The following is a 57,671-nucleotide window of genomic DNA, read 5'->3' on the forward strand; positions in this document are numbered from 1 at the left end:
GTCGCGGGTCGAATTCGCTTCGATTCCGTTGAGGCGAATTCGCTGGAAGCAGAAGGAAGAACAGTCATATCGGTCAGGCCCCCTGTGAGGCGGCGGTGCTGCGCAGTCGCGGATCGAGCCAGATTTGCAGAAGATCGACGATCAGGTTTGCGCAGGCGAATACGGTCCCGATCACCAGCACGCAGCCCAGTACGGCAAAGATGTCCTGGTTGACGGCCGCAGCGGCAAGATAGGCTCCGATGCCGGGGATGCCGAAAGTGGTCTCGATCAGCAGCGAAGCGCTGGTCATCCAGCCGCACTGCATGCCCAGGATGGTGAGCGTGGGCGCTATCGTCGCCCTGAGCGCGTGAAAGGCGACCCGCACCGGCCCGGCACCGCAGGCGATGGAAAAGAGCACGTAATCCGAAGAGAGCGCGCCGATCATCGAGGAGCGGACGTTGCGGCCCACGACGGCGATGAAGGGAAGGCTCAGGCAGATGGCAGGCAGCAGCAGGTGGATGAAGGCATCCCACACGGCCTCGCCGTTGCCCGCCAGCGCCGCGTCAATGACAGTCGCGCCTGTTCTTGCCGGCATGGCGAGCGCATAGCTGGTCGCTCCGGAAATCGGGAAAAGCTGCAGCCGGTGACCCAGCCACCATTGCAGGATAATTGCCGCCCAGAAGATCGGAATGCCCCCAGCCAGAGCCAGCAGGATCCTGACAGTCAGATCGCCCTTCTTCTGACGCGCCGATGCGGCAATCGTACCCAGGCCAATGCCAACGAGCGCGGTCATCGCCATGCCGATCGCCACGACTTGCAGTGTCATCGGCAGCCGCGTCGCCAGATCGCTCAGGATCGGCTGATGCGTGGTGGTCGAGCGGCCCAAGTCGCCCCTGACCATCTGCCCGAGGAAACCGGCATATTGCATCACGACGGGCTGGTCGAGGTGGAGCACTGTGCGCATGTGCTCCACCTGGTCGGGCGTGGCGAACCGGCCCGCGGCAACTCTGGCCGGATCGCCCGGGATCAGCTTGGTGAGAAAGAATACCAGGGTCACGACCCAGAACACGGTCTGGAGCAGGAACCACAAGTGCCGGACGGCAAAGCGGCCAGCCATGACAAGGGGCGTTTGACTTATCATTTGCGGGCAACCTGTGTGCGAGTGTTGGCGGTGATCGTCAGCGTCGTCGGATCGATGAGCTGGAAGGTCGGGCGAAATTCGGGGCCACCCACCTGGGCACCCGTCACCACTGCGATCTGTGAGTCGGCGATGTTGATCAAAGGCTGGTCCTTTGCGATCAACGCCTGGGCCGACTTGAAATCGCTGCACGCCTTGTGCGCATCCGATGCGTTGAGGCCGGCACGCAGCAGGCTGTCGACCTTGGGATTGGAATAGATCGAGTAGTTCGTCATGCCGATGTGTGCGCTGTCGAAAATCCGCGACAACATCGGCCCGATCTCGGGATAATTGGGAAAGTCCCAGAGGATGCTGATCTCGGGCAGACTGTCCGGATTGCCCAGCATCGCCATGTACTGCGGGAAAGTGACGGGTTGCAGGCTGAGCTTCAGTCCGATCTGTTGCAGTCCCGACTGAAGTGCCAGGGCTGCTCGACGATGCTCTGCGAATGCCGGATTGTACGCCATCGACAGAGCCTTGCCTTGCGCGCCTGCGGCCTTGACGAGCCTGCGCGCCGCAGCGAGATCCCTGCCGGGCGATGGCAGTTCGATCCTGCATTTCACCGAAGGTGCGGCAATGCCGGATGCGACGCTGCCGTAGCCGTCGAGGATCGTCTCGACGTGGCCTTCGTAGTCATACGCCAGCGCAATGGCCCGGCGAATACGTCGATCGCTCGTCAGCCCGTTGCGCATGTTGAGGAAGGCGTATGTCTGCAACGGCGTGGGAAGCCGCGCGACCCTGAAGTCAGGTATTTGTTCAAGCTGCAGGACATCGGGAATGGCGAGGGTGATTCCGACGTCGACAGTGCCGGCCTGAAGCTCCTGGGAGATCGTGCTTGAATTGGGCAAGTACAGAAACGAGAGCTTGTCGGGTCTGGCGGGATCGTTGCGCCAGGATTTGTCGTACCGGGTAAAGGTCGAGCGCTGACCGGGAATGTACATGGACAACCGATAAACGCCCGAACCGGCCTCGTGCGATGCGAGCCACGACTGGCCGTGATCGGAGCCGGCATGTTGTTGCACGAGCGCGGAATCGAGAATGTAGATCTTGCTCAGGGCGGAAATGAAGGTGACGTTGGGCCGGGCCAGTTGGATCGTTACGTCCAGCGGGCTGGACGACGTCGCTTGCATATATTCGGAAACGAACGCCGCCGTGCCCATGCCCAAGGTCTTTATTCGATCAAGCGTGTAGATGACGTCCTTTGCCGTAAACGCATTGCCGCTGTGGAACGTCACGTTCCGGCGCAAGGTCAGCGTCACGGAGCGACCGTCCTCACCGATGCGCCAGGCGGTTGCCAGCGCAGGCCGCAGGTTCCCCTTTTCGTCGAAATCGACCAGTTTGTCATAGGCCGAGGCGACCGTCAGTTCGTTCTGGACGTCCGAGGTCATGATGGGGTCGAGGCTCTGCGGCGCGGTATTCGAGCCGACGACAATCTTATTCATTCGCTGGGAATGGCGAGTCTGGGCAGGGCTGCACGACTGCAGGGCAATCGAAAAGCCCAACAGTATCAGGGCCGACTTGTATCGCATGCGATCACCGCGTCCGCGTTGTGGAGATTATCAGGTCATGCTCGGGGCGTGCCCCGAGCTGCTCACTTAGCTCTTGCATGGTCGATTCACTCCCCTGCTGCTGTGTGAGCTACGGTTCTCAACTTGGATCGCTTCTGTCAAGTGGATCCAGAATTAAAAAGTGATATCTATTCGACAATTGTCGTTTTTTGGCGTATCGCATTCATCCAGGCGGTTGGTGTTAAGCCGGATAACTGGAAACCGGCCGTCGATTATCGTGAGACGCAGGAAACGTCCGAATTACGCGAGGATGGAACATTGGTTCAAAGACAGATAAAAACGGCGGAAAAGGCCGACATGGGGAGCGGGCAGAAATCCCTCGCTCTGGAGCCTGGGCCGCGCGAGGCAGGCGATGCTCATCGGTGGCTGAGGGATGCGATCATCAGCGGCGAGCTCGCTGCCGGAGAAATCGTCACTCAGGAGGAGCTGACACAGCGCATAGGTGCGAGCCGGACGCCAATTCGCGAGGCGGTACGCCGCCTGCAGCAGGAAGGACTGGTGGTTTCGCAGGCAAACAAGCGTGTGCAGATCGCCGATTTCTCGATCGCCGATCTTGAAGATCTCTACATCTTGCGCATCTCGGTTGATGCGATTGCGGTGCGGCTGACCGTGCAATCGCTTGCTCCGGAAATGCTTGCCGAGTTGTGGGGCCTGATCGCGCAAATGGATCATTTCGCGCTTTCGGAGGATTACGACCGGTCGGAAATCCCGCATCGGAAGTTCCACCAGCTTCTCTCCTCCAGCGTTGGCGAACGCATGTCCCGGCTGCATTCGGAGCTGTTCGATCATTCCGACCGGTATCGCCGTGCATTCTCGGGAAGCATTCCGGGGGGATACTGGCCGCGGCGTCATATCGAGCATCGTCATATTCTCGAGGCTGCCGAGAAGCGGGATTGTGATCGGGCAGTTCTTCTGACCGCCGAGCATTACGGCCGTTCGGTACTGGAGGAAATGCGGGTCATCGATCCGGACTACGTGCCGGAACGGCTCTACACCGCTCTGCGCGCTGCAGGTGGAGTTCCAGATCCGGAAAAGCTGGTCGCGCACAATGCTGTTCCCAGGAAGAAGGCCGGATAGAACGCAACACGGTCTTCCAAGATTGAAGAAGGGCGCCGACCAGCCGGCGCCCTTTTTTTGTGCGATGCGCGCACGTGGGCGTTTGCGGCTTCACAGATGGCCCCGGGTGCGCGCTGTTACGCGGGCCCTGCTTCGGCTTGCGCCGATGAACAGTTCGGAGGGGCGAGCCATCCTTCGGAGGAGAGCCCCAAGTCTTGCGCACCATTGCAAATAATAAATATCAAAAATGAAAGTGGATCCATCTGTTGACATGGGTTCGATTCGTGTGGTTAGATCGAGTCATCAGGGAGCAAGAAGTCAAAACCGCTCCGAAACAGCAATCGATGAAATGCAGGGACTGAGGATGCCGCACGCGTACGCGGGGCGCGATTGTCTTTGCCGGCTAGGCTGGCGGTATCGGGGGATTCCATGAGCAGATTCGCAGAAGAATTGATTTTTGTCGGCTTGGCTGGGCAGCGCTCCGCAGGCAGTGTGTTCCGCTCGAAAAAAGCGAGCGTGCTGGCCGCGGTCGGACTGGTTGCCATGGCCTGTCCGGCGCATGCGCAAAATGTGGCTCCGGAGGCGGAGAAAGCCACTCAGGGCCTGGATATCATCGTCACCGCGACACGGCGCGAAGCGCGTGCGCAGGATATTCCGATCGCTGTCAGTGCCTATTCGGCGCAGGACATCGCCAAGGCAAACTATCGCAATCCCGGGGATTTGCAGTACGTTTCGCCGAGCGTTCAGGTCAGTACAAGCGGAGGCAGCGGCTTCACCGTCCGCGGGGTTGGCACCAACAGCTTCAACGCCGCGTCAGAGCAGACTGTCGGCATGGTCATCGACGGCATCGTCTACGGCTTCGTTGACGATATCGGCGCGGATTTCAGCGACATTGCGCGGGTCGAAGTCCTGCGAGGACCTCAGGGCACCCAGTTCGGGAAGAACGCATCGGCGGGTGTCGTCAATATAATGACCGAACGACCGACAACTGATCGGATCTATGGCGTTGGTCATTTCTCGTACGGCAGCTTTAACGATACCAATGCAAGTGCCAGGCTGAACCTCCCCTTGTCGGACGACCTGGCGATGATGGTCGTGGGATCTTACCAGAATCGGGATGGCTGGGTCTACAATCCGGTCAAGGACAAGGATGAGGGCGACACGCATCAGTACGGCGTCAAGGCGAAGTTCCAATGGACGCCTTCACCCGATTTCGATGCCTTCGTGAGCATCGATTACAGGAATAATTACACTTCTCCGAATTTCCTCTCCACCTATCGGTCGCTCGGCATCGGGAACGGCGCCATTCCGCCCGGTTTCGGCATTCTGGACTATGGGATCGTTCCCGGTCCTGAAAATACCCAGGCCGGCATTTCCAGCGATGCTTTCAGGCGGACGAAAACAGGTGGCGTGTCACTTGAAGCGAATCTTCACCTCGGCGATTACACGTTGACCTCGCTGACGGCCTATCGCGAACTCAATCGAAACATTTACCGAACCCTCGGTGGAACGCCGATCGTGTTCGCGGAAGGCCCCTTGAAGGACGAGAACAACCAGGTTTCTCAGGAACTCAGGCTCGTATCGCCAACCGGTGGTCCAGTCGAATTCGTCGGCGGTTTGTACTACTACCGCAGGCACGGCAAGAGCGCCGGATTGCTGGCAGGCGATTTCGGCGGCCTTGCTAGCCTCTTCTATGGAGAGGGCGCCCGCATCGCCGATTCCGGCGGCGAGGACCATACGCGCAACACCGTGACAAGTTTCGCGAGCTACGTGGACGGGCGCGTGAGCCTGACCGACAAGCTGAAACTGATTGGCGGTGCGCGCCTTACTTACGACAAGTCGAGCGCACACCTCTCCACTGTCGCGGTTCCCGATGTGTACGGACCCTTTGGACCGGTCCTGAATCCGGCGGGTTCGGCAAAGACGGACAATACCGATTTCTCCTGGCGTATTGGTGCGCAATACGAATTTTCGCCCGAAGTCATGGTCTATGCGACGGCGACGCGCGGCTACAAGGGGCCTCTGGCCTTGCCGGTGGCGGGGTCGACGCCGCGCATTGTCGCGCCGGAGACCGTCCGGGCCTATGAAGCCGGCATCAAGTCGACACTTCTCGACCAGCGCCTGCTGTTCAACCTCACGCTGTTCACCCAGAAGTTCCGGAATTTCCAGACAAGTGTACTCGACACCTCGCTGGTTCCTCCGCAGTTCGTCATCAGCAATGCGGGCGGCATGCGCTCGAGAGGTGTCGAACTGAGTGTTTCGGCGCGCCCGGTCCCGGCTCTTACCTTCACCGCTGACGGCACCTTCCAGGATGCGAAGTTCACGGACTTCCGCGCGAGCTGTTATTCGGAATACGAACCTATCGGACTGCCGGTCACTACTGATCCCGATGCGCGTGGTGCCTGCTACACGGTCCCCGGTACCTCGGACAGCTACATACAGGCAGCCGGTGATCCACTGCCCAACGCCAGCCGCTGGAATGTCTCGCTTTCGGCCGCCTACGACCAGGATCTGGGCGACGAGCTGAAATTCGATGCCGTTGCACGCTATGTCTACCGCTCCGCTTTCTACACGAACGGCGTAGATCCCAATACGCGTATCGGCGGATATGGCATCGTCAACGCGAATATTGGCCTGGGTGCGCAGGATGACTCATGGCGCGTCGGCGTCTTTGCCCGAAACCTGTTCAATACATATTACGTGGCGGCCATCGAGACCGGGATCTTCGATACCGGCGGCTTGACCAATGTCATCAGTCCTGAGGCGCGGCGCACCCTTGGCGTCGTCCTGGATGGCCGCTTCTGAGGCGCGCATCCAGTGCCGCGCTTCGCTCAACATCGAACAATGCAACAAACGGGATGCAACAGATGAGTCTTTCCGATCTCGAAGCCAAGATCGCGCACGATCTTGAGACCCTCAACTATGGACGACCCAACATCGTGCGTCCGCGTACGCATCCCGATGGTCACGTTTATGACGTGCTCATCGTGGGGGGCGGGCAGAGCGGACTGGGGGCTGCATTCGCTCTTCTGAGCGAGCGCATGACCAACATCCTGGTGATCGACGCCAATCCCGAGGGCTTCGAAGGTCCTTGGGAAACCTATGCCCGCATGCGCACGCTGCGCACGCCGAAGCAGCTTACCGGCCTCGATCTGGGCATCCCCAGCCTCACGTTCCGGGCGTGGTACGAGGCCCAGTACGGGCTGGAAGCGTGGGAGGAACTGGACAAGATCTCCCGCTCGGAGTGGATGCGCTACTTGCGCTGGTATCGCCAGGTCCTGGAATTGCCGGTTCGCAACGACACGCGCACCACGCAGATCGAACCTTTGCCGGGCGGCATCTATCGTGTGCATCTCGAGAAGGGGGCGCCTCTGCTGGCGCGTAAGGTCGTTCTTGCCACCGGCATCCAGGGCGGCGGGGAGTGGCATATTCCCGAGATGATGAAGGCGCTGCCTCGCCATCTCTACGCCCACACTTCGGAGATGATCGATTTCGGCGCTTGGCGGGGCAAGAGAATCGCCATCCTGGGCGGTGGCGCCTCGGCGTTCGACAATGCCGCGACTGCGCTTGATGCAGGGGCAGATGAAGTCCAGGTCTTCATGCGCCGCCGCGAGATTCCGCAGGTCAGTCCCATTCCGTTTCTCGATCAGAATGGTCTGCTCGCCCGGTTCGGTTCGCTGGATGACCGGATGCGCTACATCATGACGGAGCAATTCCTCCGCCTCGGCCAGCCGCCCACGAACGACATGTTCGACCGAGCGGCGGCCCATCCCGGGTTCGGGCTCAGGCTCGGATGTCCGTGGAACGGCGTGCGTGAAATCGACGGCAAGGTTGAGATCTCGACGCCCGAGGGCCTCGAATACTTCGATTTCGCAGTGCTTTCCACCGGTCTTGTGACCGATCCCCGGCTTCGCCCGGAATTGAGCCTTGTTTCCGACAAGATCCGTCTGTGGGGTGATCTGGACCTCGATGTCGGCGAGTACAAGAGCGCCCTTGTCGACAGTCATCCCTACCTCAGCCCGGCGTTCAGCTACACGGCCAAGGATCCGAATGATTCTGCGATGGCCGCTGCGGTCGGCGGCATCTTCCCGTTCAATTTTTCGGCGCTGGTAAATTTCAGCCTGGTTGCATCCGGACTGGCCGCGCTCTCGTACGGACTGAAGAGGCTCGTTGCGGGGCTTTCGGACCAGTTCCTGCGTGAAGACGTGAACGAGCTGTTCGCCGACTATCTGGCTTACGATGAAAAGACCTGCGAGTTTGACGTGAGCCGGTTCGTGCGCAGCCCGCAAGCTGTCGATGGTTAGGGGCGCTGGATGATAGCGCTGCTACGGAGGACTGCATAGCCGCGCGTTTCGGCAATGAACCTTCGGGTCGCTAATATATCGAATGAAGGGGGGCAGTTTGCTGGCCGCGCCGGCGGTGATGCAAAATGCCCCCCAAGTCCTGCTTGCGCGCGGCCTTGCCGGCTTCATGGGACATATCGGTCGGGCCACTTGGGCCGGGACACTTCGGTGCCTCACCTCGGGGTGCCGCTATCTGGTCACTGATGCCTTGATCGGTCCTGGCCGCGTTTTGCCGGGGCCGCTTGCGGTCAGATGAAGATATTCAGGCGCCGGATCGAAGCGAAATCCTATTGAAGTCGGCACGCAGCTGGCGGATAATGCTGCGGTGCAAAAGTATCTCAAGACAGCGTTCTGGACGGCGATGGCCTTCGCCTTCGTCATGGCGATCGTTCCCGGTTCCAACGATCTGCCCGGCATCGTGCCGGATAAAGTCCAACATATGGCGGCATTTGCGAGCTTGGCGATACTGGGTACGCTGGCTTATCCGCGCATTCCCCGGCTGCTGCTGGCTCTGGGGCTTGTCGTCGTGGGCGGACTGATAGAGGTGGTGCAGATGATACCTGCGCTGCATCGCGATGCGGAATGGGGGGACCTGTTCGCCGATACCTTCGCAGTGGCGCTCATCCTGGTCTGCATGCAGTTCGTGCTCAAGGCGTTGCCCAGCCGCTGAGCCAAGGCAACGGGTGTACGGGGGACAATGTTGCCTGCCGCCACGCGTTCGGGGCTTTTCAGCTATGCCTGTCTCGCCGGCGGAGTGACAATAACCCTCCGGTGCCTTAGCGTCCCTCGGGTGAAGCGGGCGTTGCGATGTTAAATCTGCTTAATCGTTGGTGCATTGCGGCGGATTCGCCTCGCCGGGGCATATACCTTATGATAGTTTCCATTGTTAGTGGAAGGGTGAGGGGCAGCTTGATGAGACGTGCTTCCCAATTCGTCTTGAATTTGACTGCCGCGAAGACCCCATTCGCAGATGGAAAGGACTGTCCGGAGCTCTGCCACCTGGGGAATCGTCAGGTCAGAATTAGCGCATGACCCGCTGATGATTCATCCGTTAACGCCGGCCGGTACAAGCCCCCCTGCTATTGCGTAGCCGGCACGGCAATGGTCCCGGCGCCGGTTTCAGGACGGCTGCAAAGCCTCCCGTTTCCGACGTCGGGACTTCATCCATGACCGGTCAGGTCTGCTTGCTTGAAGGAAGTGCGCGCCTCAACAGGCATCGACCGTGTGCTTGTGGCCGCTTCGGAGGCATCCAAAATTGTACAATTGCGACAAGATTGGGGGTTCTCTCCCGTTGCAATTACTTGCCAAGTAAATGTTGCTATCAAAGCGCGAATTTTCCGTAATTCGTAAGTGCCGAATTTTCCTTATTTGTTTTGTATTGAACTGGATCATCGTACGCATTAACCTGATCTTGCTCTGAACTCTTTGCGGTCCTTTTTTGCAAGATGGAGGGAGAGGCAGTGGTTTTGCAGGCCGGTCCTGTTCTTGCGAAGAGCCAAGCTCGAAGCGTGCAGTTGTTTCTTGCTTTGCGTTCGGGGAACGCCTTTTTCTCAGACTTTTACGTGACCAAGCCCGACTTACAGGGCCTGATGGACGTCGTTCCACGTGGACGGCATCCCTCTCGTGACTTTCCGCCTCCTGCTCGCACAACCACCGAGAGTTGCAGGAGGCGGAAAATTGTCTGCACGCGAAGCGAGCGATGATGGACTGCGCTTCCTGTCGTTGCCTGGCGGTATCGGGACTTGTCGGCTTGTCGCTTGCGGCAAGCGCCTGCGGGGCAGGGGGCGATGAACGCCCACTCGTGCCGCCAAGCGAGGACGCCTCTGCCGATGCTTCCGTCGATACCGCGTCGATGGCGATTGCCAGCGAAGCTGCAACGCAGCCGTTCGAGGCGTCTTCGCCGCCTCCGGTTGTCATGGCTGAGGCGCGCATTCCGGCCGCGCCCCCTGTCAGGCAACTCGTTCGCGGCATGGAAGATCTGGAAGGAAAATGCCTTGCCAGGGTGGGGGCACTAACCAGCGCTACTGTTCTCGGCACCAGGCGTATCGACGAGGCGGCCGATGCGATCGAGATCTACGTGAACGTCGAGGGCGCTCAGGCCCCCTGGCTATGCCGCGGCAATCGTGACGGAAGCATCGTCCGCGTCATGAACACGGACGGCGAGGGCTAGCCTTGCAGCGCTGGATGCGCCCAGGGTCGTTCCTTTCAGTTCGCCTGAAAAGCGCCGGAGACCTGCAGGGATGAGATGGCTCTTTGGAATATTCCTTGCGCTTTACATCCTTGCGCTTCTCGCCCTGACTGCCGGCACCTTGGGCTGGTTGGAGCAGGACAAGAACGCGCTATCAGGCCTGTTCCTCACGGTTCTGGGCATGCCTTGGAACGCGCTCGCCGATCAATTCGGTCCGCGATCGGTGGCGACGACAGTGCTGGCACCCGGCGTGAACCTCGCCATTTTCGGCCTGCTTGCGCAGTTATTCCCTTCCGATGCGCAGAAGGGCGACGAGCGGCCGTAAGGCGGACAGTCTTGATCGAGGGGCTGTGAGGCGCTCTTATTTTTCCCGAATGCCAAGCATCCCTGCCTGCTGGCGCAGGTAATCGGCCTTGCCCGGATTGGCGGCGATGGCATCGGTGAGGGCCTTTTGCGCCTTCTCCGGCTGGTCGAGCGTGCGGCGGCTGCGCATGAGCATGATCCATCCGTCGATATTGGACGGATCGCTTTCCAGCCGCTGTTCAAGGCGTGACACCATGCCCTCGGCCATGTTGCGCTGCTCGCCGGGTGCGATGCGCGAGGCATTGGCGAGGTCCTGTGCGCTGGGGCCGGGAATGCCGCGGGCCGCAGCCGGAAGTGAAGCGCCGGCCGGAGCGCTGGAGGCGGCCTTGCTGTTCGCGGCGGCGAGCTTGTCGGCAACGTCGATCTGGTGGATCTTCCCCACCTGTTCGATGGTGCGCACAAGGTCGGCACGCCAGGGCGCATCGGCCGGACTGTCCTTCAGCAATGCGAGCCAGTCGTCCACGGCGCCCTGGTGATCGCCGGACAAGTCGCGCTTCACTGCCATGAAATAGCGCGAGCGCGGGTCCTTGGGGTCGATGGCGATGGCCTTTTCGAAGGCGCTGACGGCTTGCGGCGGCATCGGATCGCGATCGCTGGCCATGACCCGCGCCTCGCCAAGCGCGGACCAGAGGACGGCGGTGCCGGGCGCCAGCTCGGTTGCCTTGCCATAGGCGTTTGCCGCTTCGGCGAATCGCGCCGCCTCGAAATAGGCGAGCCCAAGGCGTTGCCAGGCTGCAGAATCCTTGGGCGTGTCCTTGGCCGCTTTCTCGAGATCGTCGATCGAGGCACTGGCCGGCAAAGAAGTTGATGCGGCCATGGCAGCATTGCCTGATGCAGTGTTAACCTCGTCACCGCGCAGTATCGCAGCCCCCACGGCCCCGGCGGCGACAAGTCCTGCAAGTACCAAAGCGATTCTTTGCGGACGAAATATTGTCGTCGTCGGTTGTGTCATCGCTAATTCCCATTCATTACAGTACCGTCGGCTGAGGGGACAGGCCACGGATCAGCTTTGCGCAAATGCGGTTTTTCGCGTGGCTTTGCAATGTTCGGTCGGCACGACGAGGGGGAAGTTGTGAAAGATCGCGTCCGTATCGCAATTATCGGCTCCGGCCCCGCAGGCATGAGCGCGGCGGGCAGGGCGGCCAGGCTGGGCATGTCGCACGTCCTGCTGGAAAAGACCGATCACCTGTCCGACACCATCTTCAAGTACCAGAAGGGCAAGCACGTCATGGCGACGCCTTCCTCGCTGGTGCTGCGATCCGATTTCGAGTTCGATGCGGGCAAGCGTGAACAGATCCTCGGGATCTGGGACGAGCAGGCCGCAAGCAATGCGATAACCGTGCGTTACAAGTCGGAAGTCACCAAGATCGAGGGCGAAAAGGGCGCGTTCGTCCTGACGCTCAAGGGCGGGGACACGATCGAGGCCGAAGCGGTGATTCTGGCCATCGGCACCCAGGGCAACCCCAATCGCCTGCGCTGCGAAGGCGCAGACATGCCGCATATCCAGTACCAGCTGGACGATCCCACCGAATATGTGGACGAGCACATTACGGTCGTGGGTACCGGCGATGCCGGGATCGAGAACGCGCTGGGCCTTGCCGCCGATCCGGCGCAGGGCAATGTCGTCACGATCCTTAACCGCGGTACCGAATTCGCGCGAGCCAAAGAGGCTAACGTCAAGCTGCTCATGGAGGCCGAAGCCGCCGGACGTATCATCATCCGCAATGAGACGACCCCGGCGCAAGTGCGGCCCGGCGAACTTCTGCTCGATACCCGCGACGGGCAGGAAACCATCCGCTGCGACCGCATCATCGCGCGCACCGGCTCGGCCCCGCCGCGCAAGTTCGTCGAGGATTGCGGCATCGAATTCACCAGTCCCGAGCGCGAGGCCTTCCCGGTGCTGTCGCCGGTATTTGAGACGACGCGCCCGGGCATTCACGTCATCGGCGCGCTGGCGGGCTATCCGCTGATCAAGCACTGCATGAACCAGGGCTACGATGTCGTCGAATTCCTGAACGGCAATACCGGTCTCAAGCCTGCCGACGAACCGATCCTGGCGGAGAAGTTCGCGGCTCTGCCAGGCCAGCGCAGCGTCGATGAATGGCTGGAACTGTTCGGCGGCCGGATCGAGATCTTCCGCGACATTTCGGCGCTGCAACTGCGCGAACTGATGCTCGATTCCGACGTCAGTGCCTTTCGCAAGGGCGAGGTGGTATTCCAGCGCAATGAGCCGGGCTCCTCGCTCTTCGCCATCGCCGAAGGTTCGGTGGCGGTGGAGGTCAACAAGGACGATCCCTCGATCACCGTGCCGATCGGGCAGGGCTCCATCTTCGGCGAGGTCGGCCTCATTTCCGGCCGCCGCCGCGGCTCCACCGTGCGCGCGGCGCAGGACCTGATCGTCGTTGAACTTTCGCGTTCCGCCGCGCTGAAGATGATGGCCACGGCCCCGGCCGCGGCCAAGGTCGTCAACCGCATCGCGATCGAGCGCCAGCTCCTCCAGATATTCGGCTCGGGCCTCACCCCGGACGACATCGCCGAGCTGGTCGATGGGGCGGAAGTCAAGGAACTGCGCGCCAACGAAGTGCTGATGAAGGAGGGCGAGGAAGGCACCGACATCTTCATCATCCGCCGCGGTTCGATGATCGTCGAGCGCCAGATCGGCGGCAAGCCGGTGTTCCTCAGCTACCTTCCGGCCGGCGCCTATGTCGGCGAGATGGCCGTGATCGATGGCTCGCGCCGGTCCGCGACGGTGCGAGCGGCGATCAAGTCCGAAGTCATCCGCTTGCCGGGTGAGGCTTTCGTGCGTCTGCTGGCGCGCAAGCCCCAGCTCAAGCAGAAGGCCTTCGCCGAGATGGAGCGACGGCGCGAAATCAATACTTTCGTCGAAGGACGCAAGGAGAACTTCTCGAGCGTCGTCGACATGTATTCCCAGACCGCGCAGTTCCTGGTCGACAACGGCATCGGCGAGGCGACCGACGTGCTGTTGATCGACGAGACGCTCTGCGTGGGATGCGACAATTGCGAGAAGGCCTGCGCCGACAGCCATGACGGCCTCTCGCGGCTCGACCGCGAGGCGGGAACGACTTACGCGCATCTTCATGTGCCGACCTCGTGCCGCCACTGCGAACATCCGCACTGCATGGCGGATTGCCCCCCCAACGCGATCCAGCGCGGCCCGGACGGGGAAGTCTTCATCTACGAGACCTGCATCGGCTGCGGCAACTGCCAGCGCAATTGCCCTTATGGCGTGATCCGCATGGATTCGGTGCCGCCGAAGAAGCCCTCGATCCTCTCGTGGCTGTTCCTCGGCAAGGGGCCTGGGCCGGGTGAGCCGAGCAAGGCCTGGCGCAAGGCGCATGCCGACGGCGTCGAGCGGCCCAAGCAGGCGATCAAGTGCGACATGTGCGCCGGGATCGACGGCGGGCCCTCCTGCGTGCGCGCCTGCCCTACCGGGGCGGCGATCCGCGTTTCGCCGGAAGCCTTCCTCTCGGTCGCCAAGCTGGCGGAGGGCGAATAATGGTCAGTGCGTCCGAAACCGGCCACGTTGCCAACCGCGAATATCGCAGCGATCACGAGGGTTTCCTGCGTCATCGCGGCTTCCGCTGGATGAAGATCGCGACTGCGCTGTGCGTGGTGTGCATTGCGGCCTATTTCCTCACCGATCCCAAGCCGCGGCCCGGCGGCGGTACCTGGATCGGCTATACCCTGGGCACCATCGGCGCCCTTTTGATCGTCTGGCTCTCGCTGCTGGGCATCCGCAAGCGCGCGATCACCGAGGGGCGCTGGTCCCTCAAGGCCTGGACTTCGGCGCACGTGTACCTTGGCCTTTCGCTGATCGTCGTGGCGACGCTGCACACCGGCTTCCAGCTTGGCTGGAACGTCCACACCCTGGCCTATGCGCTGATGATGCTGGTGATCGTCTCGGGCATGTTCGGCATCTGGGCCTATGCTTCGCTGCCCACCGCGCTCAGTTCCAATCGTGAGCAGATGACGCAGGGGCAGATGGTCGACGCCATTCGCGCGCTCGACCGTCAGCTTAACGAAGCCGCGCAGCCGCTTGCGCGCGGGCCGTCCGATCTGGTGCTGGCAGCACTGGAGGAAGACCCGTTCTCGCCGGGCCTGCTGCGCCGCCTTTCGGGCCATTACCCGGGCTGCACGACGCAGAAGGCGCTGGAAGGGCTGGCACTTTCCGGCTCTGCCGATCCGGCGATCGAACGGGTGGAAAAGCTGCTGGTCCGGCGCAAGGCCCAGCTCGAGAGGATGCGCCGGCACATGCGCCTCAAGGCCATGCTGGAGGTGTGGCTCTACGTCCATGTCCCCGCCACGATGGCTCTGCTCGCGGCGCTGACCGCCCACATCGTTTCCGTGTTTTATTACTGGTGAGGGCGGCATGACTTTCAGGATCCGCCAGATCGAGCAGACCGCGACCGGACGCGAAATCGTCCGCGACCGGGACATTGCCGGCGAAACCCTCAGCATCGGGCGTTCGGCCGAGTGCGACATTCACTTGCCCGACCTCGCGGTGGAGCCGCGTCACGCCGAAGTCTCGGCCGTTTCGGGCGCACGGCTGCGCGTCGAGGCGGTGGGCACGCTCGGCTTCGTCGTCGATGGTGCGGAAACCCGCTCCGCTTCCATCGACAGCCTCGGCGGCGCCGAGCTGGGCTTCGGCACTTACCGCATCACCGTCTCGCAGGATGAGGACGGCGCGGTATTGCTAACCGTCCGCAAGGCGGAAACCGCCGCGACCCGTTCGGGGAACCTCGAGGAGAAGCGCGGCTTTTCGCTGGGCGGGGTTCTGCCGGGCAAGCGGCGGATGTCATGGGCGCTGGCGATCGTCATTGTCCTGGCGTTCCTGGCGCTGCCGATCGTGACCAACATCATGAGCGTGAAGGGGCCGCGGGCCGCGGACAAGAGCAGCGTCATCAACGACGGCAGCTGGAACCCGGGCGAACTGAGCCTCGCGCACCACTCGCTGACCGACAAGTGCGTGGCCTGCCACGTCAAACCATTCGAATCCGTACGGGACGAGACTTGCCGCAGCTGCCACAAGGACGTTCACGATCACGCACCGGAGGCGCGTCTCGCAGCGGCGCGCGGCAACCTGCCGCTGGGGCAGGCGGCCTTGTGGAAGGTGGCCCATGCTTTCGGCAAGGAAGGTCCCGGCGCCTGCCAGGATTGTCACTCGGAACATAAGGGGCCGACCCGTCTGACCGCGCCCAGCCAGCAGTTCTGCGCCGATTGCCACGGCCAGCTCAAGAGCAACCTGCCTGACACGCGGCTTGGCGATGCCGGCGATTTCGGCAAGCTGCACCCGCAGTTCACCGCGCGGGTGATCACCGATCCGGTGACGAGGCATCCGTCCTTCGTCTCGCTCGACAGCAAGCTGCGCGAGGACAACGGCCTGACTTTCCCGCACAAGCTGCACCTCGATCCGATGGGCGGCGCGGCGCGCATGGCCAGGAACATCGGGGCAGAGCGCGGCTATGGTTCCAACGGGCTGGAGTGCAAGGACTGCCACCGCAAGACCGAAGAGGGCGTACGCTTCAAGCCGATCGACATGGAGCGTGACTGCGAGGGTTGCCACAGCCTTGCCTACGAGCGCGTCGGCGGCATCGTGCGCCGCCTGCGCCACGGCGACGTCGAGCAACTGACCGCAGACCTGCTGGCGGCCAAGTGGGATCACAGCAAGCCGCTCGTCTCCAACCGCAAGCGCCCGGGCGAATATGCCGAGGGCGGGCTCTACCAGTTCCGTTATTCGGGCGGCGCCTGGCCGGGGCTGCAGCTTGACGTGGCGCTGTCGAAGGACGGCATCTGCGGCGAGTGTCACCGCCCGACGCGGATCAACGGCCGGCCCGGCGTCGTGCCGGTATCGCAGCCGATGCGCTATTTCGATCACGGCTGGTTCGACCATGCCGCGCACAAGCAGGAGAAGTGCACCACCTGCCACGCCGCAGAGACCTCGACCAGCGCCAGCGACGTGTTGCTGCCGGGGATCAAGACCTGCCGCACGTGCCATCTAGGTGAGGACGCACCCAAATCGAAGGTGCCATCGAGCTGCGCGATGTGTCATGGTTATCACATCACCGAGACGGGTTCGGCGGACCGGAAACCGGACGTCAACCTGTCATCTCCTAAGAAGGTCGCACTTCGGAGGGAGTAAGGCCCATGAATGGCATCAACGCAGGCTTCGCAAGGAAGCCCCAGTGCTGATCGCGCAAATAACGGACCTGCACATCGGTTTCAGCGGAAGCGAAACGGGGGGCTACAACACGCATCGCCTGAAGGCGGTGCTGGAACGCCTGGTGGATGGGCCGAACCGGCCCGATCTCTTGCTCATGTCCGGCGACATGACCGAGTTCGGCGACTTGCAAAGCTACGTGCGACTGGCCGAGCTGGTGCGCGACTGCCCGTTCCCGGTAGCGCCTATGGTCGGCAATCACGACACGCGCGCAGCGATGTTCGAGGCCTTCCCCGATTGTCCGGCCAGTGGCGGCTTCGTGCAGTACGCGATCGACCTCGGCCCGCTGCGGGTACTGGTTCTCGATACGCTGGAGGAAGGGCGCCACGGCGGTGCCTTCTGCGCGGCGCGAGCGGCATGGCTGTCCGCGGAACTGGCAGCGCACCCCGACCGGCCCACCGTCATTGCCATGCATCACCCGCCTTTCGAAAGCGGGATCGACTGGCTCGACAGCGATGAGCACGAGCCGTGGATCGGCCGCCTGATGGCGGCGGTCTCGGGCCACGCCCAGATCAGGGGCATCGTCGCCGGGCACCTGCACCGCCCGATCCACACCTTGTGGGAAGGCATCCCGGTCACCGTCGTCGGGTCCACCGCGGCGACGGTTGCGCTCGATCTGAACCCGGTTGACCCGGACAGGCCGGACGGTCGCACGATGATCTCAACCGAGCTGCCGGTCTATGCCCTGCATCGCTGGGACGGCCGCCGTCTCGTTTCCCATACCGAGGCCGTCGGTGCGCTCGACGCTCTGGCGCGCTATGACGAGGCGTTTCAGGAAGTGGTGCGCGTGATCGTGAGCGAACGGCCCGACTGACGCTGGCGATAGTTCCGAAGCCGTTTCGGGACCTGGTCTCTTTACTGGCTGCGCTGCGCCATTCACCCTGAGCCGGTCGAAGGGCGAGAGACGCCCAGCGCCCCCGCAGTCCCTCTGTCAGATCAGCGCTTGGGCACCCAGACGCTCATGTCGACTTCGTCGGTTACCTTGAAGGGCACGCCGCGGCGGTTGATGAACAGGCGCTCCATTTCCTCGCGGGTGAAGGGGCGTGAGCCGAGGCGACCGAAGACGGCCATCTGGCCACCGGTCTCGTCGACGCCGCGGTCGCGGTCGAGGCCCTTGGAGAGGGCGCGGGCCGGGCTTGGCGTCCTGGCCCATGCGATCAGCTCGGGCTTGGGCGCGGGCGAGAAGCCGTAGAAGTTAGGCTGGCTCGAAGGCGAGGTGAGCTGCAGCACTTTGAGACCGTTGCGACCGTCAGCGACATAGGCGAACAGCGAGGCATTGGTCGAACCGACGATGACGTCCTCGGCATCGTTGAGCTGCCCGTCGAAGGTCACCTTCTGGTAGATGCGCGGGTTGGGCGGGCTGCGCACATCGACGATGACCAGTCCGTCCTGCTTGGCCGCGACATAGGCGTAAGTGCGAGCGACGTAGATCCGGCGGGCATCGGCCAGCGGCACGGTCGCCTGCGGCACGGCGATGGGATTGCGCAGGTTGGTGACGTCGAAGAGCTTGAGGCCCTCCTTGTCGGTCACCCACAGGTAACGGAACTGGACTGCGCTGGCGCGGGCGTCTTCAAGCGGGCGTACGGCCGAGAGCTGCGGGTGCAGCGGGTCGTGCAGGTCGACGACGACGAGTCCGGCCTTGGCGGTGATGTAGGCCACTTCGCCCGCCAGGATGATGTGCCGCGCACCGTCGAGAACGTGATCCGGGTTCCAGGTCACCGCGCGCTTGAGCTTGTTGTTGCGGAATTCGCCATCGGCCATCGTGTCGATGTTGACTAGGATCAGGCCCTCTTCGCTGTCGGTGATGGCTGCATAGCTGTAGATCGGTTCGAAAGCCTGTTCCTGGTTGGCGTCGCGCAGCGTGAACGGTGTGCCATCGGCCTTGTAGAGCGTCTGGCCCTTGTCGTCCTTCAGGATCGTCGCTTCCATCGTCCGGTTGCGTGTGGGGGCAACCGGCTGGTTGGTCGCCAGCGCCATGCAGGTCGCGTTCTTGGTCTTCACGTGGGTGTTGTGGCCCAGCGGTGAGAAGGGCGCCGAGACGACCGCGTCGGAGAAGCCCTTATTGGCCACCGAGGCGACGTCATAGACCTCGAAGCCGCCCTTGCCCTCGGCCACGAACATGTACTCGCCGCGAAGCTGGAGGCAGCCGACCTCGCCGCTGGTGCCCTGCGTCACATTGCGGAACTGCTCGAAGGGATGGGTTTCGCCCGACAGGTTCTTGTCAAAGGCCTTGCCGCGCGTCCAGTTCTTCAGCTCGCGCCCGTTCCGCTCGACGTGGAGCTTGTAGTAGTCGGGGTAGGCATATTTCTGGAGGTACGATCCGATCACGGCCTGCGGTTCGTCCCATTCGGTGACGCGCACGGCCTCGAAGCCGCCGTCCAGGCCGACCCATGAATTGAGGCCGACGAAGTTCACGAAATTGGTCCCGAGCAGCAGGGTCTGGGCCATGATCGCGTTGTTGTCGTCCTTTTCGGACAGGTGGCAGTCGCTGCAGGTCTTGGTCTCGGTCAGGCGCACGGTGTGCGGGAAGTGCGGCGCGAAGGCCTGGCTGGAGAAGCCCGCCGCGCTGATCGGCGGCTGCTGGATGTAGATGCGTTCGCGATTGACGTTGGTCGAGGACAGGACCAGCGCCGAAGTCGACCGGATCGGGGCGACTTCCGCGCCCTTGGTCGTCATGTGCTTGCCGAGCTGGAACATCTCGTCGCGCGCGACCTGCGGGTTGTAGGTCGCGAAGTTGCGCGTTTCCTCACCCTCGTAGTGGTGCAGCGTGGTCTTCCAGTTCGCCTCGATCGGCAGGTGGCAGCCGCCGCAGCTCGTGGTCCACGAGAGGTGGCAGGTGAAGCACGCCATCTCGCCGTCCTTGTGGGCGCGGTCGCTCATCGGCACGCCGGGGCCGAAGCCGAAGGTGCCGTCGTCCGCGCCGGACTTGCTCATCAGTTTGGCGCGCGCCGACTTGGCGTTGAAGGTGGGAGAGGCGGGATCGACCGCATCCTTGACCAGCGAGACTTCCCACGAAAGGCCCGGATCGACGATGGAGCGCTGGATCAGGTGCTTTCGGCCCGAGACATCGGTGTTCCACTCGAAGCGGCGCTTGCCGTCGGGATTGCGCAGGAGGGCCAGGTCGGTGCCCTTGGGCGGCGCGGCCGGGCCGCTGGTCAGCAACGTCGGATAAGCGTCGGCGGTGCCATGGCAGTCCTTGCAGCCGATCTCGACCGCGTTGGCGACTTCGCCATAGATCAGCCCGTTGCCGTGGCTGTCCTGCGAATAGTGGCAGTCGGCGCACTGCATGCCCTTTTCGGCATGGATGTCCATCATGTGGACGGTCTTGCCCGGGTTGGTGCCGACGGGGACGAACTTGCCTTCGCCCTTCTTGCGCCACTTCTCCGGATCGTCGGGCGAGACGATGTGCTCCTTGTCGGTGCCCCAGGTCGCCTGGTTGCCGCCGGCATCGAGCAGGTTGCCTTCGCGGTCGCGCTTGAAGATCGCGCGGAAGTTCCAGCCATGGCCGTGGTAGTCGGCGAACTGGGTATCCTTCAGTTCCGGATTGAGGTCGTAGACGTTGCGCAGGAAATCGAGGTCGGCCCACTTGCCCTTGGGTGATGCGCCCTCGGGGTTGCGTTCCAGCACCTTGTGGACTTCCTCGGCGGTCGGGTACTTCTGCTGCTTGGGCCACATCTTGGGCGCATCGGCCTCATAGTCCCACATGGTGTAGCCGAGGTAGCTGTTCAGGAAGATGTTGGGCTGGTGCATGTGGCAGTTCATGCACTGCGCAGTCGGGATCGCCCGGGTGAACACATGCTGGAGCGGGTGGCCTTTCTCCCGATCGTCGGCGGGCTTGGCGATGCCGTGATCGTCGGCCTCGTGCCCGGTCTTGAGCGAGCCGTGCCCGTTCTCGCCGTAGCCTTCGCCATGGCTCTTGAGCGCGGCGATGGTCGGGTCCCTGGTGACCGTCTGCCCGTCGCGGCCGAGCTTGGCGTAGATCAGCGAGTGGCGCGGTTCGCGGTCGTTCGCATAGATCACGTGGCACGCGGTGCAGCCGGATGAGCGGTAGTCGCCGGGCTGATCGTTGGTGCCCATGAACCAGGTATAGGGATCGTTGAGGCGCGTCTTGTGCAGGTTGAGCACGGGGATCGCCACGCGCAGGCCAGTGCCGGGGCCGCGGTTCGACTGCTTGATGTCCGGGCGGCCCGGTTCCTCGAGCCGCTGGATCGAGCCGGTCGGGTTGGGCAGGCCGACTTCGGCGAATGTCGAGTTGATGACGCGCCCGCCGCGTTCGAACACGCGGAACACGTCGCCCGGCGGCGTGACGTTCCAGCGCGGCAGCGGATAGAGTGCGGCTAGCGCGCCGCGCGCCTTCTGCTCAGCGGTGACGGTGCCCGGCGGGTTGCCGGCCGAGACGATCTTCGCCGGCTCGCCGTCACGGGTATAGGCTTCGCCGAAGATGTAGTTCTTGTAGGGGACGATGCCGTTGTTATAGGCCGCGCCGCCGAACAGCATCGCGCCCGAGGCCATCAGCGAGCGTTCCGCCGCCTCGATGGCGGGCAGGTGGCAGGCGCCGCAGCTTTCGCGCGCGACGCGGTAGTCGCCCGGATTGACGAAACGGATATATTCCGGCGCTTCCTTGTTGAGCAGGGTATAGCTGCGCTGCGGGTTGGCGGCGCTCGGCCAGTGCCAGCTTTCCGGGAACTGGGGCAGGACGTGCGCCTTGTCGCGCGCGGCGATGTAGTCGGGATGGTCGAAGCCCAGTTCGGGGCGTCCGGTGATCCGCGCATTTCCGCCGTGGCAATCGGTGCAGCCCAGCTTGACCGCGGGCGTCGCATGCATCGTGGGCGCATCGCTGGCGGTGTGGCAGGTGAGGCAACCCGCCGACTTGGCATCCATGTCGGCGGCCGTCTGACCTGCGGGCGCAGCGGGCGCGCGGACCAGCGAATAGTCGCGCTCTACCGGCTTTTCCTCCTCGCTGGCGAGCAGGCGTCCGGTGGGGATGGCCAGCGCCAGCAGGAGCGCGAAAGCGAGGAAGATCCGGCTGAGGCGCTGCATCAGTAACTCACGATGATGTTGGCGAGGACGGAGTAGTAGTTCCGGTGGCCCTCGGAATTGTCGAAGAGGTCGCGAAAGCCCTTGCCCGGAACGAGCGCGGCGGCGCTGAGGCGCGCGACGATGTTCTGCGTTGCCTTGGGGCGCCAGATCGCGGCGGCGGAGAGGTCCCAGCCGATGTCCTTGGGGATCGAGCCTTCATTGCGCAGGGTCTGCAGCGTGGCGGTGTTCTCGAACCACAGGTGATTGGCGTTGGTGGACAGGCGCACTTCGGGGCTGAGGTCGAAATCCGCGCCGGCGCCGACCAGCACGGTCCCCGGGTTGTTGAAGTTCGACTGGCCCTGCTCCTTGGAGGAGCGCAGCGAATTCAGGATGCCGTTGCGCCCGTTGACGCTGACCACGCGGCCGCCGCCGGCGAAGGGGATCGTCTGGCGAATCCAGTAGCTGGTGTCGGCGCCCGCGAAGATCGGGTTTTCGAACACCGCGTCGAAGCCGGTTTCCTTGTTGTCGTAGGGATCGCCGTCGCCGGTGGCGTAGAGGCCGGACAGGCGAAAGCGCATCCAGTCCTTGTCGTAGCTCAGCTCGGCAGCGCCGAAAAAGGCGCGGATATCGGCCTTGCGGTCGGTGAAGAAGCTGTTGCGGTCCTGTCCGAGCGCACCGTAGGCCGATGCCGTCAGGTTGATCCGGCCGACGCGGCCATCGGCGTTGTAGCCAAGGTAGACGACGTCGTAGTCCCGGCCCTTGAGAGTGCCGAGCAGGGCCGGGCGCACCGGGAAGCCGTTATCGTCGACCTCGACCCGGTCGGCCTCGCGGTTGCGGTTGTAGGCAACGGTGAACTGGCTGGTCAGCGCCGGGATCAGGAAGTCCTGCCGGTAGATGTTGGCGACGAACAGGAAATCGTCGCGCGGGCGCTGGACGACCGAGTTGAGGCCCGAATTGGTGTCCTTTTCCAGCCGCCAGAATGCGGCCAGGTTGTACTGCACGCGGTTGTTGTCGCGGTTGCCGAAGAAACGGATGCCAAGCTGGTTGTCGTTGAACAGGAAGCCCCGGAAATCCGCCTGAAAAGGCTGGATGCCCACGCGCACGGAATCGAAGTCGTAGCGGTCCGAAGTGTTGCGCAGGTGGTAGTCGATGAAGGCTTCCTGCACGCCGACGAAATGGTCTGAGCGGTGCGAGGGCTTGCTGGGCTCGACGAAGAGCACGCGCTTTTCGGGCACGTTGACGTAGTTGTAGTTGAACGCCAGCGCGACGCGGTATTCCACCGCTGGCGGCTTGAAGGCGGTGTTGCCCTTGGTCAGGCCGAGCCCGACGATGAACGTCTGCGAGAAGACGAGGCTGGCGTCCTTGCCGAAGACGTTGATCGAACCGGGCCGCTCGGTCGTCTGCACGCCCACCGGGATCGGGAAGGTGCGCGGTTCCAGAACGGTGTCGGAGATCAGGTTGAGGCCGAAGAACCAGTCGTCGCCCGTGATCGGCAGCCACTTGACCTTCTTGGGGTTGAGCGGACGGTCACCCTTCAGCGTGTTCTGGTGATAGGGGTCGAACCAGCGTTCCTTGACCACGCCGAGCGTCTCGATCAGGCGCCAGCGGTCGGGGATGGGGACCTGGTCGGTCGGGAAAGCCTCGGGCGGAGGCGCGCGCACCGCGCCTTCGTTGTTCTGCGTCACCCGCTCGGGCAGGGGCGGGTTGTAGCCGGGGCGGCGTCGCCCGTCGATCACGCCGGGATCGACGTCTTCGGGAGCGGTCTCGGTGCCCGGCGGTTCGAGGATCGGCCGATCGGGCTGCGTATCTTCCTGCCCGAATTCGGGCTTCGGAAGCTCCTGCGACGCGGCCTGCGCCGCAACCAGGGGGACCAGAAGAACCGGCACAGGCATCGTTACAGGCCCTCGCAGACGTTCTGGTCGCTGGTGTCGAGGAACGGCGCGAAGGGACAGTTGACGAAACGCAGGCGCACCATCGCGCCGTTGACGTTGACGACGATCCGGTCGGCGCGGATCGCTGCCGGGGCATTGCCGGTGGTGCCGAGGCGCACGCCGGCATTGTGGTTGCCCAGGAAGCTGATCATGTCGTCCTGGTCGATGCCGTCACCCGATACGCCGATGCCGCCGACCAGCACATTGCCGCGATAGACCGGGACCGAACCGGGGAAGATCTGGATGCCGTTCTGCAGCCGGTTCTGGTTCGTGGCGACATCGGGCAGGAAAGTGCAGCGCTGCTGCGTATCGGTGGCGCTTGCCCCGGTGACGTACTGCAGGTGCTGGGCGAGGTTGGTCAGCACCAGCGCCGATTGCAGGCCGGTGGAGAACGGGCTCCACTGCGCGATCGGGCGCGAGAGCGGACCATTGGGACTGCCGACTTCGCCGTCGGGGAAATAGGGGCGCGACAGGTTGCCGCCCGAGCGGTCCGCAAAGGCGAAAGTGCCGGTCAATGCGCTCTGGTCATCGAGGAAGGTGCGCACCTTGCCGACGAAGGCCTGCACATCGCTGCTGGGATCGGCCAGAAGCTGGGCGCCGGCCTGCGCGCCGGAAAAGAAGGTGGCCGTGCGCGCCTTCTGCAGCGAGACGTCGGTGCCGAAGATCGGCGCATCGGGTGAGCGCACGATGCCCAACACCTGTCCGCGCGTATCGACCAGCGAGATCGAGACTTGCGCGCGGCTGTCGAGCGGCTGGCGGATCTGCGCCCGGGCGCGGGTCATGACCTTGAAGGCTTCCTCGAGGATCGCCGTCGCCTCGTCCGCCGTGATCGGCTGGGCGATGTCGGCGCCGTCGGTTCCCGCGCGGATCGGGTAGCGGTTCGTGCCGCTGCCGTCGGTCAGGACGTAGGCGTCGCGGTCCGAGAATTCGGCGGTGGTCGAGGCGCGGATGCCCGAGGTTTCCGAGCCGTAGGCGGTACCGGCGCGCAGAGCTGCGGTTTCGAAGTAGCCCTTGACCGCCACCAGGCTGCCGAGTGCCGGGGCGGTCTGCGCATAAGTCGCTCCGGCCACGTCGAACAGGCCGGAATAGGTCGCGTCCGAGTAGCGCAGCTGGGTACCATCCACGTAGATGCGGTTGGCGCGGATCGCCTCCGGGGCCTCGAAGCCCACGGTGCCGGCCAGCGCGATCTGTTCCTCGAAGTCGGTGTCGGTGTCGAGCACGTTGTCGTCGAGGCCGTAGACCCCGTCGCCGCTCACGCCGATGCCGCCAACCAGCACGCCGTTGATGTAGAGCGGAAAGCCGCCGGGGTCCGCCGAGAGGCCGAGCGGCGACCGCTTGGGCCCGATCAGCGCGTCGGTGCCGGAAGCCTTGAAGCGTGATGCGAAGTCCGAACAGGGAAGCTGGCTGAACTGCACGCCGAACAGCGGCCCGCTTTCCAGGCCCACGGTGCTCGGTGCGGGCGGGAAGTGCTCCTGCACGATCATGCTGGCAGTGCGACTGGTGAAGGCGTTGCCCGCGCTCGACAGGTAGGCGCCGGTGACTGCCTTGGCGATGGCCGCGGCTTCGGCCGGGACGGACAGGCCCTGGATGTCGATGTTGTCGCCATTGGGCGCATCGGGGATCCTGGCGTTGGCGGGCGCGCCATTCATGCGGAACACGGCAAGGACGTTGCCGACGCGGTCGACCACGGCGATGACCGAGGGATGGCCGGACTGGTTGGCCTGCGCCGCCGCCTGCGCCACGATCTTGCCGACATTCGCGCTGCTCAGCGACAGTTGCGCCGGGGCCTCGTAATCCTCCAGCGTCGTGCCGCCGCCCGAGGAGCCGCCGCCGGAGCTGCCGCCTCCCGAAGAACTGCCGCCGCCGCCTGAGCCGCCGGATGTACTGCCGTCTCCCCCGCCGCAGGCGGCGAGCATCAGGGTCGCCGCGAGCGCTGCAATGGTGCTCCCCCGCCAGCGCATCAGCGCAGGGCCTCGATCGAGCGGGCAGCGCTTCCCAGTGCCGCGCGGAAGGAGCCGGGATCGAACTTCTCAGGCGCGGATACGGCGACGTAGGCGCGGTTGATCTGCGCGCGGATTCCGGCCGCAGCACCGACCGTGACGCGGCCTTCGCGGACCAGCGCATTGAGCAGGGTATCGACGGCCATGACCGCCTGGGCCGAGCCGGTGTAGTCGGTCAGGCGCGGGGTGATCGCCTTGCCGGCGATCGCCGCGATCACCTGGAAGGCGGTATCGTTCGAATAGTGGCGCGCGGCCAGCGCGTCCGAAAGCGTGCCCGCGGCGAAGGACAGTGCCCTCGCGGCTTCGGCGGCCTGCGGGCGGCCCTGCGCCATGGCGGCGTGGAAGGCCTTTGCGGCGGCGTCGTAGCGGGCGGCCTGACCGGGCGCGAGCGTCGAAGCGACGGCGGAGAGCATGATCATGTTCTCGTCGTTGTAGGGCGGATTGCCGAAGGGGATCGGGCGCCCGGGATTGGTCTCGAACGTGCGCTTCGCGGCCGGATTGTCGGTGATCTGGCGGTGGCAGGAGTGGCAGTCGTAGAAATAGAACTGCGGGAACATGCCCTCGGTGGCGAGCGAGGCATTGGTGAACAGGCGCGTCGAGCGTTTGACCGCTTCGGCCTGGCCCACGGCCCAGAGCTGCAGGCTGTCCAGCCTTCCCTTGCGCTTCACGTAGTCGGCGTCGAGGTTGTAGTGGGCCTGCAGTGAGGAAAAGAGGTCGAGCTCGAAAGACACGCGCGGGTGGCCCGCCGCCATCATCGAATGCGTGACGAACTGGCCGGGCTTGTCGCTGCCGAAGTGGCAGTCGAGGCAGACCGAGGCGCGCACTTGCGGTTTTTCGAGCGGGATCATGCCCGCCGCGACGTTCGAGGCATGGGTAGCCGGCATTGCGTAGTGGCTGGAGAGCCAGCCCGAAGCCGGGCCATGGCAGGATTCGCAGCCCACCCCGTCGGAGGCGAGGAAGCGTCCCCCGCGCGCGGCATTGGGCGCATTCGTGGCATGGCAGCCGAGGCAGGCAGAGGCCGAAGCGGCATTGCCCAGCCCCAGAGCCGAGGCGATGCGCTGGCCGCGCGGGGTGGAAAGGACTGCAGTGGCACGGCTGTGCGCGCCGGTCTCGCTCGACGGTTCCTGCCAGATGCGCAGTTCGTCCTGGCGCACGACCTTGCCGTCGCCTTCGCTGCGGCCGTGGCAGGTGGACCCGGCGCAACTGGCGACGCCCTCGTAGCTGTCGGCCGTGGCGGCGTTGGACCAGACCATGACCAGAGCGGCTAAGATCGCCGCGATGGTCAGGTACAGGCGCGTCCTTGCGCGAAGTCCGGTTCCGATTCCCCCCGAATGGGTCACTTGGATTGCCCCCCTACGCAGCCCTCCGTGTCCGGAGAACAGCTATCGCCCCATAGATCCTCGTTGCCAACCCCTGTAACCGGCTCGTCGACCAAGGGCAACGTAAGGTTACGTACAAGTTCCGGCAAATCCACGTTAATTTGGATTGGCGGCGGTGAAAGTAGTGCGCCGACATTATTTTCGGGCGTTACCGGATGTTCGATATCCGTCTTGGTGCGGATGATTGATTCGAGCCCATTGTCTGTTTGCAGCAAAGTACAGGGCAGCCCGATCACGCACCCGTTAACCGTCGAGAGCGGGTTGAACGGTCCGCCCGCAGCCGCCGCATTGCCGTTGACGGTAACCAGGGTCACGGTGTCGAGGCCGGTCAGTGCGTTTCCGGCCGAATCGATGAGCACCCCGTTCACCACGATCCTTGTGCCCGTCCCTGCGGTGGTGATCGAAAGGGCATTGGCAGTGAAGCCGCGCCGGTCGGCGAAGGCGGTGGTTGTACCCAGGTTCTGGATGAAGATGCCATCGGTGACGCTGGCCTCGATCGCGCCTGCCAGCAGACCGCCTCCCGAACCCGCCGCCGGTTGGCCCATCAACCCATCGATCGCGGTGATGTCCGGCGCTGTGTCGATCTGCCCGATGGCGCCCGAGGTGGCGGCGGTGAAGCGGTCGGCCGTGACCCGCAGGAGGCCAAGCGCGCCGCCATTCGCGTTGGCCATGGCGATTGCGCCCAGGTCCGTGGCGACTTCGACTCTCGGCGCGGCAAGGGCCAGTGTGTCGAGCGCGCCGGAAGTGGTGAGCGCGACGTTCCCGATGACAGAGATGCGCCCGTTCGATGTCAGCGAAAGCGTCCCGCCGGTGCCGAGCGCAAGGCCGGGGCCAAAGCCCAGCGCGAGGTCGCCGACCCGGACTTCGCCGGTTCCGGTCTGGACCGAAAAGGAGATCGCACTATCGGCGAAGACCTGTTGCAGTTCTCCATTATCGAGACTGTAGCCGCTCCCCGCTGCAGCACCGCCGATGCTGCTGAGGTTGGCGCCGTTGCTGTTCGTGAACGTCACGCTGGTCGTCCGTCCGCGCTGGCCGACCTGTGCGTCCAGCCCGATGACGATATCCTGCGAAGTGGCGGTCATCGTGCCGCCGACGGCGAACCCGTCGATGGTCAGGGTCTGTCCCGCGCTCATCGCAAGGAGGCCGGTTGCCGTCGCATTGCCGGCGATGGCGGCATTGGCACTCGCATCGACCGCCAGATCGGCGCTGGAGTTGAGCGCGCCGGTTGCCGAGACGTCCTGCCCGGCGGCGATCGCGATGCCGGCGCCCGATACGTTCCCGGTGTTCGAGAACGAGCCGGCCGTGCTTGCGAGGTCGACGCTGCCGGTGGCGCTTGCATTGACGATGTCGAGGTTGCCTTGCGTGCGAAGCGCGAGGTTTCCGCCTGTTGCAGTGGCATCGGCGAAGGCAAGACTGCCGCTCGAGGCGATGTCGAGCGAGGTGCCGCTTGCCGTGACCGGACCGGTCGAGAGCAGGTCGGCTACCGCCAGGGTACCGTTCGCCTGCAGCAGGGTGCTCGCGCCCGACGAAAGGCCCTGCAGGCTCAGCGCGGTGCCGGACGTGATCGAGGCCTGGCCGCCGCTGACGATGGCGCCGCTTGCCGTGACCGCATTGCCGGCTGCAGCCGCGAACGCGCCAGTGAGGTTGACGCTGGCAAGGCCAATGTTCTGGGCGGCGCCGATGGTGGCGTCGGTTCCGGTCAGTGGCCCCGCGAGGGTCACTGACCCGCCTGAACTGGTCAGCTGCGCGCCGCCGCCGGTCGCGAGGCCCTGGAGGGCGATGTTCCCGGTTGACGATAGGACTGTCTGCCCGCCGGTGACGATATCGCCTGTTGCGGTAATGGCGTTGCCCGCCGCGCCCGTGAGCGCGCCGGTGAGGTTGACGCTGCCGAGGCCGACGTTCTGCGAAGCGTCGATGGTGACATCCGGACCGGTCAATTGCCCGCCGATGCTTACCGATCCGGCCGTGCTGGTCAGCTGGGCAAGGCCGCCCGAGGTCAGGTCCTGCAGCGCGACATCGCCGGGGGCGGATATCGTGGTCTGGCCCAGGGTGTTGATGGCGCCGGTGCCTGTCACCGTGTTGCCAGCCGTAATTGCCAGCGCATCGGCAGAGGTCAGGCTGGCGAAGGTCACGTCCTGCGCGCCGTTCAGTGTAACGCCGGTCCCGCTCAGCAGGCCGGTGATCGCGATGGAGCCGCCAGTGCTCGTAAGCTGGGCGGTCCCCGTTGCGCTGCCGTTGCCCAGGGTAAGGTCGCCTGCAGTCTGAATCGACAGGTTGCCTGCCGTGGCGTCGGCGGAAGCGAAGGTAAGCGCGCCGGTCGAGGCAATGTCGATCGACTGGCCTAGCGCCGTGACAAGACCCGTCGAGGTGAGCTGGGTCACCCCAACCGGACCGGCGCTCGACTGCAGCACGGTGGTGCCGCCCGAAACGAGGCTTGGCAGCGAAATTCCTGCGTCGGCCACGATCGCGGTATTGCCCGTCGCAGTGACGAGTGCGGTCGACGAGAATGTCCCGCCCGCGGCAACGTCAAGGGTTCCGCCAGAGGTGAGATTGGCGTTGGCGGTGACGTCCGTGCCCGCACCAAGTGCGATGCCGGCGCCATTGACCGCGCCGTTGATGGTGACCGCGCCATTGCTGCTGGTGAGCGTCACCGCGCCGGTGGCATCGACTGTCGCGACGACGAGGTCGTCGGTGACGGCCAGGGCCAGATCGCCGCCGGTCGCATCGGCATCGGCGAATGTCAGGCCGCCGCTGGACCCGATCGAGACCGACAGGCCGGAGACAGTCACCGGACCGGTCGAGAGCAGGTCGGCAATGTTTACCGGGCCCAGCGCGGAGAACAGGCCGGTTGTCCCGCCCGAACTTAGGCTCCCGAGATCGATGCCGGTCGCGCCGTCGATCAGCATGTTGCCGGCGCTGGTGATCAGGCCGGTGCCGGTGATCTGGCCTTGCGTCGAGGTGATCGTCAGCGCGCCGCCGGCATCGAGGCTGCCGCTGCCGAGAATATCGAAGACGGCATCGCCGGTGGTGGTGAAGGTCGTATCGCCCACGACCGATATCGCCGCGTCGGCGGTGCGCAGATAGAGGCCCTGGCCATCGGCCCGGGCGGTATCGCCGGTCGCGGTTGCATCGAACGTACCGAAGACGGTCAGCGCCCCGCTGGGGGTGGCCGCAGAGCTGCCGATCTTCAGGAATCCTGCGACGGTCGGCGGAGCGGTGCCGCCCGGATTTGTCCCGCCCGTGGCATCTGCAGTGAGGACTGCATTGCCCACCACGTCGAAAGTGCCCCCTTCCGAGGCGAGGCCGGCACTGCCGCCGCTCGCGAGGCCCTGCGTCAGCGAATCCACGCTGTTGGCGCCGCCTGTCGCGGAGCCGTCGACGCGCAGGTCGGTGCCCACGGTCATCGAGCCGGTGCCCTGCTGTCCGGCACTGGCGCTGCCGCCGAAGGCATTGCCGCCCAGCGCGCCCGCTGCCGAACCGTCGCCGCCGATGGCGTCGGCAAGGACGGAGACGAGGCCGTTGAGCGTAACAATGCCGCCGCCGCTGCCGGACAGCACGGCGAGGCCGCCGGTGCTGTTGCCGCCGATGCCGCCCAGACCGGCTGCGCCGGCAAGGCCCCGTGCAGTGACCTGGGTGATCCCGGCGACTGTGATGGTGCCGCCAGACCCTGCCAGCCGCGCCTGTCCGCCAGTACCGTCGCCGCTGCTGCCGTTGGCCGCAGGATCGACGTCGAGGCTCGAACCGCTGGCGTCCACCGAGATCCCGGTGCCGTTGACGATCAGGGCGCCTCCCGTGACGTCGACGCCCGCAAGGCCGCCAGTGCCATTGCCGCCCTTCGCGCCGCCGGTGACGGAGCCGCCGATGCCCTCGGCCGAAACGTCGAGCGTGGACGCCAGCGTCATGGTGCCGCCGCCGATCGCAACCTGTGCAGTGCCGCCGGTCCCGCTACCCAGCGAATCCGCGCCGCCGACCGAGGTGAAGATCCCGCCGATGGCCCCGGCGTAGACGAGAGCCGGGTCCGCCACGTCGATCGTGCCGCCATTGAGGATGAGGCTGGCCGTCCCGCCCTGCGCAGCCGCACCATATTGGTCGGCGCCCGGCGAGGCGAAGAAATCGACGTAATCGCCGTAGGCCCCGGCCAGAATGTTGAGGCCGGGCAGCGAAGGCGAGAACACGCCAAGTGCGCTGTCGACTACTAGGCTGCCGTTGTTGGCAACCGAAACGGTCGCGGTTCCGCCCGTCGCGGTCCCCGCGCCCGATTGGCCGCCCGTGGTCTGGGCCTGCGCTTCGACCAGCAGGCTGGGCAGGGTGACTGCGGCGTTGTCGATTGTGAGCCCGGCCGTGCCTGCGGTCATGTCCGGTGAAAAAATGGATGGACCTGCCGAACTTTCCACCTGGAAGCCGGCGTTGGCGGTGATGGAGGTGTCGGAGCCGACCGTGAGCGATCCGCCCGATCCCACGCTGACCAGCGCGTTGCCGCCGTCGGCGAAGCCGCCGGAGACGGTGTTTGCGGCGGTGTAGGAATCGGCATGGACGTCAAGACTGAATCCGAGGTTCAGCGCCACGCCCTGGACGTTCACGTGCGCGCCGTTCACAAGGTCCGCAGTGGCATTGCCCGAGAAGCCGCCGCCATAGCTCTCGCCGCCATAGGCGCTGGCCTCGATGTACAGGCTGCCCCAGCTCTGGCCATTGCCGCTCAGCGAAACGAGGCCGGTGCCGCCGAAGCCGTCGCCGCCATTGCCGCTCCCGCCCGATCCATAGCCGCTGGCGTAGAGCCCCACGTTATCGAAGTCGAGCAGGCCGCCGTTGTCGGTAATCGTGATGGCCCCGCCGGTGCCGTCGCCGCCCTGAACGTCGGAATATCCGCCGTAGGAGGTTGCGTAAGTATAGAAGCTGGCGGCCGATCCCAGCGACCCGCCGGTATCGACCAGCACGTCGATCTGGCCGGCGGTGCCGTTGCCGCCGACATTGACGCCGTCACCGCCGTCGCCAGAAGCGTCCAGGCTGAAGTTCGTGGCGGGCACCGTTCCGCCGCCGGTGGCGGTAAGCTGGATCGTGCCGCCGAACCCGTTGCCGCCGGTATCGCCGCTGCCGCCGCGCCCGTAGGCGCTGACGTTCAGATCGTCCGCAGCCAGAGTACCGGCGCTGACGATGGTGACGCTGCCGCCGTTCCCATTACCGCCGATGCCGGCCGCAATGTCCTGTCCATAGCCGCTGACGTCGATCTCGAGATTGGGCGCGGTGATCGATCCGGCGCCCAGGTCGATGGCAACGCTGCCGCCCTGACCGTTGGCCGTGAGCGCGGCCGTGCTTGTGGCATCGCCGATTGCGCGCAGGCGAATGCGGCCTGCCGCAGTCAGTGCGCCGCCGCCGTCGACATTGATGGCCACCGCGCCGCCCTGGTCGGCGTAGCCTGCGTTGACGTCGAGCGCATAGGCAATGCCGAAGGGCGGAAAAAGCAGGTCCGAAGGCAGGCCGGTCGTGTCGTTGGCAACGATCTGCGCACCGCCCAGTGCGTCGAGCTGGACCAGGTTGATGGCACTCAGCGTCGTGAAGCGATCGAACTGCGTCAGGGTCGTCGGCGCGACGGTGATCGTGTCGGTCGCCGATGCGGTCGTCACCGAAGTGAACTGCGCATCGCCGATGGCGATATTGCCGGTTGCGACAAGCGGATTCCCGGCATCGAAACCGATGCCATGTCCGGCCGAGAGGACGACCGAGCTGCCGTCGTCCGTAGCGACTGCGGCGGCGTCGTAGCCGATGCCGCCGTTCAGCAGCATCGTCAGGCCGTCGTTCTTGCCCACCGCCACCATGTAGGCGGTCTTGACGTCGGCCGCGCCGGTCGAGGCCGAGCCGCCGGTCGTGCCGGTATGAACCACGCCGTTGGCATCGGTGGTGCCGGTGGTGACGTTGATGTCGAACAGGCCGGCGTTGATCGTGATGTCCGCCACTTCCGCCGCGACATAGGCGATCGATCCGTCCGATCGCACGGTGCCGCCTTGCTCGATGCGCGGCGCGACGAGTGCGACGTAGGCCGCGTTCGTGGGCACTTGCGGGTTGAGCAGCGCATTGATCTGCGCCCCGCTCTGGATCGTTACCGGGGCCAGCGATCCAGCCGCGCCGGCGAACCGGATCTGGCCGGTAGGACCGTATAGCCCGCCGGTCGTGTCGATCGGATTGGTGGTGAGCACCAGCCCGCCGACGTTGAAGGTGGCGGTTGCGCCGACGATCACGCCATTGGGCGAATAGAACCAGACATTGCCGCCGGTCCCGCCGGCCAGGGTGCTGTTCACGGTGCCGTCGAACTGGATCGTCGAACTCGTGGGATTGCCCGTGCCATCGACGGGCACGATCCGGTTGAGCACCGTGTAGTCGGTGCCGTTGATTCCCGAATCGGTGAAGTTGGCGGTGGTCCCGCCTGTCTGGAAGATGACGTTGCCGGTGCCGCCCGGATCGTTCGTCGTCCAGTCGATCACGACTTCGGTGGAGCCGATGAAGACATCGGTCGTCCCGGCGCCGTCGACGATGGAGGCGATACCCGAGTTGACCGTCCCGGTGCCCTGGAAGGACTGCGCCGCCGCCGGATTGGAGCCAGCGATGGCCAGGACCAGCACGGAGAGGCTCGCTCCGCAAAGCGAGGCGCGGTGCCGGCGGACGATGGCGGTATGGGGCTTCATGGTCATGACGGATCCTGCGGCCAGAGCCGTGCCCTTATTGTGAAAAGAACGCGTATATCGCCGCGTTCCTGCTGGAACCCGGCGCGTCGCAGCGGAACTGCGAAAGAGAGGTTGGCGTCGATCTTGCCGCCCCAGCGCGCCCTCAGGCCGCCACCGGCGGAGTAGGCGCTCTGCCCGTCGCTGCCGTGGCGCCAGGCGCGCGCGGCATCGAGGAAGGCATAGGGCTGCACTGCAAGGGCCTTGTCAACGGCCCGGGCGATGCTGCCGTAGCGCAGCTCGAACGAGGAACCGATGCCGCTGTCGCCCAGCACCGTGCCGGGATCGAAGCCGCGCCCCACGGTGTAGTTGCCGATGCTGAACTGCTCGTAGGACAGCATGCGATCGGGCGAATACTGTGCGCGGGGTGAAACCGCGAGGGCCAGCCTGGGCACGGGGCGGAATTCGGCCGTGGCCTCGGCCCGCAGCACGAAGGCACTGGGATCGGCGAGCAGGTTGCTGATCGGAACGTGCGGGGTCAGGCAGTTGGAGAGGGGCGAACAGTCCCGGCTGGCGCCCAGCGCATCGAGCCCGTGCCGGGCCTCGACCTGAACCCCCAGGCGCCAGCGCGGTTCGGCCGCAGTATAACCGCCGTGGCCGACGAGGCTTGCACCGTCGGCGGTATCGGCCGCGAGGCGCGCGTAGAGCACGCGCAGGTGATCGCGGGTGAGCGGCGTGGTTGCGAAATCGATGTCCTGGTTGACGATTTCCAGGCCGCCCGCCGCCTTCACCGAGACGGCGCGCTTGCGGATCAGCGGATAGCTTACCCCGATGTCGGCGGCGACGGTGTCGCTTTCGAAGGGCAGGGCGCCCGACGGCTCGCTGCGGCCCCACAGCAGGCTGCCGCCCACGCGCAGCCCGCTGGTGCCCAGCGCGAAGTCGTGGGTCGCCTGCAGGACCGTCTGTTCCTTGAAGTCGAAAGTGTTGAACAGGCTTACGGTGGTGCGGTCGGCGAGGCCGGTGACACCGTTGAAGGTCGCCTGGATGAAGCCGCCTTCGCGTCCGTTCGCCTTCGAGCCGAGATTCTGGACACCGCCGACAAGCTCGAAGGGCTCGCGGCGGACGAGAACGTCGCCGATCACCTCGCCGGGCGCGCCCCGCGCGGGCTTGAGCGTCAGTCGGACCTGGTAGCCGGGCATGTCGCCCAGCAGCAGGAGCTGGCGTTCGGCGACATGGGTGTTGAACCAGGGCTGCTCGGTCAGCTGGGCCAGATGCGCCGCGATCGCCTTGTCGTTGGCGCCGACGTCGCCGCGCACCTGCACTTCGACCAGTCGCGCGACAAGCACGTCCATCTGCACCTGTCCGCCCTTTTCGATCCGCTGCGGCGGGATCTGGACGGCGGCCAGGTAGCCCATCTCGCGCAGGGCCGTGGCGGCGCGGTCGCGTACTTCGCACAGGGCGGCAACGGGCAGGTCCTGCCCGGCCATGTCGCTCCAGGTGTCGTCCAGTACGCTGGGGTCGACGGCTTCGAGATGCGCGAAATTCACGCGCGCGAAAGTGACGCGGGTCTGGGCGAAAGCCGGGTCGGCCAGCGGGCAGGGGCCGCGCTCGATCTGGCTTTCGACTTCAAGGCGCGGACGCGGTGCGGGCAGCCTGTCGAGGACGCGGCCGGGATCGAGGGATTCGCGCGTCTGCGGCTGGGGGGTCGGCGCGGCCGTCTGCGCCCGTGCCGCCAGCGGGAATGCGGCTGCTGCAATCGCCGGGCCGAGCATCATGCTCTGCCGCAACGGACCGCTCCGCGCGCCGCATTTCCGTTTCAGATTTGCGATCGCAATCGCCCTCATTCTCATTCCCCCAGCCGGACCTGTCTGTCCGGCAAATCCTTCGTGTCTGGGCCCCGGCCGGGACCCCCTTACCCCTGTGTGCCGCGTGCTCAGTCGGTCGGCAGGACCAGCGAGCTTGCCAGCAGTGAAACCTGACTGTCGCAGCCCTTGGCCAGAAGTGCCTCGGCAAGGTCCTCGGGTGCGTAGTCCAGCTGTGGCAGCAGTTCGAAGGTCACTTCCACATCCGACTGGCCTCTGCGCGAAATGACGTAGGATGCCCCGTCGGTCACTGGCATCGCGACTTCCCAGGGCGCGACCATCGAGCCGGTCTGGAAGGCAAGCGTCGTGGCGCTGCCGCCGCCGGCCGGCTTGACGCTGTAGCTTTCGTCGCCCTCGTTTCTGGGCCGCCAGGCGCGCACTTCGGCCGGATCGACCACGCAGACCGGGCCGGGGCTGGTGACATCGACGTACCACAGGTTGGGGCGCAGGGGCTTGCCGTCCGGACCGCTGCCGCGAACGGCCCCGGTACGCACCCGGCTGGCGCTGCGCTGGGTGGTCAGCGCGACAAAAGTCGTCGTGCGGCTGGGGCCGGCGGTGGAGCCGACCGGGAAGGTGCCGGCCCCGCGCAGGACGCGGGTGCCGCGCTTGTCGAGGATGGTTACGCTGTCCGATGCCTTGAGCGTGATTTCACTGTCGTCGGGCAGCTTGGTGCCCGGCGGGTAGGACTTTGCCGAGGGGCCGCTGGAGGCGACGACGATGCCGGCCATCGCGGTGGCCGGAAGGGCCATCAGGGCGATGGCGGTCATGCCGCGCAGTGCGGCGCGAGCGGCGTAGTGGCGCTTATCCGAGGACATAGGCCTTGTTCCCTTCAAGTTTGCGGGTTCGTTCCGAGAGATTGCGCAAGGCCGGATCGTCCGGGTGGGCACTGGCAAGCGCGTCGATGCGGTCCGCGGCGGCGGCCGGGTCGCTGTCGATCAGGGCGACGGCATCGGCCAGCGCTTCGCGATCGGCGGCAGGAAAATCGGGGGCAGGCTCGAAGATGTCGACCGGCTTGGCCCGGCCGCGCAGGACGACGCGGCCCAGCGGGCGCCACCAGTCGAGGCCCGAACGCTCCGCGAATTCGCCGCTGGCGACGACCGAGGTCCCCAAACTCTTGTTTGCGGATTCGAGGCGGGCGGCCGTGTTCATTGCATCGCCAAGCGCGGTGTACTGGATGCGCCGCTCGCCGCCGAAGTTGCCGACCACCGCCTCGCCGAAATGCTGGCCGACGCGGGTGCGGCCGATCGGCGGCAGCGATGGATCGACTGACTTGCGGAATTCCTCGCCCGCCTGCCACATGGCATAGGCGCATTTCGCGGCCTTCTGGGCATCGTCCGGCCTGGCGATGGGCGCGCCCCAGAAGGCGACCACGGCATCGCCCACGTATTTGTCGACGATCCCGCCATGCTCGAGGACGACCGTGGTCAGCTTGTCGAGATATTCGTTGAGCAGCTTGGCGACGACTTCCGGTTCGAGCTGGTGGGACAGCTTGGTGAAGCCCTCGAGATCGCTGAACAGGATGTAGAGTTCGCGCTTGCTGCCCGAGAGGGTCAGCCGTTCCGGGTTGTCGATGATTTCCTGCGCAATGTCGGCCGGCAGGTACTTGCCCAGCGCGCCCTGTGCGAAGCGCCGCTCGACCGCGCCCGACGCGCGCACCGCGCTGGATACGCCGATGAAGGCAAGTATCCAGCCGGCGATCCAGCCGAAGGCGGGGGTGCCGTAAGTCTCTACTCCTGAGGCTTCCAGGTAGAAGGGCAGGCCGATCATCATCGCCAACTGGAGGATGAAGAGCGGAACGATCTTCCAGGTCCGTCCGTCCAGCAGGGCGGTCAGCGACGCAGCAAAGACGAAGATGAGCCCGACCGCCCAGCGTTCCCACCCGGTGACGGGGGTGCGGTGCGCGCCGTCGAGCATCTGCGCGATCATTGCCGCATGGACCTCGATCCCGGGTACGGTGGTGCCGGTATAGCTGGTGAGGGTGGTGGTGACCTGGTCGGTATCGATGATCTGGCCGCCGATCAGCACGTAGCGCCCTTCGACTTGCGCGGCGAAGGCGGCGGCCATTTCGGGATCGTCGAGCGAGGCGAACAGGTCGATGGGGATGGACGAGAATACCGGCGCATCGCTGTTCGCGCGGCGATAGCGGATCGATCCGGTATATCCGGCGAAGGCCTTTTCCAGCCCGGTGCCGCCCGCGGCGACCATGGCGCGTCCGAGAAGCTGCGGCAGGCCCGGTTCGAGCGAAGGCCAGACGCGCGTCGCGCCCTGGTAGTTGGTCAGGCGGATGCTGGCCGGATGCGCATTGCTGCCCTTGAGCTGGCCGAGCAGGCTCTTCAGGTACTGTTGCTGCTCGTAATTGATGTCGTCCTTGTTCGTTGCCTGATCGGCATAGGCGACGAACGTGGGCGTACGCATCGCCCGCAGGGTCTGGACGAGCTGCGCGTCCTCGTCCTGCGGCTGGTCGAAGAGGATGTCGATGCCGATGGCCTTGGCGCCCATCGCGTCGAGCGTGCGCAGCGCCGCGGCAAGCATGCCGCGATCGAGCGGCGAGCGCTTCCTGGCGTTGATCAGGGTCTGGTCGGTATAGGCGACGATCTGGATGCGCTGGTCCTGGTCGACCTGCGGGGCCATGACGAAACTGCGCAAGTCGTAAAGAGAATCCTCGGCATCGCCGACGACCGGAATGTTCCAGCTGAAGCGGGCCAGGATCACCCCGACCAATACCAGCATCACGGTCGCGGCCATCTGCCGCTTGCTGGCTGCGCGCACCTTGCGCCAGCCCTTGCGCAGCAGGGTGGCGGTGGGGGGCTGGGCCGTTGTGTCGGGAGTGCTTGCCATGGCCGTGCCGCGCTCAGTGCGCCGGGACCGGCCGCGCCGCGTCGCCGACGATGGCGAAACCTGCCCAGTAGTAGGGATGCGAGGTCAGCGGATCGTCCATCAGGCTTGTCTGCGAGGTACGCAGGGCATTGCCGATCGAGGCGTTCTTGGCCTTGTAGAAGCCGTTGAACAGCCGCTCGGTCGCGTCGAAATCGTCGGGTGCGGGCCAGTGGCTGGCGATCACCTGCCGTCCGCCCGCCGCGATGAAGGCGCGCACGAGGCCGTCGAGCGCCTCGCCCCCGCCAGTGGCAAGGCCGGCTTCGCGCGTCGCCTCCAGACCCGCGCCCGCTGCCGTGTCGCAGGCCGAGAGGATCACGAGGTCGGCGTCGAGATGCAGGTCGAAGATTTCGCGGAAGGAGAGCAGTCCGTCCGACCGGGAATCGCCGAAGGAAGTGAGCAGGGCCGGGCGTACCGGGCAACCGACGCGCGGGGCTGTGACAAGGCCGTGGGTGGCGAAATGGACGATGCGGAAGGCGCCGAGGTCCGGCCGGGCCATGATCGCTTCGTCGGTGAAATTCGCGCCGGTCATCAGGTCGGTACTGCCCGAAAGCAGGCTCGCTGCCTCGTTCAGTTCGCGCGGGGAAATCGGCTGGTTCCAGGTCGAGAGCGGCCAGGTGCAGTCGGCATCGATGGCCACCCCTTCGCCCGAGCGGATGCCGGGGCGCACGCTGACCGGGCCGAGCGGGACATTGTTGCCCAGGCCCAGGTATTCCTTCTTGGCCGCCGATCGCGGTGCGGCGCGGGCATCGCGGAAGCTGGCGGCGGACAGCGCGGTCGACACCTCGCGATCGCGGCCAAGCCAGTCGATCCCGGTGAAGTCGTACTCGTCGCCCCCGGCCTTGACCCTGGCATGGTAGGCGGCAACGCCCCCGGCATCGTCGGTCAGCAGGTTGATCGGCAGCTTGAGCATCGCGCCTGCCGGTTCGAAGATCAGGTGCGAAAGCGAGGCGATCTCGACGCGCGCGGGGCCGAGCAGAGCCGTGTCGAGGCTGACCGCGGTGTCGATGTCGAAGGGGTAGGTGGACTGTACCCCGTTGATCGTGAGCGAGATGGAATCGCGCAAGGTGTCGACCGCGTCCTCGGCCTCCTGCGCGCTCATCGCGACTTTCCAGCCGCGCGCCTGCGTTGGCGTGATGAGAACGCCGTAAAGCGAACCGGCCAGCTGGGCCAGCTTGAAGTAGCCTTCACCCGGCCTGAGCGAGGCGCGCAACTGCTCCACCGTTGCCGTGCGCTGCGCGACGGCGCGATAGCGCGGGAACTTGGCGAGCGCGTCCATCGCTTCGAGCTGCGCGCCGGCAAGCTGGTCGCGCCGGGCCCGCAGGGCGTCGATCCGCGCATCGGTCTCGCCCGGCTGCTGCGCGGCGGTGAGACGCGCGATCTCGACGCGGGTGCGCTCCAGTTCGCGCGAAATGCCGAGCGAGCGGCGATAGAGGCCGGCGGCATCGTCCGAGCCGCCTTCCAGCTGGCGGGAAAGCTGCGTCAGCGTTTCCGCCGCGCCGGGCTGCTGCAGCAACTGGCTGGCCGTGAACAGTTCCTCGACCCTTGCCGGATCCTGCGTGGCCTCGCCGGCCAGCAGGTCGAAGTAGGGCCGCATGAGGTGTTCCATGCCGACCAGCACGCCCTGGTCGCGCTGGACGTCGGCGATGACGCCGCGATAGATCGCCAGCGCTTCGTCGGCCTTGCCGCGCCGGGCAAGGAAGCCCGCGAGGCGGGCGCTCACGACATGGACCGAGGCGCTGTCCGGATAGGTCGTCTCGACAAGCTCGAGTGCGCCGCGAAGGTTGCTCTCGGCCTCGCCAAAGCGCCCCTGCGCCTCGTAGCCGAGTGCGAGTTCGGACATGATCTGCGCGCGCAGGCGGGTGATCGAGATGATGCGGCCGTCCTGCACTTTCATCGCATCGGCGTAAGCCCGGGCGAGCGCCTCGCGCGCTTCGTCGGGCTTGCCGTCGAGGCGCAGCGCCGTGCCGCGAAGTTGCAGGGCCTGCGCATCGATCACGGCGGCGCGGTCCTGCGGCGAAAGGCGGGTCGGCTGGCCGAGCAGTGCGGTCAGGCTGGCGCCTGCTGCCCCGTTGAGGCTTGCCGCCGTCTGCCGGTCGATGCTCAGGGCGCCATCAGCCGTGACGGTCGGCGTGAAGGGCGGGACTTCGCGCGACAGGATCTCCAGCGCTTCCTGCGGGGCGCCGCGGTTGAGCGCATCGATGGCGGCGTAGTTGCGGGCGAGGCGCGTCTGGACCGGATCGCGCAGGTCCATGCCCTGTGCCTCGGCGAAATTGCGCCGGGCCTGGCCGAAAGCGCCGAGGTTGGACAGCTGCAGAGCCCGGTTGACCAGCGCTTCGTGGATCTGTGCCTCGTGCGATACGGCGCCGTCCTGCGTGGTATCGGCCAGGATCGCCGGGGCTGCGGCGAAGAATTCGGCCGCTTCGGCATAGGAGCCGGCGCTGTTGCCGCGATACCCCTGGCCGAGAAGCAGGCCGGGATCGCTGTTCTCGGCGCGGGCGCGGGCAAGGCTCAGGCCGTCGCTGGCCGCAAGGTTGGCAATCGAGATCGGTCCTTCGACGACGCGGTCCGCAACAAGGGAGCGCAGCGTCAGACGCAGCGCGTCATCGTATGCGGCCAGCCCTTCGACCGCGACGGTGCCGCGCTCGGTCTCCTGCATGTAGATACGCCATTCAAGGCCGGACTGGCTGTCCATGCAGGTAAGGCCCTGCGCGCCCGGCGCATCGCTGCCCGCGGGGCAAACCAGCTTGTCCGTGCGTCCGGCAGCCACGCGCCGCAGGGCATCGGCCTTGTCGCGGAAGGTATAGGCGGTGCCCACGGCGCGGGACACGTCTGCGCACAGGATCATCCACTTGCGGTCGAACACGGAGTGGCGCTGGTCGCCCATCGCCGTGCCCTGGACTTCGCAGGCCGGTCCGGCATTGCCGATCGGGAAGCTTTCCTCCGCGGAAGGGCGAAGCGGGGCTGGCGAAGCCGCGGAGGCGCCTGCCGGGATGGCGAGTGCAGCGACAGCCAAGATCGACCGAAACGTGCGCACCTCAATTCCCCCCAATTATCCGTCATGTATTTCCGCACCGAAGACTTGATGCGGAACTTGACCAGGCGCGGCGTAACCCCTTGCGCCGAACGTCATGGCCAATAAGTAGCGCGCATTGTAGACCGCAACATGCCATTTGTTAAAGCCCGGTAATAAGTGATTTTTATCACCTATTGCGTGCTTGCACCGCTTTTGTTGTGCGGCAAAAAGCGCGCAGGTGCGCGCAATCGACAAGTTATCCGCGTGTTAAGGATCATTTTCTGGAATCGTTGCACGTATTCCGGCCATGGCCTGAAACTGCGTCAAGCCGGCGAATCGTCGGTATTTCGCATCCAGTCGGCCAGCTTGGCCATCGCTTCGTAGATCGCGGTGCGCTCGGCCTCGCCCGATACGGTTTCGTCGAGCGCCCCGCGCATGCACAGCAGCCAAGCATCGCGCGCGGCGCTGTCGATCGGGACATGCATGTGCCGCATGCGCATGCGCGGATGGCCGCGCTCGCTCGAGTAGGCAGGCAGTCCGCCAAGCCACTCGGTCAGGTAGCGCTTGAGGATCGACCGGCTCGGTTCAAGATCCTCGCGGTGCATGGCGCGGATTGTGCGCGCCTCTTCGAGCCGTTCCATGCGGTCATAGAAACTGTCGACGAGGCGGTCGATGGTGTCGCCGCCGCCGATGCGCTGGAAGAGGGGGGCCTCGCTCAGCTGATCACTCCGTCGGCATCGACGGTCTGGATCGCCTCGAATCCCTCGAAACGCGGTGGGCCCAGGTAGCGCGGCTTGGCGGAACCCGCCCCGGCATGCGCCTTGCGGAATGCCTCCGAACGGGTCCAGCCTTCGAAGTCCGCCTTCGATTGCCAGACGGTATGCGTGGCATAGAGGGTGTGGTCTTCGGCCTGGGGGCCGCGAAGCAGATGGAAGGCGACGAAGCCGGGTACTTCGTGAAGGAAGCTCTCGCGGATCTTCCACATGGTCTCGAAGCCTTCTTCCTCGCCCCGGATGACCTGGAAGCGGTTCATCGCGATGAACATGTCTGTATCCTCCTGCAAGTTCGTGGCGCGCCGATAAGGCAGCGGCACCGAAAAGGCGAGCATGCAGTCTGTGCGGGGGGCTGAAATCGTGCAAGACCCGGCTTCGAGGTCCGAGCGACGGCGCGGCAATTGGACCATCGCTTTGCGAAAATATTGGATGTTTCACGTTCCAGCATAAGAAGTAGCCATTGCGGTATGCTTGAGACTTCATTCCTCGAAAGACGTGCCTGCTGGACAGGCGCTGCAGCGTTCGCCGCCTTGTTTGCCGTGCCTGAAAAGACCGGGGCGCAGGAAATGGACCTGGGCCATCCGGTGCAGACCACCTCGGAGCGGCGGCAAGGCGAAGCCGAACGGATGAAGCGCACCGAGGCGGTGCTGGACATCGCCGCGGCCTATACCGCGGATGTCTGGCACAATTCGGGCGGGATCGGCAGTGGTTGGCGTTATCTCGACAATCTGGACGTCACGGCCGAGCTCGATCTCGACGCCGCCGTGGGCTGGAGAGGCGCCCGGGTCTTCGGATACGTTCTGTATAACAACGGGCGCTCGCTCAGCGAACTGACCGGCGATGCCCAGGTTGTCAGCAATATCGAGACCGGCGTGCGGGCCCTGCGCCTCTACGAGGCATGGGTCGAGCAGGACATTGCGCCGGGCGCTTCGGTGAAGGTCGGGCTCTACGATCTCAATTCGGAATTCGACGCGCTCGACACCGGGGCCCTGTTCATCGGCAGCGCCCATGGGATCGGCACGGACATCAGCCAGTCGGGCGAAAGCGGCCCATCGATTTTCCCGGTGACGAGCCTGGCGCTGCGGGTTCAGGCCGATGTGGGCGAGGGGCTGACGGTGCGCTTTGCCGCGCTCGACGGCGTGCCGGGCGATCCCGATCATCCCAAGCGCACCGCGATCGAGCTGGGTCATGGCGACGGCGCGCTGCTGATCGGCGAGGCGGACTGGTCGAAGGGGCCTGTGCGCATTCTGGCAGGTGCCTGGGGCTACACTGCCAGCTTCGACACGCACGACGGATCGGGCACGGCGAAAAGCCGTGGCGCCTATCTGCGCGGCGAAATGGTCCTGTCCGAGAATGCCGATCACAAGCTCAGCGCTTTCGCGCGCGGCGGGGTGGCGAGCGGCGCGGTCAATCCCTTCGGTACGTTCCTTTCAGGCGGGTTCACGCTGGACCTGCCCGGCGACTGGCAACTCGGCGCGGCCATTGCCCATGCGCGTACTTCCGCCGATTACCGCAAGGCAGTGGCTTCGAGGCGCGCCGAGACGGCGCTGGAACTCACCGTCGCTAAGGCGCTAACGCCATGGCTCAGCATTCAGCCAGACCTGCAATACGTCATCGATCCCGGCGCCGCGCCCGGGGTGGAAGACGCACTGGCCGCGGGTCTGCGGGTGACATTGAGCATCTGACGCCGCCGCGCCGCGCGGCCGCGACCGGTGGATGCTCCTTCTCAGTGCTTTCTCAGTGCTCCGGTTCGTCCGGGCGCTGGGGTTCGGGCAGGGGCAGCCACTGTTCCGCGTCCATCCCTTCGAACCAGGCATGGGGCGCTTCGCCGGCCTTCGGCCATAGCGGGCGCAGCGTGTCGCCATCGTAAAGGAAGCCGCCGCGCATGACGGCATCGATGGCGCGGGCATTGCGGATGTCGCGGCGCGGGTCGGCGTCGAGCACCACGAGGTCGGCCAGCTTGCCCGGCTCGATCGTCCCGAGATCGGCAAGTCGCCCGATCGTCTCGGCAGAGCCCGCAGTCGCCGCGTGCAGCACCGCTTCGGGCGTCATCCCGCCCAGCGCGTGCGCTTCCATTTCCCAGTGATAGCCGATGCCCGGGGCCTCTCCGTGCGAGCCCATGCCGACGAGCCCACCTGCCTTGGCCAGCGTTGCCGCATCGCGCGCGATCTCGCGGAAGCGGGTTTCCCCGAGGGGATGAAAGTCGCGCCCGCTGGTGAGCTTCTGGCGAATGGCGCTGGGCGACCAGAACCGGCGGATCTTGGCATCGACCACCGGATCGTCGTGGGCGATGAACCAGTCCATCGCCGGTGAGCCGCTGTTGGTGATGCTCAGGGTCGTGGTGTAGCTTGTGCGCTGGGCAACGAGGACCTTGATCAGGTCGTCACCCAGTTGCGGGGCGGGCAGGGCGTGTTCGTTGCCCGCATAGCCATCGAGGATCTGCGTCAGGTCGAGCTTGAGCGAAAGCGCGCCTTCGGTGGTGGGCAGCAGGTGCTGCTCGCGCGCGGCCATCGCCACCCATTGGCGCACTTCGCGTTTCCCGGTGCGGTATTCCTTGAGGTTCGAAAGACGATAGCCCTGCGAATAGCGCGAAAGAACGCGCCGGGCATCGTCAAGAGAGGCGATGCGCTGGCGTGAGAACACCGCCGTTCCGGTCGAGCGCATGCGCGGGGCGAGGATGAGTCCGGCATCGACCATGCCTTCGTAGTCGAGGTGGTCGACCGACAGCGTCGAGGGGTCGAAGCTGGTGGTGACGCCGTAGGCCAGTCTCGCGCGCATCCCCCACAGCTCGCGTGCCGGGTTGTTGCGTCGGATCGAGCCGATGTGGTCGTGGACATCGATGTACCCGGGCACGACGAACTTGCCCGAAACGTCGCGTATAGCGGTGCCTGGGGGAACATCGAAGCTGCCGCGCGGACCGACCTGCACGAAGCGGTCTCCGCTCACGAGGACATCGGCGTTCTCGATAGCCCTGTCGCCCTGCGCCATGGTGAGGACGGTGGCGCCGCGCAGCAGGATCGATCCCTGCGGCACGGCGCGCGGCAGGCTCGCTTCAAGACGCATGGCGGCCAGTTCGCTGCCGCCTGCTGCCTCGCGGCGGGTGAACAGGGTGCCGCTGACCATGTCGATGCTGCGGTCCCCGCTCCATTCGAACCAGTCGACGCCGATGCCGGGCAGGACGTGCGCGGGGCTGTCGGCGGCGGTGAGGTCCACTTCCTTTGCCGGATCGATGGGCGTGGGCAGCACGTAGAGGCGGTTCGCGATCATCGCCGCGACATGGCTGCCATCGGGGCTGATGCGCATGTCGTCGGCGTCGGCGTTGCCTTCGACGAAGTAGTACGCCGGTCCGGTGACATGGGCGACGGGTGTGACCTTGCCCGTGCCGATGTCGACCCGGGCAAGTCCGCCTGCATCGAGCAGGAAGACGCTGCCGGGGGCGGTCCGCGCAAAGTGCGGCCGCGCCCCGAAGTCGCCCTGTGCGACGAGGCGCAGGCCGCTGCCGTCGGCGTTCAACTCGATCAGTTCGCTCTTGCGCAAGGAGCCGAATTCGAAGTTTGTCTGCCGCCGCTCCTCCAGCGAGGAGCGCAGGACGAGTAGGTGTTTTCCGTCAGGCGTAAAGGCAGGGAAACGGTAATATGCAGGGAACCGGGTCAGCCGCGTGGCTGTACCGCTGCCGCCGGCAGGCATGGTCCACAAGGCGCCCCCTTCGGCCTCGGACCAGGTGACGAAAGTCAGGGTTCTGCCATCGGGCGACCAGGCCATCTGCGCCGGGCTTTCGCCGTTGAACGGCAGGCGCCGTGCGATCTCGCCGCCGAGATCCTGCACCCACAGCGATCCCAGCGCGGCAAAGGCAATCCGCTGCCCGTCTGGTGAGGGCAATGCAGCCATCGCCAGCTTCGCCTTGACCGGCCCGGTCGGCTCGTGGATCGCAAAGCGCGTGGACGGGCCAAGAGCGACGCGTGCGGTCAGCTTGCGCTCGATTCCCCGGCTGCTGCCATCGGCAAGCTCGCGCCGTTCGAACCGGCCCCCATGGCTGAGGATCAGGGCGTCCCCCCCGGGCGTAAAGGCCATGCCCGGGACCATGCCCTGCCATGAAGACGCCTGCAGCGCGTCCAGCTCGGTTTCGCCCAGCGCCGCGTCCTCGCCGGTTTCCAGATTGCGCAGGCGCAGCAAGCTGCGCCCTTCGCGCCGTGTGACATAGGCGAGCCGGGTTCCGTCAGGCGAGATATGCGGCGCGAAGAAGGTTTCTTCCCCCGTTCCGCGGCCGCCCGATCCGGCGATCACTTCCACTTCCTTGCCGGTGGCAAGGTCGCGGCGCAGGATCGTCCACTTCGTCGGGACGTCGAATTCCAGCCCGTCGATCCGGCGTGCGTAGTAGAGGTATCGACCATCGGGCGACGCAGCCGCGCCGAGCGTGGACCGCCAGGCCGAGCGCGGCGCGTCCCTGGCCGGCTTGATCGGTTCGAGCAGGCTCGCCGCGCCGGTCAGGGGAAACTGCCAGAACTCGTAATTGTTGAGGTCGGGTCGGTAGCGACTGGCAAAGACGGTCCTGCCGTCAGCGCTCCACGTCGGCGAGGCCATCGCGGTATCGTCGTCGAAGGCGGAAATGCGCCGGGCCTGCGAGCCATCGGCGCGCGCGATCCAGATGTTCTCGGACCCGCTGCGGTCGCTGGTAAAGGCGATCCATTGCCCGTCGGGCGAGAAGGTCGGCTGGGCATCGAAGGCAAGGCCTTCGCTTAGCTGCCGCGCTTTCCCGCCGCTGGCCGGCATCGTGTAGAGATCGCCGAGCACGTCGAAGACGAGCGTGCGGCCATCGGGCGAGACCGTTACCGAGGACCATGTGGTGCGCTCCGGGTGGAGCGTAAGCACCCGCTCGGGCTTGAGCGGAAGGTCCGCCAGCCCTGCGCCGGGAAGGCTCAGTGCCGTGACAAGCAGTGCTGCGGCGAGTGCTTTTCGCATCATGTCCCCGTGTCCTGGCGGCCCGGCAGACCGCTGCGGTGTTATATCGATATGGCCGCCGCTCCCGGGCCAAGGCAATGGGTGAGGAAGTAACTCTTGCGGCTCACTTGCGCCGATCCCGGTTGAACGCCTCCATCCAGTTGCGCAGATCGGCGTCCGGATGGCTGGCGAGGATGGTCTCCAGCACTTCCGGGCTTTCGTCCTGCCCCAGCTTGAACGTCGCATCGAGCGAGGTAACGCGCGCCTCGAAACCGATGATCATGCCAAGCATGCCGGCGTAGCGTTCTTCCAGTTCGGCCACGTCCCAGGGCTTCTCGCGCCCTTCCTCGCAAGCGGCGACGAGACGGGCGACGGCGCCTGCGGTCAGCGCTTCGTCGACGCGCACATCGGCCTCGATGCGCGCCTGCGCGTAGTTCCAGGTCGGGCCCCACTTGCGGCGACCGGCATGTTCGGCAGAGACATAGGCCTGCGGGCCGGTGAACAGGAACTGCGCCTTGCCACCTTGCGCGAACAGCGCGTGCAGCGGGTTGCGGCGCGACATGTGGCCGACAAGGCCGGTGAGCGCGCCATCCTCGTCATAGGTCCCCAGCATCGGCAGCAGACTGGCCGATGCCGCGGGCGCGCCCGGGCAAAGCACCCAGGCAAGCGGATATTCGGCGATCAGTCGCCGTATGTCCTCATGCCTGTATCGGTCGAATGCCGGGTTCAGCATGGGCCTGCGATCCGTTTCATGCCGTCCTGTCTCGTGCGCGCGGTCCAGTCTGCGCCCATTGCCTTGCCCCCGTAGTCGTACCCGAGGGTCCTTGATCATCTTCGGTCTGGTCCAGCACAAGTGCCAATACTGAATATCTCTATGGTCCAATGCGCTGGTGCCTGTTAGGCAGGCGGCGTGGAAGCAGCGCGACTTGCGCCCACGGGAGACTGAAAACATGCTGCGGCCCTGGCAGGTGACCTTGAGTGAACGGATCGATCCCGAACGCGGGACGCCGATCTACATGCAGATCATCCACGCCCTGATCCGGGACATCGAGACCGGGCGCCTGACTTCCGGCACGTTCCTGCCCAGCAGCCGCGAACTGGCCGGCGCGCTCGGCGTCAATCGCAAGACCGTCGTCCTCGCCTACGAGGATCTCATCGCGCAGGGCTGGCTATCGACCGAGGGCACGCGCGGGACCATGGTCTCGCGCTCGCTGCCCAGCAGCCCATCGGGAGAACCTTCGGTCGAAGCCGGGGCCAGGTTCGATCAGGCCCTTTACCGCTTTGCCGAGGCGCCGGACCGGCCGCTTGCCCTGCCCGGCGGCAAGGGCATCAAGCTCGACGAAGGTGCACCCGACGGGCGGCTGTTTCCCGCCGACCAGCTTGCCCGCGCCTATCGCTCGGCGATCAGCCGGGCCTCACGCTCGAACCGTTTGCAGTACCGCGACCCGCGTGGATCGGAAGGCCTGCGCGAACAAGTGGCCGAAATGCTGCGCACCCAGCGCGGCCTGCCGGTCTCGATGGAGAACATCTGCATCACCCGCGGCAGCCAGAACGGGCTGTTCCTGGCGCTGCAGGTGCTGATCGAGCCGGGCGATACGGTGATCGTCGAGGAACTGACTTACGAGCCCGCCGTCGCCGCGATCCGGGCGCTGGGCGGCAAGGTCATCCCGGTCGGTCTCGACGAGGAGGGCATCAACGTGGCGGAAGTGGAGGAGTGCTGCCGCCGCCATGCGGTGCGCGCGATTTTCCTGACGCCGCACCACCAGTTCCCGACGACGGTCGCGCTGCGGCCCGAGCGGCGTCTGCAGCTCCTCGATCTCGCCCGCCAGTTCGGGGTGGCGATCATCGAGGACGATTACGACCACGAATTCCATTTCCAGTCGCAGCCGCTGCTGCCGATGGCGGGATATGCCCCGGCCCAAGTGATCTACCTGGGATCGATGTCCAAGCTGCTCTTGCCTGCCTTGCGCATCGGCTACATGGCCGCGCCGGAAAAGGTCATCGACGCCATCGCCCACCGTGTTTCGCTGACCGACGGCATGGGCAATACGGTGACCGAGGATGCCGCCGCCGAACTGATCCGCAGCGGTGAGGTGCGTCGCCACGCGCGCAAGGCCTGGAGGGTCTATTCCGAGCGGCGCGAGTCCTTTGCCAGGCTGCTGCACGAGCACCTTGGCGAGCATTGCAGTTTCGCGGTCCCGGATGGCGGGCTGGCCTTCTGGCTGCGCTTTTCCGGCGACCTCGACCTGATCGAGGCGCGGGCGCGGGAGCAGGGCCTGCGCTTTGCCAGCCACCGCTCGTTCATGGCCCGCGATACGGCGGCAAAGGGCATGCGGCTCGGGTTTGCCAGCCTCAACGAAGCGGAAGCCGAACGCGCCATCGCCGCCCTCGCGGTGGCCACCAGGGCGGACTGAGCCGGGAGAATGATCTGGCCCCATCGATTTTTTCGAATTGGGCGTTTTGGCCGACAAATAGGGCGCTAGTCGCGATCCATTAGAAACGAGCCTGACGGGTACGCATCGATCAGGAGTCTCGGCCGCCGTACCTTCCTCTCCCGCGCGGGATTTGCGGCGGCCGAGCAGTGTGCTTTCGGCCTGTGCCGATCCGCTTCTAGCTGCCGCGGCCATACCCGCTTGACGCTGACGGGTGCGGCCAGGCGTGCGATGCTTGCGGGGCCAATGTACGGTCCTGCCCGCCTCATCGGCATGTCGCATTTCACGATGCCATGCTATCTTGCGCGTGCGGCCCGGCCCGGCTTCGGCGGCAGGAAACCTGCACAATAATCCATGTCTCAGCCCGGTGCGCCGATTTTGCCGTTTCCGATCCGTGGCTTGCACGGATCGATCGGGACGCGGCGGGCAATGTGCGGGTCGGAGAGGCCCGGTCAGGAGGGAAGAAAGTCCACGGCTGATCCTTTGGTCCCCTGAACTCGCAAAACTTGGATGTTTTGCTGGACTATGGGCCGGGGGATTGTGGCGAAGTGGCGGCCCGCAGGGAGGACCGCCCGATACGAGCAGATCGCAAGAGCGAAGATCGTTTGCCAGTGGGGGTTAACATGAAGAATGATTTTGAGGTCACTCGCACCAGTGTTTCCGCGGCGCTCCGGCAGCGCGGCAGCCTGACCGTCCTCGCCGCCGCGCTTTGCGCCATCGCCAGCCCGGCCGCCGCGCAGGACTCCAAGGAAATCGTCGTCACCGCACAGCGGGTCAACGCCACCCACGTCGAGAACGGCGGTTCGGCGGGTGTGCTGGGCAACAAGGCCGCCGAAGACCTGCCTTTCAACTTGCGCAGCTACGACGAGACACTGATCCTCAACCAGCAGCCACGTTCGCTGGGCGAAGTGCTCGAGAACGATCCGACCATCCGCACTAGCTACGGTTACGGCAACGCGTCCGAGAACTTCATCATACGTGGTTTCCCGCTCTTTGGCGACGACGTAGGCCTCAATGGCCTCTACGGCATCGCCCCCCGACAGCTGATCGCGCCCGAACTGTTCCAGAGCGTGCAGGTACTCAACGGCGCGAGCGCCTTCGTAAATGGCGCGGCGCCCGGCGGATCGGGTCTGGGCGGCAGCGTCAACCTCGTTCTCAAACGTGCCGGTGCCCAACCGCTGACGCGCGTGACCGGGGGTTATACCTCTGATTCTCATTTCGGCGGCAGTTTCGACGTTGCTCGTCGCTATGGAGATTTTGGCGTTCGCATCAACGGCAACTACCAAGACGGTGAAGTTAGCATAGACCGCGAAGATCGCATGACCCAGGTGCTTGGCGCCGGGTTCGATTGGTCGCACGGGCCGTTGCGTATCTCACTCGATCTCGCTTACCAGAAGGTCGGCGTCGATGGGCTGCGACCGAAAGTTAACCTCTATACCACCGATGTGCCGAAAGTGCCCAAGGCCTCCGCCAATTATGCGCAGGACTACAATTACACCCGGCTGCGCGACCTCTTTGGGGTGTTTAACGCCGAATATGATTTCGCGCCCAATGCTACGCTGTGGGCCAAGGCGGGCGCTCGCGACGGCAGGGAACGCGGCAACTATGGCACGGTCAACGTGACTGATGCCGCGACCGGCGACGGCTACACTACTTCGGCCTCGACCCCGCTCGACCAGAACAACGAGGCTGTCGAAGTCGGTGCGCGGGTCAAGTTGGGCACTGAAGTGACCAACGAGATCTCGCTGGGCGCCAATGCCAACTGGCAGGAATTCCGCACCGCCTACGACTTCTTCTGGGGTGCAGACTTTGCGGGCAAGCCTACCAACATCTATGAAACCCCGCAGTCGACGGTGGCGTCCTCCTCCTTCGCTGGCGGCGACCTCGACAATCCGTTCCCGATCACCCGCAACAGGCTCTGGAGCGTTTTCGCGGCGGACACCGTAGGCTTCTGGGACGGCCGGGTGATGGTGACCGGCGGTCTACGGCTCCAGTCGATCGACGTGAAAAGCTACGCCTATAACGACGCCTTTGACGGCAGCTATTCGGCGGGCAACCTGACTAGCCGTTACCGGAAGGACGAAATCACTCCGGTGGTGGGCCTCGTCGTCAAGCCGATTGAGTCGATCTCGCTTTACGCCAACCGCATCGAGGCGCTGCAGCAGGGCCCGACCGCGGGGGCCGATGCGCTCAACGTGGGCGAAGTTTTCGCGCCTTACGTTTCGACCCAGTACGAGTTTGGCGGCAAGGTTCAGTTCGGGCCGATGTTCGTGGGTCTTTCGTTCTACCAGATCAAGAAGCCTAACGCCTTCACCGATCCCGACACGCGAATCTTTGGCCTTAACGGCGAACAGCGAAACCGAGGCGTGGAGTTCACGCTCAACGGTGAGATCGTGCACGGGCTTCGCCTGATTTCGGGCTTCGCTGTCACCGATGCTAAGCTCAACAAGACCGGCGATGCCACCGAAGGCAATGACGCCAAAGGCGTGCCCGATTGGACCGCGAACGCCAACCTCGAGTGGGACACCCCGCTCGATGGCTTCACGCTCACCGGCCGGGTGACTTATACCGGTAAGCAGTGGGTTGATAACGCCAACACCATGCGTTTGTCCGACTGGGCAGTGTTCAACCTTGGTGCGCGCTACGTGATGGCGGCGGGTGAAGTGCCGGTGACCATGCGCGTCGGCGTCGATAACGTTGCCGACAAGCGGTACTGGGCCTCAGCTTACGACAGCTTCGGCACTGCCCTGCTGCAAGGCGCGCCTCGGACCTACAAGGCTTCCATCTCGGCTGACTTCTGAAGAAGCCAGCCTAGACTGCGGCCCGGCGCCTTTCCTCTCCCTCCCGCCGGGCCGCAGATCCTTTCCGATATGAGGGGACCAGCGCCGGACTTTCCGGCCATGCCCCAAGAGAAGGTCATGTTCGAAAACGACGACGTCGATCCGCAGATCCGGGACTTCCTGAACCGCATGTTCGCGTCCTCGGCCGCGCTCGGTTCGCGGCCCGGGCTGTCCGCGCCGGAACGGCGTGCGATTGCCGAGCGTCAGCGCGAGCCATGGGTGCGGGGCGGCCCTGCGATGCATGCCAGCGAAGAGCTGCGCGTCGGGCAGTCCCAGGTGCGCGTCCGGATCCACCGGCCGGTGGCGGACGCGGACCTGCCGGTGCTCGTCTATCTCCACGGCGGCGGCTGGACCCTGTTCAGCATCGACACGCATGACCGCCTGATGCGTGAGTATGCGGCGCGCTCGGGCTGCGCTGTTCTCGGCATCGACTATGCACTGGCGCCCGAGCACCGCTTTCCGCGCGCGCTGGACGACATTGCGCAAGTGCTCGACTGGCTGGCCGCGAAAGGCGCCGACCACGGGCTCGATCCGGCGCGATATGCTCTCGGCGGCGACAGCGCCGGCGCGAACCTCTCGGTTGCCGCGGCCATCGACCGGCGCGATGCTGGGGCCGCCATGCCCTGCGGACTGCTCCTGAATTACGGGGCCTTCGACGGCGAATGGCGCGCCAGCTACGAGCGCTACGGCGACGGCGACCGCTATATGCTGACCGGGCCCGAGATGGACGAGTTCTGGGAAAGCTACCTCGGCGCCGATGCCCTTTCACCGGAGAGGATGGATCCGCGCGCCCGGGTCTTCCACGCCGAATTGCATGGCCTGCCGCCGAGCTGGCTGTGCGTCGCGCGCTGCGACATCCTTCTGGACGAGAATGTGCTGATGGCCGAACGCCTGACCGCGGCGGGCGTCGAGGCGCACCTGAAGATCTACGATGGCGCCACGCACAGCTTCCTGGAAGCTGTGGCGATTTCCTCGATTGCCGACAGGGCCATTGCCGAAGCATCCGAGTGGCTTGCCGCAGTGCTGGATTAAAATCCTGCGAACTGGCTGCAAGGCCATGGCGTACGGGCGCTATCCCGTATAAGGCGGCGCCATGCTTCGCCTATCCGACCTGGCACTCCCACTCGATCACAGTTCCGCCGAGCTCGAGCAGGCCGTCATCGCCCGCCTGGGCATCGATCCTGCCGATCTTGAGCGGATGACCATCGTGCGCCGCGGCAACGACGCCCGGCGCAAGGCCGCGATCAAGCTGGTCTATTCGCTCGACATCGTGCTGCGCAACGAGGCCGAGGTGCTGGCGCGCTTCGCCGACGACCAGCACGTGCGGCAGACGCCGGACACGTCCTACAAGTTCGTGACCCATGCGCCCGCGAACTATGACGGTCCGCGCCCGGTCGTGATCGGGGCGGGGCCCTGCGGCCTGCTGGCCGGGCTGGTTCTGGCGCAGATGGGCTTCCGGCCGATCATCGTCGAACGCGGCAAGGCCGTGCGCGAGAGGACCAAGGATACCTGGGGGCTGTGGCGCCGCTCGGTCCTCAACCCGGAAAGCAACGTGCAGTTCGGCGAAGGCGGTGCCGGTACCTTCTCTGACGGCAAGCTCTACAGCCGCATCAAGGACCAGCGCCATCTGGGCCGCAAGGTCCTGTCCGAATTCGTCAAGGCGGGGGCGCCCGACGACATCCTCACCGAGGCGCATCCCCACATCGGCACCTTCCGCCTGGTGACGATGGTCATGTCGATGCGCGAGACGATCGAAAAGCTGGGCGGCGAGTACCGCTTCCAGACCCGGGTCGAGGACTTCGAGATCGAAGAGGGCGCCGACGGTGAACGCCGCCTCGTCGGCCTGCATCTGTCCGATGGCGAATATCTGCCCGCACGCCACGTGATCATGGCCGTCGGTCACTCTGCGCGCGATACCTTCTACAAGCTGCACGAGCGCGGCGTGCATATCGAGGCGAAGCCCTTTGCCATCGGTGTGCGCATCGAACATCCGCAAAGCTGGATCGATACCGCCCGCTACGGGCCGAGCGCGGGCAACAAGATTCTGGGCGCGGCGGCCTATTCGCTTTCGCACAAGTGCTCGAACGGGCGCGTGGTCTATTCGTTCTGCATGTGCCCGGGCGGTCGCGTCGTTGCCGCCACGTCCGAGGAGGGCCGTGTCGTCACCAACGGCATGAGCCAGTACTCGCGCGCCGAATTCAACGCCAATTCGGGTATCGTCGTCGATATCGATCCGGAGCGCGACTATCCCGGCGATCCGCTGGCGGGCATCGCCTTCCAGCGCAAGTTCGAGGAACTGGCCTACAAGGCGGGCGGCTCCAACTACAAGGCGCCGGGCCAGAAGCTCGGCGATTTCCTTGCCGGACGGCCTTCCACCGAGTTCGGCGTCGTCACGCCCAGCTATCAGCCCGGCGTGCACCTGACCGACCTCAGCGAGTGTCTGCCCGACTATGTGATCGAATCCATTCGCGAGGCGCTGCCCGTGTTCGGACGACAGGTGCCGGGATACGATCATCCCGACGTGGTGATGACCGGTGTCGAAACGCGCACCTCCTCGCCGGTGCGGATTACCCGAGGTCGCGACTACCAGAGCCTCAACACCCGCGGTCTCTACCCGGCGGGTGAGGGTGCAGGCTATGCGGGCGGCATCCTCAGCGCCGCGGTCGACGGCATTCGCGTGGCCGAGGCGCTGGCTCTCGAACTGGTGTCCGAGCCGGTTCCGGCGTGACCGCAAGCTACGATGCGATCGTGCTCGGCGCAGGTGCGGCCGGGCTGTTCTGTGCTGCCACGGCGGGTCAGCGCGGTCGGCGCGTGCTGCTGCTCGACCATGCCGCGCAAGTGGGCAAGAAGATCCTGATTTCCGGCGGCGGGCGCTGCAACTTCACCAATATCCATACCGGCCCTGACCGCTATCTTTCGCAGAACCCGCATTTCGCGAAGTCGGCGCTCAGCCGCTACACCGCGCAGGATTTCCTGGCGCTGGTCGAAAGCCATGGCATCGCCTGGCATGAAAAGACGCTGGGCCAGCTCTTCTGCGACCAGAGCGCCAGGCAGATCGTCGCGATGCTGCTGGAGGAATGCGCCAAGGGCGGCGTCGAGGTACACTGCGGCGATGCCGTCGGCGGCGTCGACCATGCCGACGGCGCCTACCGCGTGCGCTACGGCGATAGCGAGGCGAGCGCGCCTGCGCTGGTGATCGCTACCGGCGGTCCCTCGATCCCGAAGATGGGCGCAAGCGGCTTCGCCTACGACCTGGCCCGCCAGTTCGGCCTGAAGGTCGTGCAGCCGCGTCCGGCGCTGGTGCCCTTGACCCTGCCGGGCGATGACACGCTGTTTCGCGAGCTTTCGGGCGTGTCCACCGAAGTGATCGCCCGTGTCGAGGGTAAGGGGAAGGGCGCTCCGGCCTTTCGCGAGGCGGCGCTGTTCACCCACCGCGGCCTTTCCGGCCCGGCGATCCTGCAGATCTCCAGCTACTGGCAGCGCGGCGATACCGTGACCACGCAGTTCGTGCCGGACCGCGCGGAGGGGTGGCTGAAGCAGGCGAAGCGCGATCGTCCGAAGGCGACATTGCGCAAGTTGCTCTCCGAAGACCTGCCCGATCGCTTGTCCCAGGCGCTGTGCGACAGGCTCGGCCTTGCCGGCGATCTGGGCAACCTCTCCGACAAGGCGCTCGGCGCGGCCGAAGCGAAGCTGGCGCGCTGGCCCTTCGTGCCCGACGGCAGCGAGGGCTTCGCCAAGGCGGAAGTGACGGCCGGCGGCATCGACACGCGCGGTATCTCGTCCAAGACCATGGAAGCGCTCAAGGTGCCCGGCCTCTACGTCATCGGCGAGGCTGCCGATGTCACGGGGTGGCTGGGCGGCTACAACTTCCAGTGGGCCTGGGCGAGCGCGAGGGCGGCCGGGCTGGCGATCTAGTTCCGGCGGGCTAGGCGTTTGTTGCCAGCCTGACTTATGCCTTCAGGTTCATTTGTCCAGCAACCTGGTCTGGATACTTTCGCGCGAGAACAGCCGTTCGACACGTTCGTCGTCTACGCTCAGGCCGGAGGTGAACTGGCCGTCGCCAAAGAGGGCGGCGAGCTGTTCGATGCTCTTGAGGCCCGAAAGGTCGGAGCCATTCCAGGTCAGACCATGGCGCAGGGCCGCGCGCCCCATAAGATCGCGGTGCATGGAGACAATTGCCGAGCGGGCAACGCATTCCTGCACGGTCACGGACTGGAAAATCCAGCCATCGCTCGTGCGAACGACATAGTCGATGTTCACTGCGTGGCTCGGGTTGTCCTCCTCCCCGTATTCCAGGTCCTTGATGGCCAGATACTGGCCTTCGGCTTCATTGAACGGGAACAGGCTGATGACAGCGCGCCTGCTGTCCTTGGTCGAAATCTCGAATTGGCCGGTGTCGAGAAGGCGAATGGTCGTCGGGAGGAGTCCGTCCTCATGATAGGGGTTGGCCTGAAGGTAGCGGCCGGCCAGCCCCTCGGGCTTTGCCAGTTCGCCCAGCGTTCCCAAGGTGCCGGGCTGCAGAGCCACTCCGACCAGCGCCGGTTGCATCGATTCCGGATCGAGCCGCAGTTCCTCGCCCGGCTCTCCGCGCGCGCGCGGCGCCAGCATTATTGTGCTGCGTTGCATGCTCAGGGCACCGAGAAAGTCCGGATCGCGAAACATTGCCAGCACGGCATCGGCCGTAAGCGGGCTTTCGATCGTGGTGCCATCGCCAACATGCAGGCTTAGTCCGTGACGCGCGGCAATGCTGCGTGCGTAAGCCACGTTCTGTTCTGCGAACGGCGACTCGCGGGACAGTTCGATCGTGCTCATGCCCCATGCGCCCGACTTCAGCCGTTCAAGCACTGCGTACTGAACCGTTTCCTCGTTCGTGTTCATCACGAAGAGGAAGGAGTCGGGCCCGGCAAGGGGGATCACCTGGTTGTGCGTCGTCTCCGCGCCCTTGCGGTCGGTGACCCAGATGACGCCGCCGTTCTTGTCCCGGCGGAACAGGTTGTAGGCGATGGATTTGGGCGCATTTTCGATATTCAGGCGCAGGCCGA

Annotated in this window: 33 protein-coding genes (1 of these 33 running past the window's edge); 16 read left to right on the forward strand and 17 right to left on the reverse strand. The window is 65.3% G+C overall.

The genetic code is table 11. The features are described 5' to 3' along the window. Positions 1 to 73 precede the first annotated feature (73 nt). Both JI59_RS13415 and JI59_RS13420 read right to left on the reverse strand, forming a co-directional pair. Positions 74 to 1,120, reverse strand: coding sequence for an ABC transporter permease (locus tag JI59_RS13415; RefSeq protein ID WP_202946082.1), 1,047 nt, complete (start codon positions 1,118 to 1,120; stop codon positions 74 to 76). Continuing rightward, positions 1,117 to 2,598: an ABC transporter substrate-binding protein gene (locus tag JI59_RS13420; RefSeq protein ID WP_038576178.1), complete on the reverse strand. Its 1,482-nt coding sequence runs from the start codon at positions 2,596 to 2,598 to the stop codon at positions 1,117 to 1,119. Before JI59_RS13420 ends, JI59_RS13415 begins: the two co-directional genes overlap by 4 nt. 210 nt (positions 2,599 to 2,808) lie before the next feature. On the opposite strand from JI59_RS13420, the gene JI59_RS13425 reads away from it, so the two are divergent. From JI59_RS13425 to JI59_RS13455, 6 genes are all read left to right on the forward strand, one after another. Then, a complete protein-coding gene (locus JI59_RS13425) occupies positions 2,809 to 3,801 on the forward strand; it encodes a GntR family transcriptional regulator (protein ID WP_144401107.1) in 993 nt (330 codons plus the stop codon). Between the two features lie 408 nt (positions 3,802 to 4,209). Beyond that, a complete protein-coding gene (locus JI59_RS13430) occupies positions 4,210 to 6,585 on the forward strand; it encodes a TonB-dependent receptor (RefSeq protein WP_007012165.1) in 2,376 nt (791 codons plus the stop codon). A gap of 62 nt (positions 6,586 to 6,647) precedes the next feature. Beyond that, a complete protein-coding gene (locus JI59_RS13435; protein ID WP_007012164.1) occupies positions 6,648 to 8,084 on the forward strand; it encodes an NAD(P)-binding domain-containing protein in 1,437 nt (478 codons plus the stop codon). Between the two features lie 364 nt (positions 8,085 to 8,448). Continuing rightward, on the forward strand, positions 8,449 to 8,793 hold the full coding sequence (locus JI59_RS13445) for a hypothetical protein (protein ID WP_007012163.1): 345 nt from the start codon (positions 8,449 to 8,451) through the stop codon (positions 8,791 to 8,793). A 1,080-nt stretch (positions 8,794 to 9,873) separates the two neighbouring features. Further along, on the forward strand, positions 9,874 to 10,293 hold the full coding sequence (locus JI59_RS13450) for a hypothetical protein (protein ID WP_007012162.1): 420 nt from the start codon (positions 9,874 to 9,876) through the stop codon (positions 10,291 to 10,293). A gap of 70 nt (positions 10,294 to 10,363) precedes the next feature. Next, a complete protein-coding gene (locus tag JI59_RS13455) occupies positions 10,364 to 10,636 on the forward strand; it encodes a hypothetical protein (protein ID WP_007012161.1) in 273 nt (90 codons plus the stop codon). A gap of 36 nt (positions 10,637 to 10,672) precedes the next feature. On the opposite strand, the gene JI59_RS13460 is transcribed toward JI59_RS13455, so the two are convergent. After that, complete coding sequence (locus JI59_RS13460) at positions 10,673 to 11,626, reverse strand: tetratricopeptide repeat protein (protein WP_007012160.1); 954 nt, start codon at positions 11,624 to 11,626, stop codon at positions 10,673 to 10,675. Positions 11,627 to 11,716: 90 nt separating this feature from the next. On the opposite strand from JI59_RS13460, the gene JI59_RS13465 reads away from it, so the two are divergent. From JI59_RS13465 to JI59_RS13480, 4 genes are read left to right on the forward strand one after another with little or no spacing between them, the layout of a single operon-like run. Continuing rightward, positions 11,717 to 14,191, forward strand: a complete 2,475-nt coding sequence (locus tag JI59_RS13465) for a cyclic nucleotide-binding domain-containing protein (RefSeq protein ID WP_007012159.1) — start codon at positions 11,717 to 11,719, stop codon at positions 14,189 to 14,191. Further along, entirely contained in the window at positions 14,191 to 15,057 is an 867-nt protein-coding gene (locus tag JI59_RS13470) for a hypothetical protein (RefSeq protein WP_007012158.1), read from the forward strand. The genes JI59_RS13465 and JI59_RS13470 overlap by 1 nt, the downstream gene beginning before the upstream one ends. 7 nt (positions 15,058 to 15,064) lie before the next feature. After that, positions 15,065 to 16,834 (forward strand): cytochrome c3 family protein, encoded by a 1,770-nt coding sequence (locus JI59_RS13475; protein WP_007012157.1) that lies wholly within the window; start codon positions 15,065 to 15,067, stop codon positions 16,832 to 16,834. A 43-nt stretch (positions 16,835 to 16,877) separates the two neighbouring features. Then, entirely contained in the window at positions 16,878 to 17,726 is an 849-nt protein-coding gene (locus JI59_RS13480; protein ID WP_007012156.1) for a phosphodiesterase, read from the forward strand. A gap of 122 nt (positions 17,727 to 17,848) precedes the next feature. Here JI59_RS13480 and JI59_RS13485 read toward each other — a convergent pair whose 3' ends face one another. The 11 genes from JI59_RS13485 to hmuQ form a co-directional block, all read right to left on the reverse strand. Further along, positions 17,849 to 21,952 (reverse strand): LVIVD repeat-containing protein, encoded by a 4,104-nt coding sequence (locus tag JI59_RS13485; RefSeq protein ID WP_007012155.1) that lies wholly within the window; start codon positions 21,950 to 21,952, stop codon positions 17,849 to 17,851. Then, entirely contained in the window at positions 21,952 to 23,823 is a 1,872-nt protein-coding gene (locus JI59_RS13490; RefSeq protein ID WP_007012154.1) for a hypothetical protein, read from the reverse strand. Before JI59_RS13490 ends, JI59_RS13485 begins: the two co-directional genes overlap by 1 nt. Positions 23,824 to 23,825: 2 nt before the next feature. Beyond that, positions 23,826 to 25,823: a heme-binding protein gene (locus JI59_RS13495; protein WP_007012153.1), complete on the reverse strand. Its 1,998-nt coding sequence runs from the start codon at positions 25,821 to 25,823 to the stop codon at positions 23,826 to 23,828. Then, positions 25,823 to 27,115: a multiheme c-type cytochrome gene (locus tag JI59_RS13500; protein WP_038577649.1), complete on the reverse strand. Its 1,293-nt coding sequence runs from the start codon at positions 27,113 to 27,115 to the stop codon at positions 25,823 to 25,825. Before JI59_RS13500 ends, JI59_RS13495 begins: the two co-directional genes overlap by 1 nt. Before the next feature lie 83 nt (positions 27,116 to 27,198). After that, complete coding sequence (locus JI59_RS13505; protein WP_007012151.1) at positions 27,199 to 33,924, reverse strand: hypothetical protein; 6,726 nt, start codon at positions 33,922 to 33,924, stop codon at positions 27,199 to 27,201. Beyond that, positions 33,921 to 35,681: a ShlB/FhaC/HecB family hemolysin secretion/activation protein gene (locus JI59_RS13510; RefSeq protein ID WP_238532482.1), complete on the reverse strand. Its 1,761-nt coding sequence runs from the start codon at positions 35,679 to 35,681 to the stop codon at positions 33,921 to 33,923. The genes JI59_RS13505 and JI59_RS13510 overlap by 4 nt, the downstream gene beginning before the upstream one ends. Before the next feature lie 146 nt (positions 35,682 to 35,827). Beyond that, positions 35,828 to 36,571, reverse strand: a complete 744-nt coding sequence (locus tag JI59_RS13515) for a hypothetical protein (RefSeq protein WP_007012149.1) — start codon at positions 36,569 to 36,571, stop codon at positions 35,828 to 35,830. Further along, a complete protein-coding gene (locus JI59_RS13520) occupies positions 36,558 to 38,594 on the reverse strand; it encodes an adenylate/guanylate cyclase domain-containing protein (protein WP_007012148.1) in 2,037 nt (678 codons plus the stop codon). Before JI59_RS13520 ends, JI59_RS13515 begins: the two co-directional genes overlap by 14 nt. A 13-nt stretch (positions 38,595 to 38,607) precedes the next feature. Next, positions 38,608 to 41,646, reverse strand: a complete 3,039-nt coding sequence (locus JI59_RS13525) for a CHAT domain-containing protein (protein WP_038577651.1) — start codon at positions 41,644 to 41,646, stop codon at positions 38,608 to 38,610. Positions 41,647 to 41,969: 323 nt separating this feature from the next. Next, the gene (locus JI59_RS13530; protein WP_239000614.1) at positions 41,970 to 42,476 is read right to left on the reverse strand and encodes a group II truncated hemoglobin; all 507 of its coding nucleotides are present in this window, start codon (positions 42,474 to 42,476) and stop codon (positions 41,970 to 41,972) included. Then, complete coding sequence (gene hmuQ / locus JI59_RS13535) at positions 42,362 to 42,754, reverse strand: heme-degrading protein HmuQ (RefSeq protein ID WP_007012144.1); 393 nt, start codon at positions 42,752 to 42,754, stop codon at positions 42,362 to 42,364. The genes JI59_RS13530 and hmuQ overlap by 115 nt, the downstream gene beginning before the upstream one ends. A gap of 204 nt (positions 42,755 to 42,958) precedes the next feature. On the opposite strand from hmuQ, the gene JI59_RS13540 reads away from it, so the two are divergent. Then, a complete protein-coding gene (locus JI59_RS13540) occupies positions 42,959 to 44,104 on the forward strand; it encodes a carbohydrate porin (RefSeq protein WP_239000562.1) in 1,146 nt (381 codons plus the stop codon). 52 nt (positions 44,105 to 44,156) lie between these two features. Here the strand turns inward: JI59_RS13540 and JI59_RS13545 are convergent, their stop codons facing one another. Continuing rightward, positions 44,157 to 47,381 (reverse strand): amidohydrolase family protein, encoded by a 3,225-nt coding sequence (locus JI59_RS13545; RefSeq protein ID WP_007012142.1) that lies wholly within the window; start codon positions 47,379 to 47,381, stop codon positions 44,157 to 44,159. Between the two features lie 100 nt (positions 47,382 to 47,481). After that, positions 47,482 to 48,090, reverse strand: coding sequence for an FMN-binding negative transcriptional regulator (locus JI59_RS13550; RefSeq protein ID WP_007012141.1), 609 nt, complete (start codon positions 48,088 to 48,090; stop codon positions 47,482 to 47,484). Between the two features lie 217 nt (positions 48,091 to 48,307). Between JI59_RS13550 and pdxR the strand changes: the two genes are divergently transcribed. From pdxR to JI59_RS13575, 5 genes are all read left to right on the forward strand, one after another. Then, positions 48,308 to 49,771: a MocR-like pyridoxine biosynthesis transcription factor PdxR gene (gene pdxR, locus JI59_RS13555; RefSeq protein WP_007012140.1), complete on the forward strand. Its 1,464-nt coding sequence runs from the start codon at positions 48,308 to 48,310 to the stop codon at positions 49,769 to 49,771. Positions 49,772 to 50,412: 641 nt separating this feature from the next. Then, entirely contained in the window at positions 50,413 to 52,590 is a 2,178-nt protein-coding gene (locus JI59_RS13560) for a TonB-dependent receptor (protein WP_007012138.1), read from the forward strand. Positions 52,591 to 52,689: 99 nt separating this feature from the next. Then, positions 52,690 to 53,661, forward strand: a complete 972-nt coding sequence (locus JI59_RS13565) for an alpha/beta hydrolase (RefSeq protein WP_239000563.1) — start codon at positions 52,690 to 52,692, stop codon at positions 53,659 to 53,661. Between the two features lie 61 nt (positions 53,662 to 53,722). Next, complete coding sequence (locus JI59_RS13570) at positions 53,723 to 55,357, forward strand: NAD(P)/FAD-dependent oxidoreductase (protein WP_007012136.1); 1,635 nt, start codon at positions 53,723 to 53,725, stop codon at positions 55,355 to 55,357. Continuing rightward, the gene (locus JI59_RS13575; RefSeq protein ID WP_007012135.1) at positions 55,354 to 56,544 is read left to right on the forward strand and encodes a BaiN/RdsA family NAD(P)/FAD-dependent oxidoreductase; all 1,191 of its coding nucleotides are present in this window, start codon (positions 55,354 to 55,356) and stop codon (positions 56,542 to 56,544) included. The genes JI59_RS13570 and JI59_RS13575 overlap by 4 nt, the downstream gene beginning before the upstream one ends. A 48-nt stretch (positions 56,545 to 56,592) precedes the next feature. Here the strand turns inward: JI59_RS13575 and JI59_RS13580 are convergent, their stop codons facing one another. Then, positions 56,593 to 57,671: the 3' portion of a hypothetical protein gene (locus tag JI59_RS13580; protein WP_007012134.1), read on the reverse strand. 109 nt of this gene lie beyond the right edge of the window; only the last 1,079 of its 1,188 coding nucleotides appear in the window; its start codon lies off the right edge, out of view; it ends in the stop codon at positions 56,593 to 56,595.

Source organism: Novosphingobium pentaromativorans US6-1 (assembly GCF_000767465.1).
Lineage (GTDB): Bacteria > Pseudomonadota > Alphaproteobacteria > Sphingomonadales > Sphingomonadaceae > Novosphingobium > Novosphingobium pentaromativorans.

Coding starts and splice junctions, on each gene's coding strand:
- JI59_RS13415 (WP_202946082.1), bottom strand. CDS start 1,120: ATGATAAGTCAAACGCCCCTTGTCATGGCTGGCCGCTTTGCCGTCCGG.
- JI59_RS13420 (WP_038576178.1), bottom strand. CDS start 2,598: ATGAATAAGATTGTCGTCGGCTCGAATACCGCGCCGCAGAGCCTCGAC.
- JI59_RS13430 (WP_007012165.1), top strand. CDS start 4,210: ATGAGCAGATTCGCAGAAGAATTGATTTTTGTCGGCTTGGCTGGGCAG.
- JI59_RS13435 (WP_007012164.1), top strand. CDS start 6,648: ATGAGTCTTTCCGATCTCGAAGCCAAGATCGCGCACGATCTTGAGACC.
- JI59_RS13455 (WP_007012161.1), top strand. CDS start 10,364: ATGAGATGGCTCTTTGGAATATTCCTTGCGCTTTACATCCTTGCGCTT.
- JI59_RS13460 (WP_007012160.1), bottom strand. CDS start 11,626: ATGACACAACCGACGACGACAATATTTCGTCCGCAAAGAATCGCTTTG.
- JI59_RS13465 (WP_007012159.1), top strand. CDS start 11,717: ATGTTCGGTCGGCACGACGAGGGGGAAGTTGTGAAAGATCGCGTCCGT.
- JI59_RS13470 (WP_007012158.1), top strand. CDS start 14,191: ATGGTCAGTGCGTCCGAAACCGGCCACGTTGCCAACCGCGAATATCGC.
- JI59_RS13475 (WP_007012157.1), top strand. CDS start 15,065: ATGACTTTCAGGATCCGCCAGATCGAGCAGACCGCGACCGGACGCGAA.
- JI59_RS13485 (WP_007012155.1), bottom strand. CDS start 21,952: ATGCAGCGCCTCAGCCGGATCTTCCTCGCTTTCGCGCTCCTGCTGGCG.
- JI59_RS13490 (WP_007012154.1), bottom strand. CDS start 23,823: ATGCCTGTGCCGGTTCTTCTGGTCCCCCTGGTTGCGGCGCAGGCCGCG.
- JI59_RS13495 (WP_007012153.1), bottom strand. CDS start 25,823: ATGCGCTGGCGGGGGAGCACCATTGCAGCGCTCGCGGCGACCCTGATG.
- JI59_RS13500 (WP_038577649.1), bottom strand. CDS start 27,115: ATGGTCTGGTCCAACGCCGCCACGGCCGACAGCTACGAGGGCGTCGCC.
- JI59_RS13505 (WP_007012151.1), bottom strand. CDS start 33,924: ATGACCATGAAGCCCCATACCGCCATCGTCCGCCGGCACCGCGCCTCG.
- JI59_RS13515 (WP_007012149.1), bottom strand. CDS start 36,571: ATGTCCTCGGATAAGCGCCACTACGCCGCTCGCGCCGCACTGCGCGGC.
- JI59_RS13520 (WP_007012148.1), bottom strand. CDS start 38,594: ATGGCAAGCACTCCCGACACAACGGCCCAGCCCCCCACCGCCACCCTG.
- hmuQ (WP_007012144.1), bottom strand. CDS start 42,754: ATGCTCGCCTTTTCGGTGCCGCTGCCTTATCGGCGCGCCACGAACTTG.
- JI59_RS13545 (WP_007012142.1), bottom strand. CDS start 47,381: ATGATGCGAAAAGCACTCGCCGCAGCACTGCTTGTCACGGCACTGAGC.
- JI59_RS13550 (WP_007012141.1), bottom strand. CDS start 48,090: ATGCTGAACCCGGCATTCGACCGATACAGGCATGAGGACATACGGCGA.
- pdxR (WP_007012140.1), top strand. CDS start 48,308: ATGCTGCGGCCCTGGCAGGTGACCTTGAGTGAACGGATCGATCCCGAA.
- JI59_RS13560 (WP_007012138.1), top strand. CDS start 50,413: ATGAAGAATGATTTTGAGGTCACTCGCACCAGTGTTTCCGCGGCGCTC.
- JI59_RS13565 (WP_239000563.1), top strand. CDS start 52,690: ATGCCCCAAGAGAAGGTCATGTTCGAAAACGACGACGTCGATCCGCAG.
- JI59_RS13570 (WP_007012136.1), top strand. CDS start 53,723: ATGCTTCGCCTATCCGACCTGGCACTCCCACTCGATCACAGTTCCGCC.